At 51.9% G+C, this 56,704-nt stretch carries 57 protein-coding genes, 1 other RNA gene and 2 pseudogenes (2 of these 60 running past the window's edge); 36 read left to right on the top strand and 24 right to left on the bottom strand.

The genetic code is table 11. The annotated features are described in order from the left end of the window. The 22 genes and pseudogenes from ubiI to GW591_RS12290 form a co-directional block, all read left to right on the top strand. A protein-coding gene (ubiI, locus tag GW591_RS12395; RefSeq protein ID WP_112150871.1) for an FAD-dependent 2-octaprenylphenol hydroxylase crosses the window boundary here: on the top strand, positions 1-405 show its 3' end. Its footprint begins 822 nt before the window's first position; only the last 405 of its 1,227 coding nucleotides appear in the window; the start codon falls outside the window, past its left edge; the stop codon is at positions 403-405. A 452-nt stretch (positions 406-857) separates the two neighbouring features. Further along, positions 858-1,955, top strand: coding sequence for a glycine cleavage system aminomethyltransferase GcvT (gene gcvT / locus GW591_RS12390; protein ID WP_119261922.1), 1,098 nt, complete (start codon positions 858-860; stop codon positions 1,953-1,955). Between the two features lie 63 nt (positions 1,956-2,018). Next, the gene (gene gcvH, locus GW591_RS12385; protein WP_112150869.1) at positions 2,019-2,405 is read left to right on the top strand and encodes a glycine cleavage system protein GcvH; all 387 of its coding nucleotides are present in this window, start codon (positions 2,019-2,021) and stop codon (positions 2,403-2,405) included. Between the two features lie 109 nt (positions 2,406-2,514). After that, the gene (gene gcvP / locus GW591_RS12380) at positions 2,515-5,388 is read left to right on the top strand and encodes an aminomethyl-transferring glycine dehydrogenase (RefSeq protein ID WP_166860672.1); all 2,874 of its coding nucleotides are present in this window, start codon (positions 2,515-2,517) and stop codon (positions 5,386-5,388) included. Positions 5,389-5,609: 221 nt separating this feature from the next. After that, positions 5,610-6,353, top strand: a complete 744-nt coding sequence (locus GW591_RS12375) for an SDR family oxidoreductase (protein ID WP_166860668.1) — start codon at positions 5,610-5,612, stop codon at positions 6,351-6,353. Positions 6,354-6,684: 331 nt separating this feature from the next. After that, a complete protein-coding gene (locus GW591_RS12370) occupies positions 6,685-7,542 on the top strand; it encodes a DeoR/GlpR family DNA-binding transcription regulator (protein WP_013576779.1) in 858 nt (285 codons plus the stop codon). An 18-nt stretch (positions 7,543-7,560) separates the two neighbouring features. After that, positions 7,561-8,547, top strand: a complete 987-nt coding sequence (locus GW591_RS12365) for a substrate-binding domain-containing protein (protein WP_013576778.1) — start codon at positions 7,561-7,563, stop codon at positions 8,545-8,547. A 2-nt stretch (positions 8,548-8,549) separates the two neighbouring features. Next, positions 8,550-10,082, top strand: coding sequence for a sugar ABC transporter ATP-binding protein (locus tag GW591_RS12360; RefSeq protein ID WP_013576777.1), 1,533 nt, complete (start codon positions 8,550-8,552; stop codon positions 10,080-10,082). Further along, a complete protein-coding gene (locus GW591_RS12355; RefSeq protein ID WP_112150866.1) occupies positions 10,075-11,064 on the top strand; it encodes an ABC transporter permease in 990 nt (329 codons plus the stop codon). The genes GW591_RS12360 and GW591_RS12355 overlap by 8 nt, the downstream gene beginning before the upstream one ends. An 11-nt stretch (positions 11,065-11,075) precedes the next feature. Continuing rightward, positions 11,076-12,161: an ABC transporter permease gene (locus tag GW591_RS12350; protein WP_013576775.1), complete on the top strand. Its 1,086-nt coding sequence runs from the start codon at positions 11,076-11,078 to the stop codon at positions 12,159-12,161. Between the two features lie 38 nt (positions 12,162-12,199). Continuing rightward, positions 12,200-12,880 carry a D-allulose 6-phosphate 3-epimerase gene (gene alsE, locus GW591_RS12345; RefSeq protein WP_013576774.1) on the top strand — a complete coding sequence of 227 codons (681 nt, stop codon included), beginning with the start codon at positions 12,200-12,202 and terminating at the stop codon, positions 12,878-12,880. A gap of 15 nt (positions 12,881-12,895) precedes the next feature. Next, positions 12,896-13,840, top strand: a complete 945-nt coding sequence (alsK, locus tag GW591_RS12340) for an allose kinase (RefSeq protein WP_013576773.1) — start codon at positions 12,896-12,898, stop codon at positions 13,838-13,840. Beyond that, positions 13,837-14,769: a ribokinase gene (gene rbsK / locus GW591_RS12335; RefSeq protein WP_119261920.1), complete on the top strand. Its 933-nt coding sequence runs from the start codon at positions 13,837-13,839 to the stop codon at positions 14,767-14,769. Before alsK ends, rbsK begins: the two co-directional genes overlap by 4 nt. Before the next feature lie 495 nt (positions 14,770-15,264). After that, positions 15,265-15,585, top strand: coding sequence for a hypothetical protein (locus tag GW591_RS12330; protein ID WP_153376503.1), 321 nt, complete (start codon positions 15,265-15,267; stop codon positions 15,583-15,585). Positions 15,586-16,048: 463 nt separating this feature from the next. Beyond that, positions 16,049-16,534, top strand: a pseudogene (locus GW591_RS12325) (Hcp family type VI secretion system effector). Between the two features lie 81 nt (positions 16,535-16,615). Next, a complete protein-coding gene (locus GW591_RS12320; RefSeq protein ID WP_225444900.1) occupies positions 16,616-16,954 on the top strand; it encodes a polymorphic toxin type 44 domain-containing protein in 339 nt (112 codons plus the stop codon). Next, complete coding sequence (locus tag GW591_RS12315; RefSeq protein WP_112150859.1) at positions 16,932-17,333, top strand: hypothetical protein; 402 nt, start codon at positions 16,932-16,934, stop codon at positions 17,331-17,333. Before GW591_RS12320 ends, GW591_RS12315 begins: the two co-directional genes overlap by 23 nt. 163 nt (positions 17,334-17,496) lie before the next feature. Then, positions 17,497-18,369 carry a carbohydrate ABC transporter permease gene (locus tag GW591_RS12310; RefSeq protein ID WP_037036696.1) on the top strand — a complete coding sequence of 291 codons (873 nt, stop codon included), beginning with the start codon at positions 17,497-17,499 and terminating at the stop codon, positions 18,367-18,369. Then, complete coding sequence (locus tag GW591_RS12305) at positions 18,359-19,258, top strand: carbohydrate ABC transporter permease (protein WP_013576768.1); 900 nt, start codon at positions 18,359-18,361, stop codon at positions 19,256-19,258. Before GW591_RS12310 ends, GW591_RS12305 begins: the two co-directional genes overlap by 11 nt. An 11-nt stretch (positions 19,259-19,269) precedes the next feature. Further along, positions 19,270-20,097, top strand: a complete 828-nt coding sequence (locus tag GW591_RS12300; protein WP_013576767.1) for a phosphodiesterase — start codon at positions 19,270-19,272, stop codon at positions 20,095-20,097. After that, entirely contained in the window at positions 20,097-21,203 is a 1,107-nt protein-coding gene (locus GW591_RS12295) for an ABC transporter ATP-binding protein (RefSeq protein WP_191996245.1), read from the top strand. Before GW591_RS12300 ends, GW591_RS12295 begins: the two co-directional genes overlap by 1 nt. Beyond that, positions 21,196-22,503 (top strand): ABC transporter substrate-binding protein, encoded by a 1,308-nt coding sequence (locus GW591_RS12290; protein ID WP_013576765.1) that lies wholly within the window; start codon positions 21,196-21,198, stop codon positions 22,501-22,503. The genes GW591_RS12295 and GW591_RS12290 overlap by 8 nt, the downstream gene beginning before the upstream one ends. 44 nt (positions 22,504-22,547) lie before the next feature. On the opposite strand, the gene GW591_RS12285 is transcribed toward GW591_RS12290, so the two are convergent. Then, positions 22,548-23,156 (bottom strand): HD domain-containing protein, encoded by a 609-nt coding sequence (locus tag GW591_RS12285; RefSeq protein ID WP_013576764.1) that lies wholly within the window; start codon positions 23,154-23,156, stop codon positions 22,548-22,550. A 338-nt stretch (positions 23,157-23,494) separates the two neighbouring features. Here GW591_RS12285 and trhA point away from each other — a divergent pair, with 338 nt between their 5' ends. Then, positions 23,495-24,145, top strand: coding sequence for a PAQR family membrane homeostasis protein TrhA (gene trhA / locus GW591_RS12280; protein ID WP_112150856.1), 651 nt, complete (start codon positions 23,495-23,497; stop codon positions 24,143-24,145). A gap of 60 nt (positions 24,146-24,205) precedes the next feature. On the opposite strand, the gene GW591_RS12275 is transcribed toward trhA, so the two are convergent. Then, entirely contained in the window at positions 24,206-25,498 is a 1,293-nt protein-coding gene (locus GW591_RS12275; RefSeq protein ID WP_013576762.1) for a lysine N(6)-hydroxylase/L-ornithine N(5)-oxygenase family protein, read from the bottom strand. 155 nt (positions 25,499-25,653) lie between these two features. Between GW591_RS12275 and GW591_RS12270 the strand changes: the two genes are divergently transcribed. After that, on the top strand, positions 25,654-26,535 hold the full coding sequence (locus tag GW591_RS12270; protein WP_037036707.1) for a PhzF family phenazine biosynthesis protein: 882 nt from the start codon (positions 25,654-25,656) through the stop codon (positions 26,533-26,535). On the opposite strand, the gene GW591_RS12265 is transcribed toward GW591_RS12270, so the two are convergent. Continuing rightward, complete coding sequence (locus tag GW591_RS12265) at positions 26,536-27,405, bottom strand: LysR family transcriptional regulator (protein ID WP_126125097.1); 870 nt, start codon at positions 27,403-27,405, stop codon at positions 26,536-26,538. A 196-nt stretch (positions 27,406-27,601) separates the two neighbouring features. Between GW591_RS12265 and GW591_RS12260 the strand changes: the two genes are divergently transcribed. Genes GW591_RS12260 through GW591_RS12250 form a run of 3 tightly spaced genes read left to right on the top strand, consistent with a single transcriptional unit; the run spans position 27,602 to position 31,329 of the window. After that, complete coding sequence (locus tag GW591_RS12260; RefSeq protein ID WP_166860661.1) at positions 27,602-28,804, top strand: M20 family metallopeptidase; 1,203 nt, start codon at positions 27,602-27,604, stop codon at positions 28,802-28,804. Positions 28,805-28,846: 42 nt separating this feature from the next. Then, positions 28,847-29,641, top strand: a complete 795-nt coding sequence (locus GW591_RS12255) for a transporter substrate-binding domain-containing protein (protein WP_013576758.1) — start codon at positions 28,847-28,849, stop codon at positions 29,639-29,641. Between the two features lie 2 nt (positions 29,642-29,643). Then, the gene (locus tag GW591_RS12250) at positions 29,644-31,329 is read left to right on the top strand and encodes a M28 family peptidase (protein ID WP_166860660.1); all 1,686 of its coding nucleotides are present in this window, start codon (positions 29,644-29,646) and stop codon (positions 31,327-31,329) included. Here the strand turns inward: GW591_RS12250 and GW591_RS12245 are convergent. Beyond that, positions 31,313-31,867 carry a helix-turn-helix domain-containing protein gene (locus GW591_RS12245; RefSeq protein ID WP_112150853.1) on the bottom strand — a complete coding sequence of 185 codons (555 nt, stop codon included), beginning with the start codon at positions 31,865-31,867 and terminating at the stop codon, positions 31,313-31,315. The two genes, GW591_RS12250 and GW591_RS12245, sit on opposite strands and share 17 nt — an antisense overlap. An 86-nt stretch (positions 31,868-31,953) precedes the next feature. Here GW591_RS12245 and GW591_RS12240 point away from each other — a divergent pair, with 86 nt between their 5' ends. The 3 genes from GW591_RS12240 (at position 31,954) to GW591_RS12230 (ending at position 34,256) form a co-directional block, all read left to right on the top strand. Then, positions 31,954-32,475: a GNAT family N-acetyltransferase gene (locus tag GW591_RS12240; RefSeq protein WP_037036720.1), complete on the top strand. Its 522-nt coding sequence runs from the start codon at positions 31,954-31,956 to the stop codon at positions 32,473-32,475. 96 nt (positions 32,476-32,571) lie between these two features. Continuing rightward, positions 32,572-33,669, top strand: a complete 1,098-nt coding sequence (gene ada / locus GW591_RS12235; RefSeq protein ID WP_166860658.1) for a bifunctional DNA-binding transcriptional regulator/O6-methylguanine-DNA methyltransferase Ada — start codon at positions 32,572-32,574, stop codon at positions 33,667-33,669. Positions 33,670-33,722: 53 nt separating this feature from the next. Then, the gene (locus GW591_RS12230; RefSeq protein ID WP_013576753.1) at positions 33,723-34,256 is read left to right on the top strand and encodes a GNAT family N-acetyltransferase; all 534 of its coding nucleotides are present in this window, start codon (positions 33,723-33,725) and stop codon (positions 34,254-34,256) included. Between the two features lie 53 nt (positions 34,257-34,309). Here GW591_RS12230 and GW591_RS12225 read toward each other — a convergent pair whose 3' ends face one another. From GW591_RS12225 to gatZ, 7 genes are all read right to left on the bottom strand, one after another. Continuing rightward, positions 34,310-35,014 (bottom strand): GNAT family N-acetyltransferase, encoded by a 705-nt coding sequence (locus GW591_RS12225; protein WP_112150852.1) that lies wholly within the window; start codon positions 35,012-35,014, stop codon positions 34,310-34,312. Positions 35,015-35,135: 121 nt separating this feature from the next. After that, positions 35,136-35,990, bottom strand: coding sequence for a tagatose bisphosphate family class II aldolase (locus GW591_RS12220; RefSeq protein WP_119261918.1), 855 nt, complete (start codon positions 35,988-35,990; stop codon positions 35,136-35,138). 4 nt (positions 35,991-35,994) lie between these two features. After that, entirely contained in the window at positions 35,995-37,044 is a 1,050-nt protein-coding gene (locus tag GW591_RS12215) for an alcohol dehydrogenase catalytic domain-containing protein (protein ID WP_013576750.1), read from the bottom strand. Between the two features lie 46 nt (positions 37,045-37,090). Continuing rightward, positions 37,091-38,458 carry a galactitol-specific PTS transporter subunit IIC gene (locus GW591_RS12210; RefSeq protein ID WP_119261917.1) on the bottom strand — a complete coding sequence of 456 codons (1,368 nt, stop codon included), beginning with the start codon at positions 38,456-38,458 and terminating at the stop codon, positions 37,091-37,093. A gap of 3 nt (positions 38,459-38,461) precedes the next feature. Next, positions 38,462-38,746, bottom strand: a complete 285-nt coding sequence (gatB, locus tag GW591_RS12205; RefSeq protein ID WP_013576748.1) for a PTS galactitol transporter subunit IIB — start codon at positions 38,744-38,746, stop codon at positions 38,462-38,464. Between the two features lie 75 nt (positions 38,747-38,821). After that, positions 38,822-39,304, bottom strand: coding sequence for a PTS galactitol transporter subunit IIA (gene gatA / locus GW591_RS12200; protein ID WP_013576747.1), 483 nt, complete (start codon positions 39,302-39,304; stop codon positions 38,822-38,824). Beyond that, positions 39,297-40,592 (bottom strand): tagatose-bisphosphate aldolase subunit GatZ, encoded by a 1,296-nt coding sequence (gene gatZ / locus GW591_RS12195; protein ID WP_119261916.1) that lies wholly within the window; start codon positions 40,590-40,592, stop codon positions 39,297-39,299. Before gatZ ends, gatA begins: the two co-directional genes overlap by 8 nt. 278 nt (positions 40,593-40,870) lie before the next feature. Here gatZ and GW591_RS12190 point away from each other — a divergent pair, with 278 nt between their 5' ends. Further along, positions 40,871-41,653 carry a DeoR/GlpR family DNA-binding transcription regulator gene (locus GW591_RS12190; protein ID WP_013576745.1) on the top strand — a complete coding sequence of 261 codons (783 nt, stop codon included), beginning with the start codon at positions 40,871-40,873 and terminating at the stop codon, positions 41,651-41,653. Positions 41,654-41,843: 190 nt separating this feature from the next. Here the strand turns inward: GW591_RS12190 and GW591_RS12185 are convergent, their stop codons facing one another. From GW591_RS12185 to GW591_RS12165, 5 genes are all read right to left on the bottom strand, one after another. Then, positions 41,844-42,623 (bottom strand): ABC transporter substrate-binding protein, encoded by a 780-nt coding sequence (locus GW591_RS12185; RefSeq protein ID WP_013576744.1) that lies wholly within the window; start codon positions 42,621-42,623, stop codon positions 41,844-41,846. 355 nt (positions 42,624-42,978) lie between these two features. Beyond that, complete coding sequence (locus GW591_RS12180) at positions 42,979-45,846, bottom strand: glycosyl hydrolase family 18 protein (RefSeq protein ID WP_166860656.1); 2,868 nt, start codon at positions 45,844-45,846, stop codon at positions 42,979-42,981. Between the two features lie 275 nt (positions 45,847-46,121). Beyond that, positions 46,122-46,259 carry an AlpA family phage regulatory protein gene (locus GW591_RS12175; RefSeq protein WP_166860653.1) on the bottom strand — a complete coding sequence of 46 codons (138 nt, stop codon included), beginning with the start codon at positions 46,257-46,259 and terminating at the stop codon, positions 46,122-46,124. A gap of 416 nt (positions 46,260-46,675) precedes the next feature. Beyond that, complete coding sequence (locus GW591_RS12170) at positions 46,676-47,206, bottom strand: rhodanese family protein (protein ID WP_112150846.1); 531 nt, start codon at positions 47,204-47,206, stop codon at positions 46,676-46,678. Continuing rightward, on the bottom strand, positions 47,203-47,520 hold the full coding sequence (locus GW591_RS12165; protein ID WP_166860650.1) for an ArsR/SmtB family transcription factor: 318 nt from the start codon (positions 47,518-47,520) through the stop codon (positions 47,203-47,205). The genes GW591_RS12170 and GW591_RS12165 overlap by 4 nt, the downstream gene beginning before the upstream one ends. Positions 47,521-47,872: 352 nt before the next feature. Between GW591_RS12165 and GW591_RS12160 the strand changes: the two genes are divergently transcribed. Further along, complete coding sequence (locus tag GW591_RS12160) at positions 47,873-48,220, top strand: DUF6404 family protein (protein WP_013576740.1); 348 nt, start codon at positions 47,873-47,875, stop codon at positions 48,218-48,220. Positions 48,221-48,550: 330 nt separating this feature from the next. On the opposite strand, the pseudogene GW591_RS24105 reads toward GW591_RS12160, so the two are convergent. The 3 genes and pseudogenes from GW591_RS24105 to smpB form a co-directional block, all read right to left on the bottom strand. After that, positions 48,551-48,955, bottom strand: a pseudogene (locus tag GW591_RS24105) (phage integrase central domain-containing protein); the annotation flags it as partial. A gap of 98 nt (positions 48,956-49,053) precedes the next feature. After that, positions 49,054-49,417, bottom strand: a transfer-messenger RNA (tmRNA) gene (ssrA, locus tag GW591_RS12150). 49 nt (positions 49,418-49,466) lie between these two features. Then, a complete protein-coding gene (smpB, locus tag GW591_RS12145; protein WP_013576739.1) occupies positions 49,467-49,949 on the bottom strand; it encodes an SsrA-binding protein SmpB in 483 nt (160 codons plus the stop codon). 156 nt (positions 49,950-50,105) lie between these two features. Between smpB and GW591_RS12140 the strand changes: the two genes are divergently transcribed. Both GW591_RS12140 and GW591_RS12135 read left to right on the top strand, forming a co-directional pair. Then, positions 50,106-50,540: a type II toxin-antitoxin system RatA family toxin gene (locus GW591_RS12140; RefSeq protein WP_013576738.1), complete on the top strand. Its 435-nt coding sequence runs from the start codon at positions 50,106-50,108 to the stop codon at positions 50,538-50,540. Then, the gene (locus GW591_RS12135) at positions 50,533-50,817 is read left to right on the top strand and encodes an RnfH family protein (RefSeq protein ID WP_037036745.1); all 285 of its coding nucleotides are present in this window, start codon (positions 50,533-50,535) and stop codon (positions 50,815-50,817) included. The genes GW591_RS12140 and GW591_RS12135 overlap by 8 nt, the downstream gene beginning before the upstream one ends. 76 nt (positions 50,818-50,893) lie before the next feature. Here GW591_RS12135 and bamE read toward each other — a convergent pair whose 3' ends face one another. The 3 genes from bamE to nadK all read right to left on the bottom strand — a co-directional run bounded on the left by bamE (position 50,894) and on the right by nadK (position 53,987). Further along, positions 50,894-51,238 (bottom strand): outer membrane protein assembly factor BamE, encoded by a 345-nt coding sequence (gene bamE / locus GW591_RS12130; RefSeq protein WP_015690323.1) that lies wholly within the window; start codon positions 51,236-51,238, stop codon positions 50,894-50,896. Between the two features lie 112 nt (positions 51,239-51,350). Further along, positions 51,351-53,012 (bottom strand): DNA repair protein RecN, encoded by a 1,662-nt coding sequence (gene recN / locus GW591_RS12125; RefSeq protein WP_013576734.1) that lies wholly within the window; start codon positions 53,010-53,012, stop codon positions 51,351-51,353. A gap of 96 nt (positions 53,013-53,108) precedes the next feature. Next, positions 53,109-53,987, bottom strand: a complete 879-nt coding sequence (gene nadK, locus GW591_RS12120) for an NAD(+) kinase (RefSeq protein ID WP_013576733.1) — start codon at positions 53,985-53,987, stop codon at positions 53,109-53,111. Between the two features lie 137 nt (positions 53,988-54,124). Here nadK and grpE point away from each other — a divergent pair, with 137 nt between their 5' ends. Further along, positions 54,125-54,712: a nucleotide exchange factor GrpE gene (gene grpE / locus GW591_RS12115; protein ID WP_013576732.1), complete on the top strand. Its 588-nt coding sequence runs from the start codon at positions 54,125-54,127 to the stop codon at positions 54,710-54,712. 60 nt (positions 54,713-54,772) lie between these two features. Here grpE and ung read toward each other — a convergent pair whose 3' ends face one another. Continuing rightward, complete coding sequence (ung, locus tag GW591_RS12110; protein ID WP_037036748.1) at positions 54,773-55,453, bottom strand: uracil-DNA glycosylase; 681 nt, start codon at positions 55,451-55,453, stop codon at positions 54,773-54,775. A gap of 339 nt (positions 55,454-55,792) precedes the next feature. Here ung and grcA point away from each other — a divergent pair, with 339 nt between their 5' ends. Beyond that, entirely contained in the window at positions 55,793-56,176 is a 384-nt protein-coding gene (gene grcA, locus GW591_RS12105; RefSeq protein WP_013576730.1) for an autonomous glycyl radical cofactor GrcA, read from the top strand. A 92-nt stretch (positions 56,177-56,268) separates the two neighbouring features. Here the strand turns inward: grcA and srmB are convergent, their stop codons facing one another. Continuing rightward, positions 56,269-56,704: the 3' portion of an ATP-dependent RNA helicase SrmB gene (srmB, locus tag GW591_RS12100; protein ID WP_015698402.1), read on the bottom strand. 893 nt of this gene lie beyond the right edge of the window; only the last 436 of its 1,329 coding nucleotides appear in the window; the start codon falls outside the window, past its right edge — the gene reads right to left on this strand; its stop codon occupies positions 56,269-56,271.

Here is a 56,704-nt window from a genome sequence, read left to right as displayed (position 1 = left end):
CGTTATGCCCGCAGTTTTGCCGGACAACGTCTGGCGCTGGTGGGCGATGCGGCACACACCGTGCATCCGCTGGCCGGGCAGGGTGTCAACTTAGGTTTTATGGATGCCGCAGAACTGGCCTCCGAAATCAAACGCCTGCAAAAAGAAGGCAAAGATTTCGGCCAGCACATGTACCTGCGTCGTTACGAGCGTCGTCGTAAACACAGCGCTGCGCTGATGCTTGCCGGGATGCAGGGCTTCCGCGAACTGTTTGCCGGTGACAATCCGGCCAAAAAACTGCTGCGTGATATTGGCCTGACGCTGGCGGATTCCCTGCCGGGCGTGAAGCCGAAACTGGTCCGCCAGGCAATGGGGCTGAATGATTTACCGGAATGGTTACGGGACGATTCGCTTCGATTGAAATAATCTAATTTTAGCTCAATTTTTCCATTACATTTTCTAATCCGGGGCCGGATTTCTCATTCTGCAAATGGTGAGAAATCCGGCCTTGTCGTTATATAACATCGATACTTTTGATGTTTATTTGTAGATTTTGCGCCACAAACCCCAGTTTACCAGTCAAAAACTCTGCACAATGCCCTTGTGAGATCACTGACATTCATTCTGCTCTGCATATTTTAACTTATGGTTAGCAGGGAGATTCAGTGGTAAGTTCGAGCAAGGGTATCGTTTGCGCCACCACGCAAAATCCCGTCATCATTCGAGCTATCTCCGCGTTGGCTTCCTTCGCGAACCCCGGTCACATACTTATGTATGCTCCCGGGGATTCACTCAGTTGCCGCCTTGATCTAACACGAATGATTTTGGGTTTTTACGTGGTGTGCCGTTTATGCATTTGTATTCAAATGAGGAATAAGATGGTTAAGCAGACTCAGCTTTATGAACAACATGTTGCGTGCGGTGCGCGTATGGTCGATTTCCACGGCTGGATGATGCCTCTGCATTACGGCTCCCAACTGGATGAACACCACATCGTGCGTCAGGATGCCGGTATGTTTGACGTCTCGCACATGACCATTGTCGATCTCCACGGTGCCCGTACCCGTGAATTCCTCCGTTACCTGCTGGCGAACGATGTCGCCAAACTCACCGTTCCCGGCAAAGCGCTCTATACCGGTATGCTCAATGCGTCCGGCGGCGTGATCGACGACCTGATTGTTTACTTCCTCAACGAAAATTATTTCCGTCTGGTGGTTAACTCCGCTACCCGCGAGAAAGATCTGGCATGGATTTCGCAGCATGCAGAACCGTACGCTGTTGAACTGACGGTGCGTGATGATCTGGCGCTGGTCGCTGTACAGGGGCCGCAGGCGAAAGAAAAAGCGGAAACCTTGTTTACCGCCGGGCAAAAACAAGCTGTCGCGGGCATGAAGCCGTTCTTTGGCGTGCAGTCCGGCGACCTGTTTATCGCGACAACCGGTTATACCGGCGAAGCGGGTTATGAAATCGCGCTGCCGCAAGAGCAGGTGGCGGATTTCTGGCAGAAATTGCTGGCAGCAGACGTGAAGCCCGCCGGTCTGGGCGCGCGCGACACGCTGCGTCTGGAAGCCGGTATGAATCTCTACGGTCAGGAAATGGACGAAGGCGTTTCGCCGCTGGCGGCCAACATGGGCTGGACCATCGCCTGGACACCGGAAGACCGTCACTTTATTGGCCGTGACGCACTGGAAAGACAGCGCGAGCAGGGCACCGAACAGCTGGTCGGCCTGGTGATGACCGAGAAAGGTGTATTGCGTAACGAACTGCCGGTGCGATTCACCGACAGCGCGGGCAACACGCTGGAAGGCGTGATCACCAGCGGGTCATTCTCTCCGACGCTGGGCTACAGTATTGCACTGGCACGCGTTCCGGCAGGCATTGGCGAAAATGCCATTGTGCAGATCCGCAACCGTGAAATGCCGGTAAAAGTCACCAAACCCGGTTTTGTCCGTAACGGCAAACCGCTGGTGCAGTAACGAATTCGTGATAAAAATTATCCGGTTAACGCTGAATTAAGCACTTTTTTTGGAGAAAGTAACATGAGCAATGTTCCAGCAGATTTGAAATACGCATCCTCCCACGAGTGGATACGTTCAGAAGGCAACGGCGTTTATACCGTAGGCATCACCGAACACGCACAGGAGTTACTGGGCGATATGGTTTTCGTTGATCTGCCAGAAGTCGGCCGTGAAGTTGCCGCCGGTGAAGATTGCGCCGTGGCTGAATCCGTCAAAGCGGCGTCAGATATTTACTCTCCAATTAGCGGCGAAATCGTTGCAGTTAACAGCGAACTGGAAGGTTCTCCGGAGCTGGTCAACAGCGAGCCATACGGCACCGGTTTCCTGTTCCAGATTAAAGCGTCAGACGAAAGCGAACTGGCCAAGCTGCTTGATGCACAAGCCTACTCAGCGTCCATCGACGAGTAATTACACATTGCATTACCCGCCCCGCAACCCGCTTGCGGGGCAGTTCCAGACCCGTAGCTTTTGTCAGTATCCCAAGACACCTCCAGCAGATTTCAGGAATGCGTAGCAAATGACTCAGACTCTCAGCCAACTCGAACACAGCGAAGCCTTTATCGGCCGCCACATCGGTCCGTCTTCTCAGCAGCAGCAACAGATGCTGGAAACGGTCGGTGCGGATTCTTTAAATGCGCTGATCCAGCAGATCGTTCCGGTCGATATCCAGTTACCTGGCCCGCCGGCTGTCGGTGATGCCGTCACGGAACATCAGGCGCTGGCTGAGCTGAAAGCCATTGCCAGCCAGAATCAACGCTATAAATCCTACATCGGTATGGGTTACAGCGCGGTGCTGACACCGCCGGTTATCCAGCGCAATATGCTGGAAAATCCGGGCTGGTACACCGCGTACACGCCGTATCAGCCGGAAGTATCACAGGGCCGTCTTGAAGCGCTGCTGAACTTCCAGCAACTGACTTTAGACTTAACGGGGCTGGATCTGGCTTCTGCTTCTTTGCTTGATGAAGCGACTGCCGCAGCCGAAGCGATGGCGCTGGCAAAACGTGCCAGCAAACTCAAAGATGCCAACCGTTTCTTCGTGGCAGACGACGTGCATCCGCAAACGCTGGATGTGGTGCGTACCCGTGCGGAAACCTTCGGTTTTGACATCATTGTTGATAAAGCCGAAAAAGTGCTCGAGCTGGAAGGCGTGTTCGGCGTGCTGCTGCAGCAGGTTGGCACCACCGGTGAAGTTCACGATTACACCGCGCTGCTGGGCGAACTGAAATCCCGCAAAATTATTACCAGCGTTGCCGCTGATATTATGGCGCTGGTGCTGCTGGCCGCACCGGGCAAGCAGGGCGCAGACGTGGTCTTCGGTTCCGCGCAACGCTTTGGCGTGCCGATGGGCTACGGCGGTCCGCACGCGGCATTCTTCGCCTGTGTAGACGAATTCAAACGTTCCATGCCGGGCCGTATCATCGGGGTTTCCCGTGATGCCGCAGGCAAAACTGCACTGCGTATGGCGATGCAGACCCGCGAGCAACATATCCGCCGCGAAAAAGCCAACTCCAACATTTGTACCTCGCAGGTTTTACTGGCGAATATTGCCAGTCTGTATGCGGTATTCCACGGTCCAGAAGGCCTGAAACGCATTGCGTCACGTATTCACCGTCTGACCGACATTCTGGCCGCAGGCCTGAAACAGGGTGGCCTGACGCTGCGTCATAACACCTGGTTTGACACGCTGACTGTTGAAGTCAAAGACAAAGCCGCTGTGCTGGAGCGCGCACTGAGTTTCGGTCTGAACCTGCGTACTGACATTCACGGCGCAGTCGGTATCACCCTCGACGAAGCCACGTCCCGCGAAGACGTTCAGGTTCTGTTCGCTGCCCTGCTGGGTGACGACAACGGTCTGGATATCGACAAGCTGGACAAGGCGGCATCGACCGACAGCAACTCCATTCCTGCGGCGATGCTGCGTGTGGATCCGATCCTGACCCATCCGGTATTCAACCAGTACCACAGCGAAACCGAGATGATGCGTTATATGCACCGTCTGGAGAAAAAGGATCTGGCGTTGAATCAGGCCATGATCCCGCTGGGTTCCTGCACCATGAAACTGAACGCTGCGGCAGAAATGATCCCGATAACCTGGCCGGAATTTGCCGATCTGCACCCGTTCTGTCCGACAGAACAGGCTGGCGGTTATCAGCAGATGATTGGTCAGTTGTCACAATGGCTGGTTCAGCTTACCGGTTACGACGCAGTTTGCATGCAGCCAAACTCCGGCGCGCAGGGCGAATACGCGGGTCTGCTGGCCATCCGTCGTTACCACGAAAGCCGTAACGAAAGCGGTCGTCACATCTGCCTGATCCCAAGTTCAGCGCACGGCACCAACCCGGCTTCCGCGCAGATGGCGAGCATGACCGTCGTAGTGGTTGCGTGTGATAAACAGGGCAACATCGACCTGAGCGACCTGCGTGAGAAAGCGGCGAAAGCGGGCGATGAGCTGTCTTGTATCATGGTGACGTACCCTTCAACGCACGGCGTTTACGAAGAAACTATCCGCGAAGTTTGCCAGATTGTGCATCAGTACGGCGGTCAGGTTTACCTCGACGGCGCGAACATGAACGCACAGGTCGGCATTACCACGCCGGGTTACATCGGCGCGGACGTCTCGCACCTTAACCTGCATAAAACTTTCTGTATCCCGCACGGCGGCGGCGGTCCTGGCATGGGCCCGATTGGTGTGAAAGCGCATCTGGCGCCGTTCGTTCCGGGTCACAGCGTGGTGCAGATTGACGGCGTGCTGACGCAAAACGGCGCGGTTTCTGCGGCACCGTTCGGCAGTGCTTCCATCCTGCCAATCAGCTGGATGTATATCCGCATGATGGGCGCGGAAGGTCTGAAACAAGCCAGCCAGGTGGCAATTCTGAATGCGAACTACATCGCGACCCGTCTGAAAGACGCGTATCCGGTGCTGTATACCGGACGTGATGGTCGTGTGGCGCACGAATGCATTCTGGATATTCGTCCGCTGAAAGAGACGACCGGTATCAGTGAAATGGATATCGCCAAGCGTCTGATCGACTACGGATTCCATGCCCCGACCATGTCCTTCCCGGTGGCCGGTACGCTGATGGTTGAACCAACCGAATCAGAAAGCAAAGTGGAACTGGATCGCTTTATCGATGCGCTGCTGGCGATCCGCAGTGAAATCGACCGCGTGGCGCAAGGCAAATGGCCTCTGGCAGACAACCCGCTGGTGAATGCACCGCACGTGCAGAACGAGCTGGTCAGCGACTGGAACCATCCGTACACCCGCGAAGTGGCGGTATTCCCGGCCGGTTACGACAACAAGTACTGGCCGACGGTGAAACGTCTGGATGACGTGTACGGGGACAGGAATTTGTTCTGTTCGTGTGTACCGATGTCAGATTACGAGTAAGACGCCGATCTGCTCCTCGCTGAGAAGGGTGAGGAGTAAAAAACTCGGGCTGCTCCCTCCCCTGCGAAGGGGAGGGTTGGGGTGGGGTATTAAGGTCAGAATCCAAAAATTAAAGTTAGCTTTGTCAAAGTGTTAGTCCTTAAAACCCCCTCCCGGCCTCCCCCTTCGCAGGGGGAGGAGTAAGCACTTTCCTCATTTCCCCCCAATGGAATCTTACACTCATGAAAATCGCTCTCGTCACCGGCGGCAGTCGCGGCATCGGCCGTGCAACGGCTCTCCTTCTTGCGCAGCAGGGTTACTCCGTCGGTGTGAATTACGTGAATAACGAAACCGCAGCCCAATCTGTCATCAATGAAATCCATCAGTCCGGTGGCAAAGCCATCGCGCTGAAGGCTGATATTTCCGATGAAGCGCAGGTTGTCGCGATGTTCAAACAGCTGAGCAACGAACTCGGCCCGATCACCGCGCTGGTGAATAATGCCGGGATTTTGTTCCAGCAGACCACCATTGAAAATCTCTCTGCTGCACGTATCAACAAAGTGCTGTCTACTAACGTAACCGGGTATTTCCTGTGCTGCCGTGAGGCGGTGAAAATCATGTCACACCGGCATGGCGGAAAAGGCGGGGCGATTGTGAATGTGTCCTCGGCGGCTGCCCGTTTAGGTGCGCCGGGTGAATATGTCGATTATGCGGCATCGAAAGGTGCGGTGGATACCCTGACAACCGGTCTGGCGCTGGAAGTGGCGGCGTACGGTATCCGCGTTAACTGTGTGCGTCCGGGTCTGATCTACACCGACATGCACGCCAGCGGCGGTGAGCCGGGACGCGTCGATCGCGTGAAAGCCAATCTGCCGATGCAGCGCGGCGGTCAGCCGGAAGAAGTCGCACAGGCGATTGCCTGGTTGCTGTCGGATTCCGCCTCTTACGCCACCGGCAGCTTTCTCGATCTGGCTGGCGGCAGATAGTCAGCGTAAATCATTGATAGCGGGGTTCGCTCCCCGTTCACTCCCCCAAAACGGTCAAATCCACACAACCGGTCATTAACGGTCATTAAATTGCACGAGGAATTGTGACCGTTTGCAAATCTGTTGCTGTTCTGTTGCAACGCAAATGACGATTTAATGCCGTTCCCACCACAGATCCAAACTTTAACATTTCATCTTTTCTCACCTTTTCGTGACAACTATCACAGGACGATTGTGGCAAAAAATGCGCACAGTCGCCTTTGAGGCACTGCGCATTCCATAAACATCCGGCTGCGTATCCTATTTGACATCGGGAAAGAGGAATCACCACATGCTGCCAGTAGAGCGACATCGATATATCACCGAAATTCTCAGCCAGCGCGGACGCATTCTTGTGCAGGAAGTGGCGCAGTTATGCCGCATCTCGCTGGAAACCGCGCGGCGGGATCTGGCGCTGCTGGAAAAGCGTGGCGTGCTGTTACGCAGCCATGGCGGCGCGGTGTTTAAAGAACATTCGGCGGCAGAAAAAACCTATGTGCCGTCGCAGATTGAACAGGGTGAATCCTTTCGTGACCGCAGCAATCAGTCGCCGGACAGCAAAACGCGTATCGCCAAACGGGCGTTACAGCTGATCAATCCCGGCGATTGCCTGCTGCTCGACAGCAGTTCCAGCAGCTGGTTTCTGGCGCGCCAGTTGCCTGACATTCAGCTGGTGGTGCTGACCAACTCGGTGCACATCATCCAGACGCTGGCGGTGAAAGCTAACGTGCGGGTGATCGGACTGGGCGGTGAATACTCGGCGAAATACGAAGATTTTGTCGGTGTGCTGGCCGAACAAATGCTGAAAGAGTTCGTCATCAACAAACTGTTTTTCTCCTGTCACGGCATCAGCCACGAAGGCGGTATCCGTGAAAGTAACGAGCATCACGCACGGCTGAAACAGCAAATGCTGCTTTCCTCCGAGCACAAAATTTTGCTGGCTGACTCCAGCAAATTCGGCCGCCGCTCTTTTGCGCGGATCTGCCACTACCGGGAAATCGACACACTGATAACAGACCATCTGGAGGATGAAGAATTCCGCCAGGAACTGGCCTGGAGCAACGTTAACGTGATTGAAGTTTCTCCGTCACCCCTACAGAAAAAAACTAAAAACAGCCGCAACGGCCCGTTAGCTGCGGCACATAACTGACCTCCCAGGAGAGTAAACATGATCAAGAAATCCGTTCTTGCCTGCCTGTTCGCCACAGCCATGTTGTCCCTGTCTGCGCACGCCGCCGACAAAATTCGCATGGGCGTGGTGGTGAAAGTCGGCGGTAACGCCTGGTTCAACGCGATGGAAGCCGGGATCAAAAGCGAAGCGGCCAAACGCGGGATAGACGCGTGGCAGGTCGGGCCGACCAGTGCGGATCCGGCGTTGCAGGTGCGTGCGATTGAAGATCTGATCGCCCAGAAAGTAGATGTGATCGGCGTGGTGCCCAACGATGCCCGCGTGCTGGAGCCGGTACTGAAACGCGCTCACGACGCCGGGATAAAAGTCATCGTGCATGAATCGCCGGATCAGAAATATGCCGACTGGGATTTCGAAATGGTCGATGCCACGCAGCACGGCATTAATCACATGATCGCGCTGGCGCAGTGTATGAAAGAGAAAGGCGATTACGCGGTATACGTCGGAAGTCTTACCGTCCCACTCCATCAGAAATGGGCTGATGCCGCCATCAATTACCAGAAAGAACATTATCCGGATATGCATCTGGTCGGCGACAAATTTGGTGTCGGCGAATCCCTTGATGACAGCATCCGTACCACCAACGACCTGATGTCCAAAGATGCCAACCTGAAAGGCATTCTGGCGATCGGCTCGCAAGGCCCGATTGGCGCAGGCCGCGCGGTGCTTAACCGTGGCAAAACTGACGACATCTGTGTGTTCGGGCCATTCAGTCCGGGTCAGGGCGCCAGTCTGGTGAAAGCCGGGGCCATCAAAGGCGGCTTTATCTGGAACCCGATGGTCGCGGGTGAAGTCTTTGTGCGCATCGCCGAGAAGCTGGAGAAAGGCGAAAAAATCACTGACGGCATGACCATTGAAGGCATGGGCAAAGTGAAAGTCGATGAAGCAACGCACACCATTCTGGGCAACGAAACCGAAAGCCTGGACAAAGCGAACCTGCCGAAACTGGTCAAAATGGGGCTGTAATCATGGCAATCTCCGAGATCATTCAAACAGAGAACGCGCCGCTGATTGATGTGCAAAACCTGTCGGTGACGTTTGGCGGGCAGCGTGCACTCAACGACATTTCCCTGCGGCTGATGCAGGGCGAAGTTCACTGCCTGGCGGGCACCAACGGCTGCGGGAAAAGTACGTTGATCAAAGTGATCTCGGGGGTTTATCAGCCGGACAACGGTTGCCAGATCACGCTCAGCTCGCCGTCGCAGGGCAGCCAGAGTTTCAGCAAACTCTCTCCGGATCAGGCACGTCAGTTTGGCGTGCAGGTGATTTATCAGGACTTGTCGCTGTTCCCGAACCTCAGCGTGTTCGAGAACATCGCCTTCGACCACAACTTACAAGGGCTGATGGGCTGGTATCGCCCGTCGCGCCTGCGGGAAACCGCGCAGCGCATTCTGACTGAACTGAATTACACGCTGGATCTCGACAGCAAAGTCTCGGCGCTGCCGATTGCCCAGCGCCAGCAGGTGGCGATTTGCCGTGCACTGGTCGCCGATGCGCGGTTAGTGATTATGGATGAGCCGACGGCCTCGCTGACCCGCACCGAAGTGAATCAGTTGCTGCGCACCGTGCATTATCTGAAAAGCAAAGGCATCAGCGTGGTGTTCGTCAGCCATCGCCTCGATGAAGTGCTGGAGATTTCCGACAGCGTCACGGTGATCCGTGACGGCAAAAAGGTCGGCACATTCCCGGCCTCTGAAGTCAGCAGCGAACGCCTGACCGAACTGATGACCGGCCTGAAACTCGATTACCGCCTGAAAGCCGCCAACATGAATGACGAACGCATCATGCTGGAAACCGACAAACTCAGCCGCGCAGGCCAGTATCACGACGTCAGTTTCAAACTGCATGCCGGAGAAGTGCTCGGTTTATGCGGTCTGCTCGGTTCCGGCCGCACCGAACTGGCACTCAGTCTGTTCGGCATGACCAAACCCGACAGCGGCAAAATCTACCTCGACAGCAAGCCGGTGCGTTTTCGCAGCCATGAAGACGCGATCAAATCCGGCGTCGGTTATGTGTCGGAAGATCGCCTGACGCTCGGCCTGATCCAGCAACAATCGGTGGGCGACAACACCGTGCTGGCGATCATGGATCAGCTGCGCAGCCGTTTTCATCTGATCGACGAATACCGCAAAAACAAGATCATTCAGCAGTGGATCGAAAAACTCGGCGTCAAAGTCGCCAGTCCCGAACAGGCGATTTCCACCCTTTCCGGTGGCAATCAGCAAAAGATCGTCCTCGCGAAATGGGTGCTGACACAGCCGAAAATCCTGATCCTCGATTCGCCAACGGTCGGCGTCGATGTCGGCGCGAAAGCCAGCATTTATCAGTTGATCCACCAACTGGCGGAAGAGGGGATTTCCATCCTGCTGATTTCCGACGAAGTGCCGGAAGTCTATTTCAACTGTGACCGCGTGCTGCATTTCAGTGAAGGCACGGTGGTTGGCGAATATCTGCCGGGCGCGATTACCCAGCAACAACTTGCGGAGGCGGTCAATGCTTAAGCTCAGCCGGTTACGCCCGTCCAGCAACGAAGGTTATTTAGCCTGGGTATTGCTGGTGGTGATCGTCACCTTTTCCTTACTCACCAACCAGTTTCTGACTTTACAGAACCTGCTGGATCTGACCGAAAGCTACGCCGTCAGCGGCATCTTTGCCCTCGGTCTGTTCGTGGTGCTGGTCACCGGCGGAATCGATATTTCGTTCGCCGCCGTGGCTTCTGTCGTGCAGTACCTCATCGCCACGCTGGCGATTCACTACGGCCTGAGCAGCCCGACCGGCAGCATTTTACTGGCGGTCGCCATCGGCACGGTGCTCGGGATGATCAACGCGATTCTGATCTACTGCCTGCGCATCGTGTCGATCATCGTCACCATCAGTATGCAGTCGCTGCTGTTCGGCATGCTGATGTGGCTGACCAACGGCACCAGTTTGTACGACCTGCCGGACTGGCTGACGACGCCAATCCGTGTGCTGCCGTTCAGCGTCGGCGAGCAGCATTATCAGATTGGATTGCCGGTGGTGGTGATGTTAGTGGTCGCCGGACTGAGCTGGATCCTGCTTAACAAAACCCATCTCGGACGCCAGTTATTTGCGGTCGGCGGTGACCAGGAATCCGCACGCCGTATCGGTATTCGCGTCGGTTTGCTGCATCTTTTTGCCTACGGATATCTCGGCGCGATGGCGGCGATTGGCGGGCTGGTGCAGGTGTATCGCGTCGGTGAAGTGGTGCCGAATGCACTGGTCGGCGGCGAGCTGGATGTACTGGCGGCGGCAGTGCTCGGCGGTGCCAGTCTCAACGGCGGCAAAGGCAGCGTGGTCGGCACCCTGATGGGCGTGTTCCTGATTGGCGTGCTGAAAAACGGCCTCAACCTGATCGGCGTTTCCAGTTACTTCATGAATATCGTTATCGGCGTGGTGATCGTCGCGGCCATCACCGTCACCCATTACAAGAAACGCAAAGAAACCGAAGTCGGCTTCGCCTGAGGAAAACCGCTATGTTCGCAAAAAGCAGAAATGTGAGTCTTAAAGCGAAGCCCGATACGCGGCCTCGCCTGAAAATCGCTTCCCTGAAAATAGATAACACCACGCTGGGATTATCGCTGTTATTGCTGGTGGTGATCATCGGTTTCAGCCTGGCGATGCCGGGGCGGTTTTTCAGTGATGCCACCTTTATGAGCGTCGCCTTCCAGTTGCCGGAACTCGGTTTACTGACGCTGGCGATGTTTATCCCGATCCTCAGCGGTGGTCTGAACCTGTGCATTATCGCCACCGCTAACCTGACCAGTTTACTGATGGCATGGGTGTTTCTCACCTGGTTGCCGCCGGATGCCAGCATGGCGATGCAGGCGGTGTGGCTGACGCTGGCGCTGGTTGGCGCAATGATTCTGGCGCTGGTGATTGGCATGCTGACCGGCGCGCTGGTGGCGTATGTCGGCGCCCATCCGATTCTGGTGACGCTGGCGACCATGACCATGGTGAACGGCGTCGGCATCTACCTTTCACGCGGTGCGGCGATCAGCGGTATGCCGGACATCGTGCGCTTTATCGGCGCGGAAACCCTGCTCGGCGTGCCGGTTCCGCTGATTATCTTCCTGCTGACTGCAGCCTTAATCGCGGTGTTTTTAGAACGCACCCGCCTCGGTAAATACATCTACATGAGCGGCAGCAACATCAACGCCACCCATTTCAGCGGCGTGAATACCCACCGCGTGCTGATCGCCATCTACGTGATTTCCAGCATGTTATGCGTGATTGCCGGGCTGATTATGATGGCGCGTTTCAACTCGGCGCGCATGGGCTACGGCGACTCGTATCTGCTGCTGACGGTGCTGGCCATCATCCTCGGCGGTACCGATCCCAACGGTGGCTTCGGCAAAGTCGCGGGCGTGGTGCTCTCGCTGATTGTCCTGCAGGTGATTTCCACCGGCCTGAATCTGATGAACGTCAGCCCGCATTTCAGCCTGGCGATGTGGGGCGCGGTACTGATCGTGGTGCTGGCGCTGAAATTCTTCCGCAGCCGTTATCTGCAAAAAAGGGCGGGGCGAATGAGCGCTGCCAAAGCGCGGGCGGCTCAACCTTAAACAGTTTTTTAAAATTGCCTCTGACTTAGGAAAACATCATGGAATACAAAATTTCTCCGTCGCTGATGTGCATGAGCCTGATCGACATTAAACAGCAACTCGAGGTGCTGAACCGTCGCGCCGACATGCTGCACATTGACATCATGGACGGGCATTACGTCAAAAATATCACGCTGTCGCCGTTCTTTATTGAGCAGATCCGCCCGCATACGCCGCTGGTTCTGGACGTGCATATGATGGTGGAAAACCCGGCTGACTTTATCGAGCCAATAGCCCTTGCCGGTGCCGATTTTATCTGTCCGCACGCCGAAACCATTAACCGCGACGCGTTCCGCATCATTAATCAGATCCGCTCGCTGGGCAAAAAAGTCGGCGTGGTGCTCAACCCCGCGACACCGGTGGAATACATCCAGCACTACATTCATCTGCTGGATAAAATCACCGTGATGACCGTCGATCCGGGCTATGCCGGTCAGCCGTTTATCCCTGAAATGCTGGGGAAAATCGCGCAACTGCGCGATCTCAAACAGCAGAAAGGCTACCGCTATCTGATCGAAATCGACGGATCCTGCAACCTGCGCACCTATCAGGATCTGATGGGCGCGGGCGCGGAAGTGCTGATCGTCGGCAGTTCCGGCCTGTTCACGCTGGACAACGATCTGGATGTTGCCTGGGACAAAATGCTCGATCAGATGCGTCAGGCGCGTCACGCAGCCTGAGGGCAGGAGAGCCGTATGCCGCACTTTCTTGGAGTGGATGTCGGGGGCACCAATACCCGTTTAATGCTGATGGACAGCCAGCAAAATTTTCGCGGCTACCACAAAACCCCGACCCAAAGCTGGGCGGGGCAGTCCGATCCGTTACAGGGGCTGGAAAACCTGATCACGGCGTATTTGCAGGAACAGGACCCGCATAATCAGGTGGCGCAGGTGATGCTCGGGCTGCCGGGCATATTGTCCCGCGACCGCCAGACCGTGCTGTCGCTGCCGTTTATCTCCGCGCTGGATAATCAGCCGGTGGCGGCGCTGCTCTCGCAACGTTTACACCTGCCGGTGGCGATGGACAAAGACGTTAACCATCTGATGTGGTGGGATTTAACCCAGCACAGCGCACTGCCGGACGTCGCCGTCGGGCTGTATCTCGGCACCGGGCTGGGCAACAGTTTGTGGATCCACGGTGATTTTTACCACGGCGCGCACGGCGGTGCGGGCGAACTGGGGCACATCCCGCTGGCGGGGAATCCGTTGCTTTGTCCGTGCGGCAAAACCGGCTGCGTCGAAACGCTGACGTCCGGCAACTGGCTGACCGGCTGGGCGCGGCAACATGCGCCACAAACGCCGTTCGCCGACCTGTTTGTACGTCATGCCGGGCATGTGGATTTAACTGAATTTGTGGCACGACTGGCGCGCACCGTCGCCAGTGAAATGAACATTCTGGATCCCGAATATCTGGTGCTGGGCGGCGGTGTGCTGGCGATGGAAAACTTCCCGCTGGCCGAACTGGAACAGCAGCTACGCAGCCATCTGCGCAGCCCGTATCCGGCGAACGGTCTGACCATTCATTTCAGCGCCGTCACCGACGAGACCGGTTGTCGTGGCGCGTGTCTGGCCGCACAGCGCGTTTTTCCGTCGCAGCCAGCTCTGGCCGCCGGAACATTTTCCTTCAGGAGAGAGGCATGAACAAAGGCAAGGTATGCGTATTTGGGTCTTTCAACCTCGATATCGTCGCAGGCATGGCGCGTTTCCCCAAACCGGGAGAATCCCTGATTGCCCGCAACAGCATGATGGGCGCGGGCGGCAAGGGCGCCAACCAGGCGGTCGCCGCACTGCGTGCCGGTGCGCGGGTGCATTACATCGGTAAAGTTGGTCGCGATGATTTCGGCATGTTTGCCCGCCGCCATCTCGACAGCGCCGGTTTCGACGCCGTCACGTTGTTCTCCACCAGCGAATGCCCGACCGGCAACGCGCTGATTTATGTCGCCGGAGCCGATGCCGAAAACATGATTGCCGTTGATCCGGGCGCCAACCTGACGGTCACCGACGAAGAAGTCGAACAATGCCGTCCGGCCGTCGCCGCCGCTGATATCCTGCTGACGCAGCTCGAAAACAATCTGCCTGCGATTGAAAAACTGATCGGCATCGCGAAGGAAAATGACACCTACATTATCCTCAACCCCGCGCCGTTCCAGCCGGTTTCCGACCATCTGCTGTCGCAGGTTGATTTACTGACGCCGAACGCCACGGAATGCACGCTGCTGACCGGTATTGAAGTCCGCGATATTCCCTCTGCCCAACGCGCCGCCCACGCGCTGCACGCTAAAGGGATCCAGGCACTGATCATCACGTTAGGCACGCAGGGCGCATTGCTTTCAGTCAACGGCGAAACGCAGATTATCCATGCCTGTCCGGCGACCCCGGTCGACACCACTGGCGCAGGTGACGCCTTTAACGGCGCGCTGGCCTCCCAACTCGCCGCCGGCGCCACACTCCCGGATGCCGCGCAGTTCGCATCCGCCTACGCCTCGGTTTGTGTGGAAAGAGCAGGCGCGGCGGCATCGATGCCGACATACGAAGAAGCGCGGGAGAGGATGGGGGTTGTGGTGGTTTGAAGCAGGACCCCTGCGAAGGTTGCGAGTTTTTCTTTACTCCTCCCCCTGCGAAGGGGGATGTTGGGAGGGGGTTTTAAGGGCTTATACCTTCTGTCAAAGCACACTTCAACTTTTTGATTTTGCTTTAATACCCCACCCCAACCCTCCCCTTCGCAGGTGAGGGAGTCGACCGGCGTTATTCCTGCGAGACATCTTCCAGATTTCAAAGTAACTCCCTGTAAATCCATCTAGCCCATTTCATTCGAAAAATGGCAGGAATATAGTCGCTTCGCTGCGGCAAAATCCGTAGCCGGACTTGGAACTCCGAACATCTGGAACTGAAAAAACTTGTGTTTTTTCAGGGGCTACGTGCACACTCAATTCGTGGCTTAGGCAGGGCAATCTTAATGGTTGGCCGGTCGCTAGATCCGGAGTTCCAAACCTGCCTGAGTCACACCTTTAGTTTGGAACCTGAAGGCGTGATGAAATTCAAAATCTAGTACTGGAATAATCATCATGACTGACATGAATACCGAAACCACCCATCCCGAAAATTCCCTCACCGTTTTCCGTGCCCTGATTGCCGATTTGGATCTGAGCCATTTCACCGATCCCCAGCTTTACGATCTCGGCGCTGTCGCGTCTGAATCCGCTGAAGGGCTTTGCCAGGGTTTGCTGTGCCTGAGTGAAGGGCTGGAAAATAGCGAACTGTTGCCGCCGGAAGGCGTTTCGCAGGTGAGCGCCTATCTGAAAGCCTCTGCGCATCTGCTTCCGGCACTGTTTGAGTTGTCAGAGAAGGCGGGGATTGCGTTAACGAAAGCGAAAATGGGGGGGTAATCTTTTGCTCATCCCCATGCAAAAGCTGCGGGTTTTTCTTTGCTCCTCCCCCTGCGAAGGGGGAGGCCGGGAGGGGGTTTTAAGGGCTAACTCTTTTCAAAGCACACTTCAACTTTTTGATTTTGCTTTAATACCCCACCCCAACCCTCCCCTTCGCAGGGGAGGGCGCCGACTGCGTTATTCCTGCGAGACATCTTCCAGATTTTATCTTGAACGTTATTACAACTTTATTTTAACCATATATATAACAATTTACTCACACGTCCAAAATCAATGCGGAGGCATTGGCTGGGATCTAATAAAGATATTCTCAATTTAGATAAAAATTTATTATATTAAATTTGATGATGGTTATTATTGCATATAGTTAAGCGAAAGCATTACTGTTTCAGGCGATTGATTTTTAAATTACAAAGAGGTAGTGTTTGTATGGTGAATTTATTATTTCAATAAGGATATTTAAATGGCAATTCCAGTTTATTTATGGTTGAAAGATGACGGCGGTGCGGAAATCAAAGGGTCTGTGGATGTAAATAATAGAGAAGGTAGTATTGAGGTTACAGGGTTTTCACATAATTTACGATTGCCAGCAGACCCTTTAACCGGAAGCATTACAGCAACGCGTAATCATTCTGCGATGATTTTCCAAAAATAGTTTGATTCATCATCACCTTATTTATATAAAGCGGTTTCAAAAGGCCAAACTTTAAAGTCAGCAGAATTTAAATGGTATCATATCAATGATGCAGGGCAAGAAGTTGAGTATTTCAATATATTTATCGAAGGCGTTAAGGTTGTGAGCATTTCCCCGCTGATGCATGATATTAAAGATCCAACCAAAGAAAAGCACAATCATCTTGAAGTTGTTGAACTCCGTTACGAAAAAATAACGTGGAAACATTGCGATGGGAACATCATGTTCACAGACTCATGGAATGAAAGGGCGTAAATTATGTCCAGACACCCTGTAGAAGGTGTAAATCAACATCCTCCTTATGATATATCTGCAATCATCCCCCCAGGCATATCTATGAGTAATCATATGATGACGGCTCGTTTACACAAAGGTCCATCTGCATTAACTTATATATGCTTCTATAATCAGGTCAGGAATCATGGACCCTGGGACTATAAACAGTTGGGTGGAAAATATGAAAATTTCGGGAATTTTCATTACGGGGCTGTAGGAACAGCAGCAGGTATTTCACCTGGTGTTTTATTAAGAGGTGCTGGCGTGGCTCAAAAATTTGCAGGTACAAATGATCCTGAATGGGATTCTTATGAGGGACCAAACTCCCATTGGGATGATCCTAAAGATCAGACATGGATAAGAGCAGGAATTGATTATGCCAAAAGAACGGGTTTTTAGGAAAATATATATTTTCATCGTGTTGGTTATAGCTTTCCTGGGATATTTAATTAAGGTGGTATTAGATTTTTCACCTTATGAACAGACGATTATACGAAAGGAAAGTATAGGCGAGTTTAATACCCTTTATGTGACTGAAGGTAGTGCGGGTGCAACGACACAAAATACGTATAAATATTATCTTTATCCATCTGTAAAAACAGAGAAAGAGTTTCTGGCGGATGTCAGAGATTATCCTTCTGTTCTTTTTACTTCAGATTCAAATGTCCAAATGCAATTGAAGGGCAGATATCTCTATTTTACAGTTAAAGGAACTATTTATAGTTTTACCAACCAATCTGATTCTGTCTTTATATACCTCAACTCAACCCCATTTTAGTGGGGGTTTTATCCGCATGTTACCGTTCAATCTTAAACCCGACCTCTATTTTGTTCAGTAACAATGCTCATATTTCATTCAAATAACCATCACATTCCCGCCATGTGGCTGACACAAATGCAGGACAGGATAGGCACCTTATTTCGCTGACCGGTACCCTGTAATGCGCCGCACGTTGTTCCCTTATCTGATTTTGCTGCCGACGCTGATTTTTCTGTTTTTATTCACCTATTACCCCTTATTTCAGTCAGCGACGGACAGCCTGTTTGACAGTCGTCTGTCGTCAGACGCGCCGCCGTTTGTCGGTCTGCAAAACTATTTGCGCCTGATCCAGGATTCAGTCTTCTGGCGCGCGCTGCTCAATAATCTGGCGTACATCCTGATGACCGTGGTGCCCGGCATTATGCTGGCGCTGCTGCTGGCGGTTGCGCTGTGGGAAAACACCTCGCTGAACCGCTGGCTGCGTACCGCGTTTTTCTTCCCGATGATTATCCCGCTGGTCAGTGCCGCCACCTTGTGGTTGTTCATTTTCATGCCCGGTATGGGGCTGCTGGATTACTACCTGGCGAAAGCATTCGGGCCGATGAATAACAATTATCTCGGTATGAGCAACAGTGCGCTGATTGCGCTGAGCGTGATCGGCGTGTGGAAATTCGCCGGTTATTACATGCTGTTTTTCCTCGCCGGATTGCAGTCGATCCCCGCCTCGGCACGCGAAGCGGCGCTGATGGAAGGGGCGTCGCGCCCGCAGGTTTTCTTCTATATCACGCTGCCGCTGCTGCGCCCGACCATCAGTTTTGTGGTCACTATCGCGCTGATTTATTCGATTACCCAGATAGATCACGTCGCAGTGATGACACAGGGCGGGCCGAATAACGCCACTACCGTCTTGCTGTATTACATCCAGAGTCTGGCGAATGACACCCATGATTTAGGCAAAGCTTCGGCGGCGACATTCCTGACGCTGGTGTTGCTGTTTGGTTTTTCGATGCTGAATCTGCGTGTGCTGGAAAGAGGAGCTCACTATGAGCGTTGAAACGTCTGAAGCGCCGGTGATGACCGGTAAAAAATTGCGGGCGGGCGTGCGTTCGCCATCGATGTTATTGCGCGGTGCGCGCCGTTCGACACTGCCGGTTTTACTGCTATGCGCGGCCTTTTTATGGATGGCGCCTTTCCTGTGGATGCTGTCGTCAGCATTCAGTGAAAGCAGTTTTTCGCCGGATATGGCCTCGCTGTTGCCGCGCTTCCCGCTGACGTTGCAAAACTTCCGTGATGCGTGGGACAGCGCCGACTGGCTGCGGCTTTACACCAATACCATTTTCTTCTCCTTCGGCACCTTTCTGGTTCAGCTGGTGACGATCACCACTGCCGGTTACGTGTTCGCATATCACGAATTTCGCGGCAAACAGACACTGTTCTACCTGCTGCTGATCCAGCTGATGATCATGCCGGTGATTATGATGGTGCCGAACATGATGATCCTCAAACAGTTCGGGCTGCTCAATACATTGACCGGCGTGATGATGCCGTATTTCGCCTCAGCGTTTGGCGTATTCCTGATGCGTCAGGCGTTTCTCAGCATTCCCCGTGAAATCGAAGAAGCCGCGCTGATGGAGGGCTGCCGCTGGTGGCAGGTGGTGTTCCGCGTGCTGATCCCGATGTCGTGGCCCGCCATCCTCGCCTTTGCCACTGTCAGCATTACCTATCACTGGAATGAATACCTGTGGCCGCTGATGGTGCTTAACGATCCGGACAAACAGGTGCTGACCGTCGGACTGGTGTCTTTCGCGATGGGTGCGGAATCGGGCGGGCAGTGGGGCTTAATTACTGCCGGAACGCTGATGGTGTGCCTGCCGCTGATGCTGGCGTTCATTATTTTTCAGAAACAGTTCCTGAAAAGCTTCGGCTTCTCGGGCATCAAATAAAGGAGTCATCCATGTTTTTAGCTCAGATTTCTGACATGCACTTTCGCAGCCACGGCCGCAAACTGTATGACTTTATCGATGTGAACGGCTGTAACGCCGAAGTGGTCAGCCAGCTTAACGCGCTGGAAGAACAACCGGATGCGGTGGTGATCACCGGCGATATCGTTAACTGCGGTTTGCCGCAGGAATATGAAGTGGCGCGCCGCACGCTGGGCAACCTGCGCTATCCGTTGTTTATCATTCCCGGCAACCACGACGACAAAGCGCAGTTTCTGGAAGCGCTGCATCCGCTATGCCCGCAGCTCGGTACCGACCCGCAAAATATGCGTTACGCCATCGATGATTTCCCGATGCGTCTGCTGTTTGTCGATTCCAGCCTGGCCGGAGAATCGAAAGGGTACCTGACGCTCGAAACGCTGGCGTGGCTGGAAGGTCAGCTGGAGCAGGGCGGCGATAAACCGACGGCGGTGTTTATGCACCATCCGCCGGTGAAAGTGGGTTCGGCGCAGATGGACGCGATTTCCTGCGAAAACGGCGATCAGCTGCTGGCGCTGATCGACCGTTTCCCGTCGCTGGTTCGCGTGTTCTGCGGCCACACGCACCGCCTGATTTTCACCCAGTACAAACAGGCGATCATCACCACCATTCCCGGCACGGTGCATCAGGTGCCGTATTATCATCACAATCCGGCACCGTTTTATAACCTCGAACCGGCGGCCTGCGTGATGCACCGTCTGGTGGATAACACCGGGCTGGTCAGCTATCTGCATCCGCTGTCGCAATATCCGGGGCCGTATCTGTATGACGCGCAAATCAGTTGCCCGGCGGATGAGCAATGATGTCTGGCATTCGTCTGGAAAATATTACCAAACAGTTTGAAGGCAGCCCGGCGGTGAATCAGTTGTCGCTGGAGATTGCCGACGGCGAATTTCTGGTGCTGGTCGGGCCGTCGGGGTGTGGCAAAAGTACCTTGCTGCGCCTGCTGGCGGGTCTTGAAGAGGTCAGCGACGGGCGCATTATGCTCGACGGCAATGACATCTCCGGGCTGTCGCCGCGCGAACGAAATTTCTCAATGATCTTCCAGAACTACGCGCTGTTCCCGCACATGACCGTGGAACAGAACATCACCTTTGGCATGCGTATGCGCAATGAGCCGAAAGATCAGCACCAGGCGCGGGTGGATCGTGTCGCCGGATTATTACAACTGGAGCCGTTGCTCAAACGTAAACCCGGTAAGTTATCCGGCGGCCAGCGTCAGCGTGTTGCGATGGCGCGCGCCATTGTGCGCGATCCGAAGCTGTTTCTGATGGATGAACCGCTGTCGAATCTCGATGCACGGCTGCGCACGGAAGTGCGTGACGGCATCATGCAACTGCATCAGCAACTGAAAACCAGCACCGTTTATGTCACTCACGATCAGATGGAAGCCATGACCATGGCGGATCGGATCGCGGTGCTGGATAAAGGCCATTTGCAACAAATTGGCGCGCCGGAAACGCTGTACGCGCACCCGGCCAACCTGTTTGTCGCCGGATTTATCGGCACCCCGTCGATGAATCTGTTTCTGCTGCCGTGCGCCGCTGGCGTACTGACAGTCGAAAACCAGCCGGTCCGTCTGCCGCAAACTGAACATGCGCAGGCGCTCGATGAGGTGTATCTGGGCATCAGACCCGAACACATCAGCGACCGGCCGGTGGAAGGCGAAAGCCTGCAATTGCAGGCGACGCTGACCTATCGCGAGCTGCTCGGCGCGGAGTATCTGTGCCATGCCGACACGCCGCTCGGGAAAATCCGTTACGTACGTAAAAACCAGCTGCGGGAAAACAGCGGGGACATTCCACAACCCGGCGACCGCATTACTTTGTATTTCTCTTTGCACGACCTTCATCTTTTTTCAGGCCAAAACCAGCAGAATCTGCACCGGGAGAATCACCATCATGCGTAAAGTATCTGTGCTGGCGCTCGCCATCGGCTTTATTGCCGCAGGCACGGCGTCCGCCAAAGAAAATATCGATTTCATGTTCCCTGCACCGGTTGACGGCAAGCTGACCATGGAAATGACCCGCGTTATCAAAGAATTTAACCAGTCACAAAATGATGTGGAAGTGCGCGGGATATTTACCGGCAGTTATGACACCACCAAAGTGAAAGCCGAAGCGGCAGCGAAATCCGGCCAGCCACCGGCGCTGGTGATCATGTCCGCTAACTTCACGGCGGATCTGGCGATCAAAAACGAAATTCTGCCGATGGACGAACTGTTCAAATTCGGCGACCAGAAAGCCACGCCGTTCCTGACGCAAAACTTCTGGCCCGCCATGCGCCAGAACGCTCAGCTTAACGGCGTCACTTACGCAATCCCGTTCCATAATTCGACGCCTATTCTCTATTACAACAAAACGATGTTCGCTAACGCAGGCATTACCGCGCCGCCGAAAGACTGGGATGAATTGCTGGAAGACTCGAAAAAGCTGACGGATTCGGCGAAAGGTCAGTGGGGGATCATGTTGCCATCGACCAACGATGACTACGGCGGCTGGATTTTGTCGGCACTGACCCGCGCCAATGGCGGCCAGTATTACAACGCCGATTATCCGGGCGAAGTGTATTACGACAAACCATCCACCCTGGGCGCGCTGCGCTTCTGGCAGAATCTGGTATACCGCGACAAAGTGATGCCGTCGGGAGTGCTGAACTCCAAGCAAATCAGCGCGGCGTTCTTTTCCGGCAAACTCGGCATGGCGATGCTGAGCACCGGCGCACTGGGCTTTATGCGTGAAAATACTAAAGATTTTGAGCTGGGCGTGGCGATGATGCCTGCCAAAGTGCGTAACGGTGTCACCATCGGCGGGGCGAGTCTGGTGAGTTTTAAAGGCATTTCCGATGACCAGAAAAAAGCGGCTTACACCTTCCTGCAATATCTGGTCAGCCCGAAAGTGAACGGTGCCTGGAGCCGCTTTACCGGCTATTTTTCACCGCGTATGGCGTCTTATGACACACCGGAAATGAAAGAATATCTGGCGAAAGATCCGCGTGCGGCGATTGCGCTGGAGCAGCTGAAATACGCCTATCCGTGGTATGCGACGTATGAAACCGTGGCGGTGCGTCAGGCGATGGAAAATCAGCTTGCGGCGCTGGTTAATGATGAGAAAGTCACGCCGGAAGCGGCGGCGGCACAGGCACAGAAAGACGCCGACACCATCATGAAACCTTATGTGGAATCAACGGCACTGACTGTTCCAAAGTAGGTGATCTCGCTCCTTCCCCTTTACGAGGGGAAGGAGCAAAAAAATTACTTCAGCCAGCCCTGCTGATGGGCGTTATCCAGATGACTGCGGATATGCAGCCACAGTTCAGGATGGATATCGGCGATAAAGGCATTACGGGCTAACACCTGCTCCAGACGGATATTGTTCTCCACCCAGCTCTGCCCCTGATTATTCAGGTTCATGATCATCGGCATCACGCGGTCGATCACCAGCGCAAAGCGCGCTTCCGGGGTTTCACCCGCTTCGTATTCATTCCACAAATCCAGGAATTGTGTGTTCAGCGGTGCAGGCAGCAGGCCGAACAGGCGTTTCGCGGCAATGATTTCCTGATCGTGAACTGCTGCGCGGGCAGCGAGATCGTAAACCAGCACATCACCGGCATCGATTTCGACGATGTCGTGGATCAAAGCCATACGGATGACTTTATTGATATCAACGCCTTCCGGTGCGAAAGGGGCCAGGGACATTGCTGCCACGGCGAAATGCCAGCTATGTTCTGCGGAGTTTTCCTGACGCTCAGTGCCTAACACTTTGGTGCGACGTTGCACGCTTTTCAGTTTGTCGATTTCCATCAGGAACTGAAAAACTTCGGTCATTGCGCCGAAATTCAGCGGGGTAGTGGCTGCAGACATACTAAAACCTTAGTCATATTGACGGCATGGTAAACGGCGTTATTTCACTTTTCCGCTACACCTTAGTCGCTTGATATAAAAAAATCATGTTTTTGGGTGCGGAAAATGCATGTGTCTCAAAAATGTAATCTGAATGAATTATAAACAAATTGAATGAATTGAAGGGCTTCACACAACGGGGTGAATGAAATGATGATCTGCCTAAGAGACTGTTACATCAGATAATACTCATTTTAAGCTTACAGATGTACACTGGAATGGTTCTCAGTTAATCTGATTCTGTTGAACCGTTTTATTAACAATCATTTTCCCTTTTTTGTCTTGAGGATTCTCAACGTATGGGTAAGTTGTCTCCATCCCCACAGGGATATCCGTGGGCCGAAGAAATTGCCAACAGCCTGAGTCACGGCGTTGGTCTGGTTTTCGGGATTGTCGGGCTGGTGCTGTTGCTGGTTCAGGCAGTTGGCGATAACGCCAGCGCCATGGCGATCACCAGTTATAGTTTGTACGGCGGCAGCATGATTTTGCTGTATCTGGCCTCCACGCTGTATCACGCGATACCGCATCAGAAAGCCAAATACTGGCTGAAAAAACTTGATCACTGCGCGATTTATTTGCTGATCGCCGGAACCTACACACCGTTCCTGCTCGTCGGGCTCAATTCCCCGCTGGCGAAAGGATTAATGGCGGTGATCTGGGGGCTGGCACTGTTCGGCGTGATTTTTAAACTGGCATTCGCGCACCGTTTTGAGGTGCTTTCGCTGGTCACCTATCTGACGATGGGCTGGCTGTCACTGATTGTGATTTATCAGCTTGCGACCACACTTTCTCTTGGCGGTGTGATATTGCTGGCGCTGGGCGGCGTGATATACACGCTGGGCGTTATTTTCTACGCCTCGAAACGCTTTCGGTTCGGCCACGCGATCTGGCACGGATTTGTGCTCGGCGGCAGCGCCTGCCACTTTTTAGCCATCTATTTTTATGTCTGATGTGTTTAATTCAATTCAGTAAAGGAAAGCGGAGCCTGATGCTCCGCTTTTTTGTGCCTGCTATTTCTTACCCGCGTCGTCCGACCACCATTGCACCAGTGAAGGCACCGGCCGCAGATCGTAATGCGCTTCGCCCAGCAGATGATTGAGGATTTTCGCCGATCGCCACGCAGTCAGTGTCAGTTGCCCCTCGGCGCTGCCGTGGCTGTGAATACCGGCATTCACCGCGTAAATGCGGTTCTGCTCCGGGCCGTCCCAGCGCAGATTGAAATTCGGCTGCAGCGGCAGATGCTGCTCGCGGTCATAAGGAATACGATCCAGCAATGGCTCGAGATAATCCGGCAAACCGGGACGGTAGCCGGTTGCCAGGATCACAATATCGGCACTGAAATGTTCCTCGCATTTTTCCAGCCCGTGTTTTGCCTGCAAACTGAAATCGCCAGCCGCATTACGCACGATATGATCCAGTGCACGGTGCGGCAACAAACGTACATTACGCCGCTGATGCAGCACGTCGAAACGGTGATAAAGCTGCTTGTAGATGTCTTCGAGCGTGTGATAACTGATGCCATCAGAGGGCAGTTTTTGTGTTTCGATTTCCTGCTCGCGCACCTCTTCCGGCAGCGTATAAAAGTAATTCACATACTCCGGCGTGAAATACTCATTGGTGAAAATGGATTCATCCAGCGGCTGGAAATTAGGGCGTCGTGATATCCAGCTCAGTTCGGTGAACTCGCCCCAGTGGCCGCTCAGCGCGTTGAGAACGATGTCGGCACCGCTTTGTCCGCCGCCGACAACAACCACACGTTTACCGGTGAAATCTGGCTCACGTAGTTCTATTTCTGCGGCGTGAAAACAGTTATCACCCAGCGCCGCCCGTGCCGGTTTTGGGATCCACGGCGCATGGCCGGTGCCGAGGCAAATATTGCGCGCGCGGTGCTCGCCTTTTTCACTCTGTACGATAAATTCCTGTCGCTTATCGTCGAAATCAATGCGCTCAACCGGTTCGGAAAAATGCAAACCCGCAATGCGGTCACACGCCCAGCGCAGATAGTCGGAAAACTCATCGCGGCTGATGATCAGCTGTTCCGTGGCCAGAAAACGGTAAATCTTCTTCTGATCAACCAGATAATTAATAAACGAAAATTCGCTGCGCGGCGCAACGGTAGTGACCAGATCCTGCAGGACGTAGGTCTGCATGGTCGCCGTGGGTAATAACATACCGGGATGCCAGCTGAATTCCGGGTTAGCATCAAAGAAAGCGGCGTTGAGTTTTTCTGTGTCTTTTGCCATGGCGGCGAGACTTAAATTAAAAGGGCCGATACCAATACCAATTAAATCCTTCACGGGCATCTTTCTGTTCCTTATGTTTTTAGGATATTTTGGAAACGACGTTATTAAGCATAGGTCAGCCGACAACGGCTGACATTTTTCTCGATAACTTATCGAAATATTCCTAAACTCAGTCAGTTCGCCCTCTCTTTCTTAATGATTTAAAAGGATTTGCTATGACCCGCCTGCGCCGTTTTAAACAAGTTGATGTGTTCACCGCTGAGCCACTCAAAGGCAATGCATTGGCCGTGATATTGGATTCGGAAGGACTGACGGATGCCGAAATGTTTGCGATGGCCCGCTGGACCAATCTGGCGGAAACGGCGTTTGTGCTCAAACCGGTTTCACCCGAAGCGGATTACCGTGTGCGGATTTTTACGACCGACAAAGAGCTGCCGTTCGCCGGACATCCGACGCTGGGCACGGCGTACGCGCTGTTGCAAAGCGGGCTGAAGCCAAAAAACGCGGGATATCTGGTGCAGGAATGCGGTGTCGGGCTGGTGCAGGTGAAGCAACTGGCAGATGGCGGTCAGGCATTTTCCGCGCCGCCTGCGCAGATGAAACCGCTGGCGGCTGAACATCACACCTTGCTGGAAACCGCGCTGCGCGGCGGTAATATTCAGGCTGATGTCATGCCGGTTGCGGTTGATATGGGCATCATCTGGCTGGTCGTACGGATGGAAAGTGCGCAGGATTGCCTGAACATCACCGCCGATGCCGCGGCAGTCAGCCAGCTACAAAAACAACTCGGGATTAACGGTATCGCGGTCTATGGTTTACACGATAAAAATGGCCCGGCGGATTATGAAGTGCGGGCGATTATCGATGAGGACGGTGTGCTGAAAGAAGATCCGGTCACCGGCAGCGCCAATGCCTGTCTGGCCCGGGTGCTGAAAGCGGCGAATTTCCCGGATGGCGCTCAGATGGCACAAACTTACCGCGTGCGGCAGGGCACCAAACTCCAGCGCGATGGCCGCGTGACGGTCACGTTTGTGGATGGCGAACCCTGGATCGGTGGCGATACCTGTACGCTGATCGACGGCACGTTAGATCTCTGATCAGCGGGGCGTCAGCCCGTGCTGTGCCGTCTGTAACAGATGAATAAATGCCTGCATGTACGGCGTGGCGTTCAGGTTATGGCGGTGCAGCAGCCAGGTGCGGTTTTTTACCGTCGCGCCGTCCACGTTAATCGGGCGGCGGTAAAAATGCTCCGGCAGCGGTAAATAAGTGGCGACAATCGCGTAACCCAGCCCGTGTTCCACCATCGCCATGCACACTTCCAGTTTGTCGACTTCCATCGTGATAGTCGGCGCATGGGAAAAGTTGGCATTCCACCAGCGCTCAATCAGTTGTGTCACGTGCGGGCCGTGATGAATTTTTATCTGCGGCATGTGCGGCAGCAGGGCGAAATCAAAATCCTGACTGTTGATCAGCACGTAATCATCTTCCTCAATCAGATGCTTGCCTTCCTTCCAGTTAAAATCGTCCTTGACCAGCGCCATATCAATTTCCCCGCGCAACAGTTTCTGAATGATTTCCTCGCTAAAACCACTCATCAGATTCACGCGGATCCCCGGATGCGTCTGCCGGAACTGGCTGAGTAATGGTGGCAGACGGTACGCTGCATAGTTGCTCGACACGCCCAGCGAAATCTCTCCCTGCTGTTCCTGATCCAGACTGTGCAGATTGAGTTTCAGTTGCTGTAAATCGTTGAGCACGGTCAACGCGTGTTGCGCGAGATATTCCCCCTGCGCGCTGAAAACCAGTCCTTTTTGTCCTTCTTCAAACAGACGGATCGCCAGCTTGCGTTCAATCTGGCGCAAACGGTAACTGAGTGCGGGCTGAGAGGTATAAAGCTGCTCTGCCGCCCGGGTAATGTTTTTATGCTGATATACCGCCCGCAATATCAGCCAGTCTTTCTCGTTCATCGTTTTCCGCTGCCAGTAAAATCCCTCAGTCATAAAATAATTTTTGCGTAAAAGACGCAACAGATAAAAAGGCTCAATTTGACCGAAAACGTCAAAAGCCCTATTTCTGTAAGGCACAGAGACGACTTATCGCAGTGCCAGATTGTATTCATCCGAAAATATTTTTTGGTTTTTTGCACCATCGCAGGGAATAAACATGTCGAATTGCACTACATCAGTTCATCACGCCGGGGAACAGAAAACTCAGATTATTGCGGCTGTGGATTCACTCGCCGCGCAGGCCAGCGCGCTGGCAATGAATATTCATGCCAACCCTGAACTCAGCTTTGAGGAAGTCGAATCCGCAGCGGCACTGATTGCACCACTGCGCGCGGCGGGGTTTGAGATTGAGGAACAACCTGGCGGCCTGGCGACGGCGTTTCGCGCAACCTATGACAGTGGCAAGCCGGGTCCGGTGATCGCGTTGCTGGCGGAATACGATGCGCTGAAGGATCTGGGGCATGCCTGCGGACATAACCTGATTGGCACGGCATCCGTGACGGCCGCGCTGGCGCTGAAACAGCAATCGCATCTGCTGACCGGCAGGCTGGAAGTGATCGGCACACCGGCAGAAGAAGAGGGCGGCGGCAAAATTATTCTCAGCGAGAAAGGCATTTTCGACCATGTGGACGCCGTAATGATGTTCCATCCGCGCGACAAAACCATGGTGGTGCGCGGCGGGCTGGCGTGTGTCGATGCGGTGTTTAAGTTCTATGGCAAAGCGGCGCATGCGGCGTCGGCACCCCAAAACGGCATCAGCGCACTCGATGCGGTGATCCACACTTTCAACGGCATTAACGCCCTGCGTCAAATGTTCACCGACGATGTGCGCGTGCACGGCATCATTTCCGACGGCGGCAGCGCGACCAATATTGTTCCGGCTTATGCGGAGGCGAAGTTCCTGATGCGGGCCAGTACGGTCAGAGGGCTGAGCATTGTTAAACAAAAAGTGTTTGATGCGGCACAAGGCGCGGCGCTGATGGCCGGTGCGCGGCTGGAAGTTGAAGAAGGGCTGACCTACGCCGAGCGCAATAACAATCTGACGCTGGCGGAATACTTTAAACAGAATCTGGACATTCTGGGTGTGGAAGTGGTTCCGCCGCCGCTCAGTGGCGGGATCGGTTCTTCGGATATCGGCAATGTCAGTCAGATAACAGCGGCGATCCACCCGTATATCCGTATCGGTGATGTGCTGCCGCATACACCGGAATTTGCCAAAGCGGCCGGTTCCGGGGCCGGTTTGCAGGCCATGTTGCAGGCGGCAAAAGCGCTGGCGATGACGACAGTGGATTTGTGTCAGGACGGCGCAAAACTTCAGGCCGTGCGGGAAGAGTTTTTAAACTGGAAGTCTCATTTTTAACTTAACAATCAAAATAATAACCTTGGGTAAGAGGACAGGATAATGATGAAAAAAACACTGGCAGCTGCCGTTATGGCACTGACGTTTGGCAGTGCGCTGGCACATGCCGAAGGCGAAACTTTGCGTGTCGGCGCAGATTTAAGTTATCCGCCATTCCAGTTCCGTGATGCGGCGGGCACGCCGACCGGCTTTGAAATTGACGTCACCAATGCCATCTGCAAAGAGATGAAAGTGAAATGTGACTATGTGGTCAGCAGCTTTGACGCTGAAATTCCTTCGCTGATCGCCAAAAAAGTGGATTTCATTTCGCCGCAGGGTGCGACCGAAAAACGTCGCAAAGTGATCGACTTCAGCGATTTTGTGTATCACATCCCGACCAAACTGGTGGTGCAAAAAGGCAGTCCGCTGTTGCCGACGCCGGAATCGTTGCAGGGCAAGCGTATCGCGGTTCAGCAGGGGTCGATTCAGGAAATGTATGCCAATACTTTCTGGCAGCCGAAAGGGGTGGATGTGGTGGCATATGCCGATCAGGACACCATTTATCAGGATCTGGTGGCCGGTCGTTTAGACGGCGCGCTCAGCCCGGCGGTGGCGGTGACCTTTGGTTTCCTCAACAAACCGGAAGGCAAGAATTTTACCCTGACCGGCCCGGAAGTGCGCGACGACAAACTGTTCAGTATCGGTTCGTCGTACGGTCTGCGTAAAGGCGACGACCATATCAAAAAACTGCTCAATGACGGGCTGGCGAAAATCATTGCCGACGGCACCTGGGAAAAGATTAAGACGCAATACTTCGGTCCGCTGGATATATCCGTTCATCAGGAAAAGGCTAAATAATCATGAGTTTGTGCCCGCCTGTTCGTGAGCATTTGTTACCGCTGATGGATGACCTGTTGCGCGAGTTTTCCGGGTTGCACCGGCTTTCCGGCTGCGATGATGCACAACGGGCGGCGCAGCACATGGTGTCTGTGTTGCAGGATCACGGACTGGATGCGCGGCTGATGCAGTGCCCGCTGTATCTCAGCGATCCCCTGGCCGGAAGATTGCGGCTGCCTGAATTTCCGCAATGGCAGTGCGACGCCAAAACCCGTTCGTTCTCGGCCCATTTTCCGCAGGGCGTGGAAGCACAGGGTTATCACGATGACGGCGCCTGTCAGCCGCGTACCGATCTTGAATGGCAACGTTGGGCGCAGGACGTAAAAGGCAAAATTGTGATTGCGGGGCAGGGCTTTGAAGATTACGTGCAACGCCTGTGCGCTGCAGGTGCCGCCGGACTTATCCATATCTGGGGGTCGGCTGAAACCGCACTGCATGAAGAAACCGTCGGGCCGGTCTGGGGGACGCCGGAACCGGATGATTTTCTGCGTTATCCGCGCTTGCCGGTGATTTCCGTTAATCATCAGGATGGTCAGCGTTTGCTGGCGCAGTATCAGCAACACCCGCTGATGACGCTGGAAATCGCCACGGAATTGAATTTTCACGTTGCTGAATGCAGCATGCCGGTGGTGGAAATTCCCGGCCGTTCGCCGGAGTTCGTTCTCCTTTCTTCACATTATGATTCCTGGCACGAAGGCGTCACGGATAACGCGACCGGTAATGCGCTTTGTCTGGCGATGGCAATTCATATTCATCAGCAACCACAAACGTTGCTGCGCGGACTGCGGATTATCTGGTGGCCCGGGCATTCCAATGCCCGTTATGGTGGCTCGACCTGGTACGCTGACAACTACCGCCAGCAACTGAAACAGCATTGCGTGGCGCATATTAACGTCGATTCGCCGGGGTGTAAGGATGCGGTGAATGTTGTGCTCAATGCCAGTGGTGCGGAATCACAGACCTTTTTAAATGCGGCGGTGAAAGCCGTGACCGGTGAACCGGCGCAGCGCATTACCCCCCTGGGCAAAGGCGGCGATCAGTCATTCTGGGGGTGCGGTCTGCCACTGCATTTTGCCTTTCGTGAAGTCCCGCTGGAAAAAAACAGTCAGTCGCCGGGCAGCGGCGGCGGCTGGTGGTGGCACACGCAAGACGACACTTACGATAAAGTGGATCTGAATATTCTCTGGCGCGATACGCAAATCCACGCGCACTGGCTGGAAGGCCTGCTGACACAACCCGCGCTGCCGCTTGATCCGCTGGCTTACCTGAACGGTTTGCAGCAATCGCTGGCAGAACTCGCCGCCACAATTTCACCTGAATTTGATCTCTTTACCGTGGCTGAAAAATTACAACAATTACAGCCTGTTTTGAGCGAACTGACCACGAACTGGCAGGCGGATCCGCAGACCTGGCAGCGGCAACTGAAACAGGCGATCGCCGGTTTACATCGCCTGCGTTACAGCTCCGTGGATGACTTCCATTACGATCTGAGTTATCGCGGCGGTGCGTTCCCCGGTTTTCAGGAACTGGCTGCACGGCGGGAAGATACCTCGCCGGAAATGTGGCTGATGATGGCAACGCGCTTTCGCCGTCAGCGTGACCGTGCGCTGGCGCTGCTGGACAGCGTGGAGGCTATTTGTCGCTCATGACCAGCAGATACCGGCAGGGCTTGGTGCCGGGATTACTGAATGTGATGGGCAAATCAACGCCGAACGTCAGCGCATCACCCGCGGTTAACGCATATTTTTCAGCACCATAATCAATCGTCAGCGACCCCTCCACCATCCATAAACGTTGTTTATAGGCCTGATGGCTCCAGCCCGGATAACTGACGCGAGCCGCCGCTGGCAGCGTAATTTCGACCAGTTCCGCGCCGCCGTTTTCCTCATGCGCCGTCACCTGACGGCGCAGATAACCGATATCCGGATCCTGCCAGACTTCCTGCTGCGCCAGCGGGCGCAAGGGTGCAGGCTGCTCGTTATCTTCTGACAGCAACTGCGCCAGCGACACGCCCAGACTGGCCGCGAGGCGGCCTAACAGACTGGCGCTCGGGCTGCTGTCCTGCCGCTCAATTTTCGAAATCATTGCCTTACTGACGCCCGAACTGCTGGCCAGTTGTTCGAGGCTTAAACCCTGAGATTTTCGCAAAGCCTGCAGGCGCGTGGCGATCAATTGGTCGATTGACATGAGGTAAGTTCCGTTGTTTACTTTTGTGGAAATAATTCTACTATAGTGGAATTGAGTGCATAACGGAAGCCACCGGGGAACGACTGATGAAAATGATTACCTGCACTGAACGCCAGCATGCTGTCGCAATTTTGGATATCTTTAATGATGCGATTCTGACATCTACGGCGCTTTATGATTATAAGCCACGCCATATCGACAGCATGACATCGTGGTTTGCCACTAAACTGACCCATAACTTTCCGGTGATTGGGCTGGAAGACGCGCAGGGGACGTTACTGGGTTTTGCCAGTTATGGCACGTTCCGCGCCTGGCCTGCGTATAAATATTCGGTCGAGCATTCGATTTATATCCATAAAGATCATCGTGGAAAAGGGTTGGGAAAAATCCTGCTAAGCGCACTGGTGGAAGCTGCCCGTGAACGGGGCGTGCATACGCTGATTGGCGCCATTGATGCGGCTAACAGTGGCAGTATTGCCCTGCACGAAAAAAATGGATTCAGTCATACCGGCACGATTAAACAGGCGGCTTTCAAATTTGATCGCTGGCTGGATCTGGCTTTTTATCAGATGATCCTCGAAACGCCCTTAAAACCGGTTGCAGGCTGAGGGCGCCGCGCTGAATGAGAAAGCAAGAGCCGGAGGGCGCGGGTGTTCACGGCGATTTATGCTGGCAGTTATCCAGTCGCAAACGTGAGGCATAAAATGTCAGGTAAAACAGAAGTCATCAAAGATAAGGCATGGGGAAATATTACCTGTGTGCAGAGCCAGGATCCTCGCTGGCAGGCGGTCGTCAACTGTGATGCGAATGCGGATGGCAAATTTGTTTATGCGGTAAAAACCACCGGAATTTACTGCGCACCGTCGTGTCCGTCGCGGCAGCCTAATCCGGAAAATGTTATCTACTTTGATGATGCCGAAGCCGCAGAACAGGCAGGATTCCGTCCCTGCAAGCGTTGCCGTCAGGGGCTGATTTCACTGGCGCAGTTTCATGCTCAGCGTGTGGCTCAGGCCTGCCGGTTGCTGGAACAATCAGCCGACATGCTGACGCTGAATCAGCTGGCTGCCAAAGTGGGCATCAGTGCATATCATTTTCATCGCCTGTTTAAAGCACAAACCGGCGTGACACCTAAAGAGTACCAACAGGTGCAGCGAGCACGCCGGGTACGTGAAAAACTGGCAGATTCTGCGACGGTCACCGAGGCGATCCACGCGGCGGGCTATCCTTCTGATGGCCGGTTTTACGAAACCTCCGTGGCGACACTGGGTATGACGCCGCAAAATTTCCGCTCCGGCGGCCGTGATGTACGCGTCTGGTTTGCCATCGGCAAATCTTCTCTCGGCGATATACTGGTCGCCGAAAGTCAGCGGGGGATCTGCGCCATTTTGCTGGGAGATGATCCTGAAAAGCTGATTAACGAACTGCAAAACAGTTTTCCGCAGGCAGAATTACTGGGCGGTGATCCGGATTTCGAGCAGCGTATTGCCCTGGTCGTCGGCTTTGTGGAAGCGCCAGAGATGGGTCTGGATTTGCCGCTGGATATTCGCGGCACGGCTTTCCAGCAGCGTGTCTGGCAGGCATTGCGTGATATTCCGCCGGGAACAACAGCCAGCTATGCCGAGATCGCCAACAAAATTGGCTCGCCGAAATCCGTCCGCGCAGTGGCCGGGGCCTGCGCCGCGAACCTGCTGGCGGTCGCCATCCCCTGCCATCGGGTGGTGAAAACCGGTGGCAATATTTCCGGTTACCGCTGGGGGGTAGAACGAAAACGCAGTTTGCTGGCGCGGGAAGAGAAGGGCTGACTATACTGAGCAGACTTTATGATCTCATGAACTTTTTTATAACGAGGGATGCCGTGCCAGCCTGCACTTTACGGATTGCTGAACCCAAAGATATCGATGCTCTTGCTCAATTACATGTTGCCATCTGGCGTGATACTTATCGTGAGCTTGCTCCTCCGGAGGCTTTTGTGGCTCTCGATGTACCGCGTCGGCAAGCGTTCTGGCAGGATAAATTTGCACATCCTGCTGACGGTCAGGGCATTTTTATTGCGGAAACTGATGGAGCATTCGCCGGATTTTGTCTGGCTTCGGCTTCCTCAAACCCGGAATTTGGCGACATGGCAGAAATCAAATTTCTGTATGTTTCTCCGGCATTTAAACGTCGGGGAATTGGCCGACTGTTGATCGCCAAAGCCGCAAAGCATCTTTCCGCTGAAGGTTTTCGCAGCGCAGGGTTGGGCGTTGTCGAAGGAAACGAACCGGCCATTCGTTTTTACCAGGCTTTAGGTGGCCGCGAAGCCGGACGATATACCGATGCCGGGCCACTCTGGCGCTCGCCTAACATAATCTATGCGTGGCCTGATATTACCGTGCTGACTGCACTGTAAATCCCCCTGGCGGTCAAACCCCCGCCTGCGTCAGTGAATAGCGCAGGCAATATTCACCCACGCAGTGTTTCCAGCCGTTGTTTTTGCTGACCTTCCGGCGTGAAATTATCTGCGCTTAACCAGCGTTCAAACGCGGCTTTCGACGCTGGCCATTCATAGTCGAGAACGGAATACCAGCAGGTGTCACGGTTGTGGCCTTTATTGATGATGGCCTGACGGAACATACCTTCATAGTGGAAACCAAAACGCTGTGCGGCCAGTTTTGATGGCTCATTCAGGCTGTGGCATTTCCATTCGCAGCGGCGATATTTCAGCGTATCGAACAGATAGCGTTGCAGCAGATAAATTGCTTCAGTGCCAAAACGCGTGCGTTTCATCAGCGGAGACCAGTTCACCCAGCCAATTTCGGCAACGCCATTCACCGCATCAATGCGCATCAGAGAAACACTGCCGACTGCGCGTTGTGTCTGCATATCGACAACCGCAAAGAACAAGGGATCCTCACTTCTGGCCTGTTGAGAAATAAACAGATCGCAATCAGCCTGGGTCGCAGGACGATCGACGGAGAGATATGTCCAGTCGCGATTATCATCAATGCTGTGCCAGGCCCTGAAGAGATCCTGACTATGGCGTTCAGCGTTCAGAGGCTCCAGACGACACCAGAGGCCGTCAAGCTGAACATGAGAAGGTCGTTCGCGGGGTTGCCAGTCGGGAAGGGCATCACCAATGGGTTGGCCGAAGTGGTTAAGGGTGGTCATAGCGTTTCCATTTTACTCTCAATGAACTTCCATAAAATCAGAATGGAATGACGCCTGCAACCGGCGCTTTAATAAAAATCCGGAAAGCGGGCGCTTAGCCCGCTTCGTTAATACAGGCCAGTTATAAGCATCCGGCACTACCACAGATCCTGATTTTTTCCTCAACAACTTTTTGCATCGCCAGTTTTCCAGGCACGATGTATTTGCGGGGATCATTAGCATCCGGATGTTGTGCAAAATACTCTTTTACCGCGCCAGCAAATGCGATTTTCAGCTCGGTCGCAATATTGACTTTGCAAATCCCAAGTTCTATTGCCTCACGGATCATGCTTTCAGGAATACCGGACGCACCATGCAGGACCAGCGGGACATCGACCTGCTGACGGATTTGCCCAAGGCGGCAGAAGTCCAGTTTCGGTTCGCCCTGATACAGACCATGCGCGGAGCCAATCGCAACGGCCAGCGAGTCAATGCGTGTGGATTCAACAAAGTGCCTGGCCACAACGGGATCGGTGAAAAAACTGTCGCTTTCGTCTACCACCAGATCGTCTTCCTGCCCGCCAAGACGGCCGAGTTCTGCTTCGACACTGGCATCAAAGGCATGACACAACCGTACAGTTTCACACACGTGTTGGATGTTTTCTGCCAGCGGGAAATGTGAAGCATCAATCATTACGGAGCGGATCCCCGACCGGACTTTGTTTTCGATATCGCCCTGATCTTCATGGTGGTCCAGATGCAGCGCCAGTGGAATGCGATACTTCCGCGCAGCCTCATGGCATATCGAGATCAGGTAGTCTGTACCTGCATAACTGAATGTCCCCGGCGTTCCGGCAAGGATCACCGGAGAACTCATGGCTGCCGCCGTTTCTGCCACGACTTGTACCGTCTCGAGGTTGTGAACGTTGAAAGCCGGGACGGCGTAACCTCCGCGCTGAGCTGCGAGCAGCATTTCCCTGTTTGAAATCAGATACATTTTCTTAGCCTCCCGTCATATCCAGCAAAATCTTTCCCGTCATCGGCTTGCCAGCCAGTGCCGTGACGTCCCTGACAAACTCTGCGGGACGGGCAACACTGGCGATCAGGGGGGCCAGGTTTAGTTTATTCTCAGCAAAAAGCTGTATGGCAAGTCGCCACTCACTGCCCGGCCACGGAGAGGAATAGTTCATCCAACTGCCGAGCAAGGTCAGCTCTTTGCGCAGGATATGGCCGAAAGTAGTGACGTCTAAAGTCAGGTCTTTGTGTAAGGTGCCGACCAGCGCGATTTGCGCTTTGGGGCCTGCGATATTGAGAGACAAGGCCACGGTTTGCGCTGTGCCTGCTGTTTCAATAATCAGCTGATTAAAGCGCCGTTCATGAGTTTGCTGGCGGATTTCATCGGCGTTGCATATTGCGCTGTTATAAACGTGGCTGGCACCTGTTTCCTGCGCCAGGGAAAGGCGCTGCGGATTGATATCGATCGCTGTCACCGATTTAGCCCCCAGGGCGCTGGCTGCCTGAATAAGCAACTGCCCGATGGTGCCGGCTCCAATGACTATCACTTCTTTACCCTCACAGCCTCCTGCCAGCTTCAGGGCATGCAAGCCAACGGTGAGCGGTTCCAAAAAAGCGCCTTGCAGAAGTGAAAAATTCTCCGGCAATTTAAATAAGTTTTTACGCGAAACCACGATAAATTCAGCATGGCCGCCACTCCGTCGGGAGCCAATAAATTGATAATGCTTACATTGGGAATACGCTGTTTTGCGGCACTCTTCGCACTGAAAGCATGGCAATAAAGGTACGCAGGCCACGGCATCCCCCTCATATAAATCGCTGACTTCTTCTCCGGTGCTAACGACGTGACCACTGAATTCGTGGCCTAATGTGATGGGATAAAAATGTGAACTGCTGGCGAAAATACGCGGGATATCGGATCCGCAAAGCCCGGAGTAGGCAATGCGAACCAGAACCTCATCGGGTGCACTCAGCGTGGGAGCCGGTTGCTCTTCAATAGTTATTCTGCTGTCAGCATGTACAACAACTGATTTCATAGTCAGATTCCTTAAGCGGGGGATTTCCCCCCGCCGGGATGAAAAGTTAAGAGTTAGCCAGTGAAGCGGCTGCCCGCTTTTCTGTTTGTGTGAATTGACGGGCGCGACGCCATGTCAGGAATACACCGATGGCGTAAATAATGCCGATGATGCTGAGCCCGGCGATGTTTTTGAGCGTGCAAAGTTGGATGAGTAAATACGTGATCGGCGAGCCGCCCTGATCCATTGAAGCTACTCTTCCTCCAGCCGTGAGTGCACCCGCATTTGCAGCCAGTTGGGTATGTAAATCAATGGTCTGCGTCGCTATCCACAGTGTGATGCTCATGATGATGCAACCCGAAATCAGCGTGCGGAACAGGTTGCCCTGATGCACGGCCACCGCGATGGCAACGAAGAAGCCGATAGTGGCGAGGTCACCAAATGGCAAGACCTGATTTCCCGGGACAAGCACGGCGATAAGGATTGTCAGAGGAATAAAAATCAGGCTGGCTGAAACAACGGCGGTATGACCGAGTAATAAAGCCGGATCCAGACCAATCAGGAACTCCTGTCCACCAAAGCGGGCTTGCAGACGTGTACGGGCATGGCGGGCAATGGGCGTTAAACCGTCCATTATCGGTTTGATGACTCGTGGCATCAGAAGCATAACCGCAGCGGTTTTAACGGCCAGCTGCAATACGCCTTTGACGTCGTATCCCGCGAGGTAACCAATAATCAGCCCCATCACGAAACCGACGGTGACGGGTTCACCGAACGGACCGAAACGCTTTTGCACATCATCAGCGCTGAAGTGAATTTTGTTCAGCCCTGGAATCTTCTCAATGAGGGTATCAACCAGTACCGCAATCGGGCCGAGATACGCCGAGGAACCATGGGGGATGGCAATACCGTCCAGATTAAAGAAGTCACGCGTATCCTTTGCAAACCAGTCGCCCAGCTTGTAGATGAATGCCGCATGCAAAACGACCCCCATGATCCCCAGCCAGTAAGAACCGGTGGCGAGGTGCAACATGGCACCGGTGAAAGTCATGTGCCAGATATTCCAGATATCCACATTGACGACACGTGTCATACGCGTCAGCAACATGACGATGTTCACACCGATCGCAATCGGAATAGCGACCAGCGCGATTTGTGATGCCCAGGTCATTGGCGACGAACCCGGCCAGCCAATATCGACGACCTGCAGGTTAATTTCGAAATGCTCTGCCATGGCTTTTGCCGCAGGGCCGATGGAGTCGAGCATCAGGCCAATGACCAGACCGATCCCGACAAAGCCAATACCAATATGAATCGCAGATTTAAATGAATCCCCCAGTTTCATCCCTAATATCAGAGAGAAAACGATGATCACCCCAGGCAGCATGACTGTCGGGCCGAGATCGAGGATGTAGCGCATGATGTCGGTAAACATGACTTACTCCTGTAACAGGGTCAGTATTTGCTGACGTAACGTATCCATACCCACGCCGGAGATAAACGGCATGCCGTGCACCACCGGAATGTTGCCAAATGTCCGGTCAACTTTGGCGGTGGTACAAATCAGATGGGCACCGTCCATATAGGTTTCGATTTCCGTTACCCGGCACTGAACGAGATCCACATGTATGCCATGCGCCTCACACAATTCTTTGATTTCCTCCGCTGCCAGCGTAGAGGTGGCAACGGCTCCGCCACAGGCGACTATAATTTTTCGCTTCACGGTAAGGCTCCTTAACAGATTGTTTTAAATATTATTTTTTTAGGTAAGACGTCGGGTTTATTGCTGAGAACATTTTCAGGTACAAACGGCGGATCGTTTCTCAGGTGCCGGGATAAAAATGTGCCGTTCAAAAAGCGCGGATAGCTGTTCTTCAGGCGCTGTCAGTAAGCTTTCGAAAAAAACAGGATCCTGTAGCTGGCTGAATAACTGACGTAACAACATCAGCTGTTCAGAAGGATGAGTGACAATCAGGGCAATAATGAGTGTCGCGGGAATCGTTCCCTCATCATCAGCCTGAAAGAATTCCACCGCTGTATCTGGCCTGATCAGATAAATGGCCGGGCTGCGGGCATGGGTGGCTTCGCAATGAGGAATGGCGACGGCGTGGTGTTCAAGCTGAATGCCGGTGGGATATTCAGCCTCGCGATTGACCAGCGCCTGCGGATACGTCGATTCCACCACGCCCTCCTGCACCATGCGCTCACCGATATGCATGAGTGCTTCGTGATAATCCGCAAAGCTGATACCTGTTTTGACGAAGATTTCGCAATTATGCATGGCAGGCTCCTTCGCATGTCGTTTGCAACGGCGTGCAGCCGAAGTGATATGCGCGTAAAACGTCCTGAATTTTATCGATGATAAGTTCATGCGGATCGCTGGCGAGTTCGCCGTTCATCACCCGTTCAAACTGAGCAGGAAGATATTGGCTCAGCAGACCAAGCGGGATATCTGTTGAACGCAGGTTGGCCATTAAAACGTCCATCGCCCGGTTGATGCGTGTATGAGGCCAGTAGTAGCGAATTCGATCGGATAAGCTGAAATGCAGATCGATAAGCGAAAGGCTGAATGTTGGGTTGTAATACTTTTTCCAGTAACCGGGTTCATCCAGCATGACGCCATCAATGACCGTGAGGATCTGGCTGCGGCATTCTGGCGCAATCAATACCTGTTCAATGTTGGCCAGGGCAAAGACGGCTTCCCGCAAAGCGAAAGTCAGCGCGGGACCCACTTTCAGGATAGCGAAGTGATCTTTCACCAGGTTGCGGTAGGAATCCCGGGTCTGGTAATCGGTGGAATGTGCCTCATAAACCAGTGGTGTAGTCGCAATATAAGCTGACAGATCCTGAGCAAGATCAGACTGATAGTGAATCACGCGGCTGTGATCGAATTCAACGCCGGGCTGAACCACGATGGCGACGATCCGATCTATGGCATCATTGAGCCCGAGTTCACGAAATGCCTGATGGTGCATATCCAGAGTCGCTTTTGCATCTTTGGCTTCAGTGACATGAACGTGCTGAATCGCCGATGACTCACCGCCTGGAACCGGAACTTCAGTACCGATCACATAGGTCAGCAACGCTTTCTGCTGTGCAGTTGCCACTTCTTCTGCGACCTGACATAAACGCGCCGCGCGCTGAGCCACGACGAAAGGATCCAGAGGAACAGGATCGTCTGCACAGGACATGGATGCATCCAGATGAATTTTGCTGAATCCGGCTTCGACATAACGCGCGATAAGCTCTTGTGCTTTTGCCATCGCTGTTTCGGCGTTTTCGTGCTGCCAGCAGTTTGGCCCCAGATGATCGCCCCCTAAGATCAGACGTTGTAATGGAAATCCGATTTTCTCGGCAATGGCGAGAACGAAATCCCGAAAATCAATTGGCAGCATGCCGGTATAGCCGCCAAACTGATTTACCTGGTTGGAGGTTGCCTCGATGAGCACTTTTCGGCCAGTGTGTAAGTCTTCCCGTAATGCAGCTTCAATCACCAGCGGGTGCGCAGAGCATACTGAGCAGATCCCGATCCTTTCGCCTGTCTTGTGTTTAGCAATAATGTCTTTCATTTTATGCCTCCGTTTATTTCCGAAGAGGATCATACCTTTCCGAAAGGCAAACAATAGCGTTTTCTGCATTATGTGATGGCGATCGAAATGTTTCGTAAGTTTATTGCATTCGTTTTCTTTCGTTTTAGGGGCGTCTCGGGGATTGAAAAGATAACGTCTGAGAATGCAGCAAAGGCACATGCGGAGTTGCTATGCTTCACAGCGCAGGGAATTTTTACTCCTCATTAAGGTGCCTTTTGTTTACACTGTGAGGAATATGACCTTTCGGATTACTCATAATGAATACTTATGAACGTCGCAATAAAATCATTGATTTAGTGAATGAAAATGGCAGTGTTCTGGTCACTGACCTTTCGACTGCTTTCGAAGTTTCAGAGGTGACAATTCGGTCAGACTTGAGTTTGCTGGAACAAAAAGGTGCGCTCAGTCGTTTTCACGGAGGGGCGGCAAAGTGGATCGCAAAGGAAACGCCTGGTCACGAAAAACCACTGGATGAAATGGTTCTGGAAGAGCGTTATCTTCACGCCAGCGACCCGAAAAAACGCATTGCTCAGACCGCCGCGGGGTTGGTTAAACCGGGGGATACCGTGATCCTCGACAGTGGCAGCACGACCATGCTGCTGGCTGAGGAGTTAGTGAAAGCGGGTGATATCACTGTCATTACTAACAACTTACCGGCTGCGTTTGTATTATCAGAAAACCCGGATATCACTCTGGTCGTTTGCGGCGGAACACTACGCCACAAAACGCGCTCGCTACATGGCAACATCACGGAATATGCGTTGCAGGGCATCGTCGCTAACCTCATGTTTGTCGGCGCTGATGGCCTCGACGCGGCCACAGGGATCACCACATTTAATGAAGGCTATAGTATCAGCGGTATTATGGCTGATGCCGCTCAGCGTGTTGTCGTGGTGACTGATTCCACTAAATTTGGCCGACGCGGATATAACCTGGTGCTGCCTATGGAAAAAATCGACACCATCATTACTGACTCCGCTATCAGCGATGATGTGCAGCAGGCGCTCCAACAAACATCGACAGAGATTATTGTTGTTTAATCTTTATCCGGTTTCTGGCTTCAACCTGTGCTGACTTTATGGCCGATGATGATTAAAAGATACTGGCAGAACAGAGGGTTGCGCAGACGCGCAAGAAAATTTTTATCTGTTTCAGTAACAGCTATTGATAAGTGGAAGCGGTATTCAAAAAAGGCCGCAGAGCAAGATCCCTGCGGCGACGGAAAAGTAATCAGGATTTTTTGTTATAAACTTCAAAGGTGAAGTATTTCTTTTCCAGCGTCTTATAAGTGCCGTTTTTGTGTATTTCTGCCAGTGCATTATTGATCAGTGTCAGATGTGCCTGATCATCCTTACGCAGTCCGATGGCCGTGCCTTCACCCAAATAACGGGTGTCGTTTAATGGCTCCCCGGCGAAGGCATAACCTGTGCCTTCCGGGGTTTTCAGGAAGCCCGTTTCTGCGGCGGCGGCATTGGTCAGCGTCACGTCTATGCGACCTGATGCCAGATCCTGATTCACGAAATCCTGATTCTGATAGGAAACCACATCCACGCCTTTTTTCTGCCATTCGCCCTGGGCGTAGGCTTCCTGCGTAGTGCCCTGAGCAACACCCACCGTTTTTCCTTTCAGTGAATCGGCTGTGGGTTGCAGGCCGCTCCCTTTCTTCGCGATCAGCACACTTGGCACGTGGTAAAGCATGTCGGAGAAAGTGACCTGCGTTTTACGTTTTGGTGTCATGGACATTGCAGAAAGTACCGCATCAAACTTTTTAGCATTCAGCGCCGGGATAATGCCGTCATAGGCGGTTTCGACCCACTCACATTTCACTTTTGCCTGCTGACAAATGGCGTTACCTAAATCGATATCAAAACCGACCAGCTTGCCATCTGGCGCTTTTGATTCAAAAGGTGGAAATGACGGATCCACACCGAAACGCAATGTCGTCTCCGCATGTGCCAGCCCGCTGGTGGCCGATAATGCCGCGATGATCAGCAAGGGGATTTTATTCACAATTGTTCTCCGGTGGTGCCCAATAAAAACAAACCCCCGCCCGGCTGCGGCGAGGGTAAAGGAATTATTCATATTTTGAATATGACGATTGCGATATCTAGGGTCAAGCGCCAATCTTATCGTCAAAATGGTCATTAGCGTGACATAGGGGGTATTGGTTTTTGGGCAGAGTAAGCGAGGGTTTTACCGGGTCTATAGCGGCAGAGGGGCTGCGTTTATTCTTAAAAACAACAGGATAAATATTCCAATGTCTGAAGATATCAGGCAAAAAAATCGCCTTTACCCACAGGAGTAAAGGCGATTGAAGGTCTGCATTTGACTTAAGATGACATTGTCAAAGACCGTTCATGGAAGATTACTTGGTTTTATCGATGAAGACTTTTAATGAAGAGGCTTTGTTATCAAATGACACTGCGCTAAGGTCGGGAATCTTTTGACCTGACTTCACATCAACATAAGACCCTTGATAGTCACGTTCAGAATACAGGCGGACGGTATAACCCTCAGCAACCTCTATTTGGGAGATGACATTATCGTAAGTATCTCTATAATCGCCCCTTTTTTCGGCGCTGAGCCGTGGAATATCCCCGAAAATCTGTAAGAACCCGCCACGATCATAGCTTGCTTCACGAGCCTCCGCTTTAACGACCTGAACAGAGGAGACTGCTTTGTTCATTTCGCTGAGATACCTGGTCAGATCATATTGAGATGAAGATGGAAATAGGTTCGAAGTTCCTTTGAATTGACATTCTGTGAATAAACGCACCCCCAACGAACTTTCTGGTATCGTAAAGGACGACACTTGATCATTGGCGTCAGTACCGTTTTTCATCTTAACACCGTTTAAGCAATCGATGTCCCCAGTGACTTCCAGGCTATCGCCAGTATAACCAGCGTTCTGGAACAGGGTGACTTTAAGACCGGTCACAGGCTCTGGCTGCGGTTCTGGCTGCGGTTCTGGCTCAAAGCTGGTGACCACCATTTGGGCCACAACTGCCGGATTAGGTGACACACGCTGAATGACAATGGTTTCACCGATAGAAATGTCTTTTTCATCCGACTTAACGTGTGAAATAGCGCCATCTACAGTCTCGGTACTGTAATCACATTTGCCATTATCGCAGTTGAAAATATAGTTGCCTCTCTTGCTATCATTAACGATTTTAGCAACATAAGAAGAACCATCTGCGCTGTGGAGTTTTTCTTTATCAAAATCAACGAAAATATACGGCACGTTATTGATTTTCGACACACTCATCGACTTCACGCTGCCATCAGAGATCACCGGGTTATTACCGTCGAGCATATCCTGCGTGACCGTAATCTGACCAAGAACAGCCTGATTCGGGTACTCACGTTTGACCGAAATGACAGAACCTACTGCCAGGCGGCTTTCAACATCCCCTGTACGGAATGAAGCTTCTTTACCTAAACTTTTCTTGTTGCTGTAGTAATAGTGAGTGCCTTCTGTGCCGAAAAGATATTTCCCGTCAACATAGGCTGTATATGCCGTGCCACTCGTAATTTTGCTGGAATCGAGATTCATGTAAACACGTGTTTGACCATCATCCACGCTGACCAGAATAGCTTTCAGATCGGTCTTATCGATAACCGGATCTTCATCTGGTACTGGCACATCGGAATCATCCGGAAGCGGCGTGTTTTTCACTTCTTTAACGATATTACCCAGTTCGTGTTCCGGAGTATCGCCACTGATATCCCACAGGATCGCACCACCGAAGCCCTGATCGAGAATGTAATCTACTTTTTCATCAATGGACTGCGGATCGTCATAGGTCAGGAATTCTTGCTTGGTTTTGCTGTAGAGATACGGAACGTGTGACTCTGGGTCCCAATAGCGCGTGTATTCGCCACTGGCCAGTTTTTGCTTGAGCACATACCACGGGTTGGTACCTGTAAACTGATCCGTATCATCCCATGCACCTTTTACGGTTGCCGCGCCGGTGTTAAACATGCCCGGCAAACCAGGAATGAGTTCTGTACCCGGCACATGGCCCCAGCCACGACCATAATATGGGATTCCCATCATCAGCTTGGTTTTCGGCACATTCCAGGTTTCGACATAGGCCGTCATGGTGTCAGCCACGTTCAGATCTTTATCTTCATCATGGCTGTTTTCATACAGCGGTGCGTTATGACCGGTTAGTGGATCGAAGGCACCGTGGATGTCATACGCCATCACGTTCACGCTATCCAGCAATGGCGTGGTTACCGCCGGGTTGATGAACTGAATGTTGTTGTGATTAGTGGTGACCGCCGCAGAAAGTTGATAATACTTATCATCTTTCAGACCTTGCGCATCCAGTTTGGTACGCAGCGACTGGATTAGTTTAGTGAACTGGTTTTTCTCAGCTTCGGTATTCGGATATTCCCAGTCAATGTCGAGGCCGTCGAAATGCCATTGTGCCATGTAGCTGACCATGCTGTTGGCCAGTTTCTCAATACCTGCATCCGTGGCGGTTGCCGCTTCGAAGACACCTTCCTGGGAGTTATTCCAGCCACCGACAGAAATCATATGCGCCACGTTGGCCGCTTCAGTCCGTTTATCCAGGTCTTTAATCAGTCCAGGGGCTTTATCGGTGTCATGCATGGTCACCACACCGTTTTTCACCACCGCAAAACCGTAGTTCAGGTGGGTCAGACCAGAGTAGTCCACTTTATCAGGGGTAAAGAAGTTATGGGCTTCATACACGCCCCATTCCGGGAAGTAACCAATCACTTTACGCTGTGCAGCTACGTTGGCTTTTTCACGGTTCTGCAGATCGATAGCGTCCTGGCCGGTATACGGCGTGAACTGGAAGCTGATGTAAGGCTTGATGTTAATAGCATCACCGGATACCCATACTGGATCGGTTCCCGGGCTAATACCCTGGTCAACCCACCATTGTGCAGTCCAGTAGTATCCCAGGAAGCGAACGGTATCGCCGCCTTTATAGGTGCGGTTTGGATCGTAATCCTCAGAAATAATAGCCAGTTCCTGTTTTGGCGCGACTTGTGCTAAGACAGTACCTGGGAAGTTGTTTTGCGATGCGTTGGTATACGCAGTCCAGGTGTGACCACCATCTTTGGTGATCATCATTGAGTAATCGAGGCCGGAGAAGGTGTTAGTCTGATCGTTTGCCGTCACAGTAGCAGCAGACGAAATTATCGGGAATCCAATAGCAGAAAACAGGATTGCTTTAGTTAATTTATTTAAGCGCATAGGTGATTTCCTAATTTGTCCATAAACTCGTTTATTAACGAGGGTCCAAGAAATACGCGCCTTTATATCATTTGCATTATTTGCATAGTATTTAATTATATATTAAGAATGAATAAATTAAACTTACCCTTAACCATGTGTATTTAAATAATAAAGGCACTCGCATCATTTAAATAAATGTTTTGGCTGCCAGTTATAAATAAATGTGATTATTGGGGGGAGGGATTGGAGCTGAACTCACGATCAGCCTCTCGCCATCCCACCAACTGACTCCCTCAAGACCTTGTTTTTGGAAGCGTTGGGCCAAAGCGGGGAGGTTTTGGGTTCATCCGGTCATAAGTTGTGGATCTGGAAAGACCCATTTTGAGCGCGACAGCGGGTAAGCGTAGAACCTTAACATTAGATGATGTCATGGCTTATTCTCCTGAATCATATTGGTTTGGATGCAGGAATATTAGGGATGTGGTCGTTTTTAAAAATATTTGTGCCTTCTCGTTTTTTTATTAAAATCCGAAAGTACATAATTTTTTATTTTAATGAAAATTGATTTTAAAGAAACTTACGATTTTTTGATTAAAAGCTTCGACGATGTACGTGGAACCCTACCAGATTGGGTACAAAATACGCCGTGGGAATCAGTGAGGTCCATGTTGGACTATGAAAATACTGATATTCAGCTTTTATCAGAACAGCTCACTGATGAATTCGCCCCGACAGACCTTTTTTCAGCGTGTAACTTTCATTCACTCCAGTTTGTCCAGCCATTGCCGGGTTTCCGTAAAAAATTGAATTCAATTTTTGTTTGTATACCTAAACGTATACCCAATCTTTAATGCTTAAGCTTGTTCCATGGCATTTTGGAAAGCAAAACTGCCATTCCGCACCAACCACTTACACCAGCAAAAAGCAGGCCTGCACCGACGAACCCCGATAATAGAAAGAAGCTTTCATCTATTGCGTATCCCATCAATACCCCTGCGAGGATAAGTATTCCAGCTACAATCTGAACTTGCCTCATGATTGGAAGAGGATATTTCTTGTCTTCAATCGTCGGAAGATTTGCATTTTTCCAGGCATTAATGCCGCCAGACAACAATAAAACTGTTGCCGGGTCTGCTGTTCTGACCAGCGCATCTTCATTTTGAGCTGTGCGTGAACCCGCCAAACAGTGAAAAATAACAGGATGATTTACAGGCAGGTCCTTGATTTTTTTCCCCAACAAAATATCGGATAGTGGAAAAGAGATAGCTCCAGGAACGTGCTCTCGAAGAAATTCAGCAGGCTCCCGAATGTCGATCAGAGTGCTGCCATTTTTCATGAGTTCATGTGCTTCCGCAGGACTTACAGTTCTTGTGCTCATTTTAAATCCTCAGGGCAGTAAATGTCCTTTAACGTTGCGATAACTTTTCGAATCGATTCATTTTTAATGAAATAATTTCTTCGTTGCTCATCTATGGAACTTTCAATCAAGTCCTCTTCCTTCATTCTCGCCAGGTGCTGCGATGTGGCTGAAGGACTTAATCCTGTCAGTTTACTTAGATTACCTGCTGAAGTTCCCGGTGAGTCAATGAGAGTACAAAGAATCAATAGTCGGTTAACGTTACTCATGGACTTGAGAAGCCTGGTCGCCTGAGCCGCGCTATCTTGCAAAAATTCAAGGTCAGTATTTTTCATATGTTATTTCAGGTTTATCTAATTTAAGTAAAGTCTAAATCAAATGCAGGCGTAGAGCAAAAAAAGATTTATGAATAAAATGCTCAAACTGTCCACTATGTGTTTACTTTATTTTTCAAATGGTTAAATGGTGATGAGATTGCCCTAACTGGTCACTTACAATGAACCGTTGGCCAAAAAATGCAAAATTCCGGTTTGAACCGATTATTGAGGTGCTTTTCACGATGATGTCGGCTGCTCTGATTCTGATATAGGAGGCTGAGTGTTTAGTTTATTTCACTCTAATGGCTTACGTTGAATAAGGCATATTATTAGAAAGTCTTTATTGGTATCTAATGAAAGGAGTCGGATGATGGTATTTGAAGAAAAGAAGAAAAAGGCAATAGACCTGATGGAAAATAAAAAGATGTGGCGGAGCAATTATGCGCCCCCCATCTTACGCTTGTTTTGGAAAATGGGGAGTAAAATGCCACCGCCTCCGTTTGCCCCTTTCTGGCTTAATACGATGTTCTTCGCCGCCTGGTACAGCCCTATATGGGGCATTTTCATGTGGTTCACTATCTGGAAAAATCAAGGCTTCAGCGTATTGCATGCGGTATTCATCGCCCTCTTTGCCGGTTTGCTGTTTGGTTTATTCATGGCGTTATTCCACTATTGGCGCAAGCGGTCCAACAAGTTGCCTGACTGGAAGAGCCTCTAAGAAGGCAACAATCTGAACATCAGAAAAAAGATTTATATAAAAACTGTTCACAGTTTTCACTTTTTTTGTTTAATTTCATTATTTTATGTGGTGATTGGTTTGCCCTGAACTGTCTATAACTCATCACTTCAAGTGACCAGTTACTACTTCTCAATGAAAAAAACCGACCTGAGCCGGTTTCTTTTCAAGCATTCTTGATTTCGCACATTGGCAACCAGTCTGTCTCGCAGTCTTCACTTAAGATCAGATTGGTTTGCAGACCCTGATTGGTCTTTTTCTTCAAGAATTCAATCTCATACTCTTTCAACGTTTGCGGCACAGCCCGACCTTTCGGCTAGGGAAAACGTGCTGACGATTCCCGCTAATTGGAGGCATGATTTCCAATAGTTCTAAAGCTTGTTCTGAGAGAGGGACTATATGATCACGTTTTGCCTTCATACGTTCTGCCGGAATACACTACTGCTTGTTCTTGATATCGGTCTCTGACCAAGCTGTTGCTGAGGCTTCTGCAGGGCGTATTGTAGGCATGTGCTGCTTCTTCGGGCGTTCGAAAGCATTATCTATACCTGAAGCTGGATTCGCCTCAATCAATCCCACATTCACCGCATAAATCATTATCTCATTGATGCGCTGAACTAACCTTCCGACAGCTTCTAACGCTCCACGCGCTTTGATTGGCTCTAACACCTGAATAAGTGTGCATGCTTTCAGCTCCTGAACAGGAATGTTCTCGATCTCGGACTTCTACAGACACAAAAAAGCCCGCAAACCTAGAAGGGATGCGGGCTTTCAGGACTTCTCCGGACTTATCTGGTAATAACCGGATCATTATTTGGTGGAGCTGGGGGGATTTGAACCCCCGTCCAGAATTACTACACCGTCGGCACTACATGCTTAGTCCAATCTTTACATTCGCCGGTTAGCTGCGGATGGACACGCCACTAACAAACTATCCTGATTGGGTTTAACGCTTTCACCCCAGGCAAGGTGTCCACGCGATCTCTTTTGGGTTTGACCTCTCTTGATCCCCGTCCTAAGAGCGGAGGCTAGGGAGAGAGGGCTCTAAGCAGGGTATTAAGCTGCTAGGGCGTAGTTTTCGTCGTTTGCGACTATTTTTTTGCGGCTTTTTACGAGGCCAACCGCCCCTCGGCATGCTCCTTGGGCTTCGCAAATCCTGTCGAATCCAGAATCAGCCCCAAGTACTATTTCGTAGTATACCAGCAAAACACCAAGCTACGCCAGAGGCTTAGCGATTTGCGTGCTTCATGATACGTGCCTTGTCTACTTTCCATTCGCGATCTTTAATGTCATCGCGCTTGTCGTGCTCTTTCTTACCTTTAGCCAGACCGATCTTCACTTTTGACCAGGCATTTTTCCAGTACATGGAAAGCGCGACGACGGTGTAACCATCGCGACTGACTTTACCGAACAGCGTTTCTAACTCACGCTTGTTGAGCAGTAATTTTCTTGTACGGGTCGGATCACACACAATATGAGTGGACGCCACGTTAAGAGGTTGAATGGTTGCGCCAAACAAAAAGGCTTCACCGTCGCGGAATGTGACGTAGCTGTCAGTGATGTTTGCTTTACCAGCGCGCATCGATTTGACTTCCCATCCCTGCAAAGCAAGCCCCGCCTCAAATTCATCTTCGATGATATATTCGTGGCGAGCGCGTTTGTTCATCGCGATAGTCGCGGAACCGGGTTTATGTGCTTTTTTCTTTGTCATAGTGATACTTATTATACTGTAAGCGATGCCGATTGAAATCCCCACGCAGTGAGAGTCGGGAGTTTTTCCTGTTTGTGGCAGCCTGTGCTTCGTTGTTTTTATTACCGCGTGGATAAATGGTATTATCTGTACGTTTTATGACACCTGGAAAATGATATGCCACAGATAAGTCGTTCTGCGCTTGTGCCGTTCAGTGTGGAGCAGATGTACACCTTAGTGAATGATGTCGACGCCTACCCGCAATTTCTGCCTGGTTGTACCGGCAGCCGTATCCTGGAAAACAGCGATACGTCGATGACCGCAGCGGTTGATGTTTCCAAAGCGGGCATCAGTAAAACTTTTACCACCAAAAATACGTTAATCAGCAACAAACGCATTGATATGCAACTGGTGGATGGTCCGTTCCGTAAGCTGACCGGAGGATGGGATTTCATCGAACTTAGCCCGGATGCCTGTAAAGTTCAGCTCAGTCTTGATTTTGAATTTACAAATAAATTGATTGAATTAGCATTCGGTAAAATCTTCAAAGAACTGGCTGGCAGCATGGTTCAGGCATTCACTCTACGCGCGAAAGAGGTCTACAGTGTCTGAGATCCGCGTTGAAGTGGTCTACGCGTTGCCGGAACGTCAGTATCTGCGAACGGTAAAACTGGCAGAGGGGAGCAGTGTCGAACAGGCAGTGAAGGCTTCCGGTTTACTTGAGCTGCGTCAGGATATCGATCTCAAACAGAATAAGTTAGGCATCTACAGCCGGCCGGTAAAGCTTGCGGATACAGTCAGTGATGGTGATCGCATTGAAATTTATCGGCCCCTGATTGCAGATCCGAAAGAGTTACGGCGTATACGCGCCGAACGTTCTAAAAAATAAGGCGCCTCAGGCGCCTTATTTTTTTACCCTGAAAGATGATTTTTGGTGGTAACCAGAGACCATCACACCGGGCGATTTACTTTTGATCGCTCAACTTAGGTTTGTTGTCGATGTTGGTCAGCGTATCAGACTCGTTGAAGGTCAGCGTTAAAGTCTGCTGAGTGATACCTTCATGGCCTGGTTCCTGACGGAACACGTAATACCAAACATTACTGCCAAACGGGTCGTGTAGCATCGGCGTGCCGAGAACATAAGCAACTTGTTGTTTAGTCATACCGGTATGAATTTTTTGAACATCAGCAGGAGACAAGTAGTTCCCCTGATTGATGTCAGGCCGATAAACCACCTTTTCCAGAGTGGAACAGCCCGCAGTAAGCATTACAAGAGCTACAGCGGCGGCAGTTAGCGTTTTACAGCGCATAGTCATTACATTCCTTTAGGGCATAAGATGCCGATGATAATAGACCTTTCATCAGTTTGAAACCTTTGCGGGGCACCTGTATGACCGCTGAACTGTAAAAAAGTTGAGCTTTTTACGCTGCGAGTAACTCTTTTGCGTTGGCCAGCGTGTTTCGGGTCACTTCACTTCCGCCCAGCAGACGTGCCAGTTCCTGCAAACGCGCCTTTTTATCAAGGCGATTCATTTGGGTTTCAGTCACTTCACCATCAGTTTCTTTGCTGACAAAATAATGCTGATGACCACAACCTGCAACCTGAGGTAAGTGAGTGACGCACATAACTTGCGTTGATTCGCCTAACTGACGCAACAGGCGGCCAACGATCGCAGCCGTCGGGCCACTGATACCGACATCCACTTCATCAAAGATCAGCGCCGGAGTTTCCATTTTCTGTGCCGTGATAACCTGGATAGCCAGCGCAATACGCGACAATTCGCCACCGGAAGCTACTTTTGCGAGAGCCTGAAGCGGCTGCCCCGGGTTGGTGGTGACCTGGAATTCGAGACGGTCTGCGCCTTCCATATTTAAATGTTCTGGTTCGAACTGAACCTGAATTTTAAATTTACCGTGTGGCATGGAAAGTGCCTGCATACTTTGGGTGATCAGATGCGTTAGCTCATCAGCAAAATACTGACGTTTTTCGTGCAGTTGTTCAGCAACCGCGACGGCTTGTTGGTAATGGCGTTGCACTGCTTCACTCAGCTCTGCCTGATTGGTTTCCTGATCATCCAGTTCCTGCTGTTCCTCAAGCAACTGACGATGCAGTTCAGGAAGATCTTCAGCGCTGACATGATGTTTACGGGCCAGGTTCATCTGGCGTGACAAACGCTGCTCCAGCTCGAATAGACGGTTTGGATCCATGTCCAGGCGTTCGCTGTAATGACGTAATTCATCGCTGGCCTCGCTGACCTGAATGGACGCGTCATCAAGCATGACGATAAGATCATTCATTTTGCTGTCGAGTTCTGCGAGTTCAGTTAGCTGATTGCGGGCGCTATAAAGCAGACTGACAATATTCTGCTCTTCACCATCAGCCAGCAAATAGAGCGCATTTTGGCTCAGTGAAAGCAGTTGTCCGCTGTTAGCCAGACGTTTGTATTCTTCATCAATTTGCTCGTACTCACCTGCCTGAGGAGCAAATTCATTCAGCTCTTTCAACTGGTATTGTAACAACTGGCGGCGTGATTCTCGCTCACTCATCTGCTGTTGATATTGTGCCAGCTGGCGGCAGCTCTGATGCCAGTTTTGGTAAGCTTTGCGCATTTCAGACAGCAGTAAGGGCTGATCCGAATAAGCATCGAGTAAAGCTTTCTGATGCTCAGGTTTGAGCAGAAGCTGATGGGCGTGTTGTCCGTGAATTTGGATCAAATGCTGGCCCAGTTCACGGAGCTGTGACAGGGGAACGGGCGTGCCGTTTATAAAGCCACGCGAACGGCCATCGTTGCTGATCGTCCGGCGCAACAGGCAATCCAGCCCTTCATCAAGCTGATTTTCAGCCAGCCAGTGTTTCGCCGAAGGGGTATCCGCTAAGGTGAATCGCGCGCAGATATCTGCACGGCTGGCACCGAGACGCACCATGCTGCCATCGGCACGATTGCCCAGACAAAGCCCAAGCGCATCAATCGCGATGGACTTACCGGCACCGGTTTCACCGGTGATGGCCGTCATACCTGCATGAAAATCGATTTCTAATTCACGGACAATGGCAAAGTTACTGATAGTTAATTGCGCCAGCATGATCACCTTCCTGTACATAACAACAGACCTGTAATTACATACAGTATAAACTGGTTTTATATACAGTAAAGGGGCTGGCGAATTATTTTTATCAGATCAGAAGAGTTTTTTTGACCATCCAAGTTTTGTGCTTAATGTATTGAAATAACTGTAGTCTTTCGGATGGATCAGATTCAGATGAAACTCACTGCGACGGATAACCACTTCTTCGCCCGGCTGAATCGGCAGGGCGATCTGGCTGTCGCAGCTGATTTCAAGGTCATTGCTCATATGCGAAAACCGCAGACAAATCGTGCTGCTACTGTTGATAACCAGCGGGCGCGCCGAAAGGGTATGTGGGAACATCGGCACCAGTGCGATAGCTTCTAACGTCGGCGTCAGGATCGGACCGCCGCCTGAGAGTGAATATGCGGTAGAACCGGTTGGTGTCGAAATAATCAGACCATCGGAGCGCTGGGAAAAAGCGAATTTGTCATCAATATAGACTTCAAATTCAATCATGTGCGCGACTTTTCCCGGATGAAGGACGACTTCATTGATGGCGGTACTGACGCGACATTGCTGGTCCTTGCAGCGCACCATGGCTTCCAGCAGGAAGCGTTGCTCGCTGATGTATTCACCCTGCAGAACGTCATCGAGTTGCTGCAAAGCGTTATCCGGATCCAGATCGGTAAGAAAGCCAAGATTACCCCGGTTGATGCCGATGACTTTTATGTCATAGCGGGCCAGAACGCGCGCCGCACCCAGCATATTGCCGTCACCGCCGACGACCACGGCTAAATCCGCCAGCTTGCCGATCTCAGCCAGACTGCCCGTTTGTGCGCCTTCCAGGGCTAAATCTTGTGCCACCTGACGTTCGACGATCACCTGATAACCTTTTGAGATTAACCAGTGGTAAAGCATTTCATGGGTGGCAAGTGCGGAAGGATGGCGAGGGTGTCCGACAATCCCAATGCACTCAAATTTTTTATTCATCGCTGTGGTTATCCTCAGCAGGGTGTGATGACTCCTGCATTATGACCGGTTTCATTAAAAACCAAACCTTGAAACCCCGGTTTTGATCCCCATAATAAGCCAACTAGCAAGATTAATGCTAAAACGCGGAGAGATTCATGAGTAGTAAAGAACATAAGACACCTGACGAGCAAGTCTCTGAAGAACTGAATCAGGAACAAGAGCTGCATACGGAAGCGGAAACTCAGGCGGCAGATGTCGTTGACCCGCGCGATGAACGTATTGCTGAACTGGAAGCGCAGCTGAAAGAACTCCAGCAGCGTGAGCGTGACAGCTTGCTGCGTGCGAAAGCGGAAGTGGAAAATATCCGCCGTCGTACCGAGCAGGATATAGAGAAAGCGCATAAATTCGCTCTGGAGAAATTCTCTGGCGAATTGTTGCCGGTAATCGATAATCTGGAACGTGCGCTGGATCTGGCTGATAAATCGAATTCAGAACTGGCGGGTCTGATTGAAGGCGTCGAGCTGACCCTGAAATCCCTGCTGGATGCTGTTCGCAAGTTCGGTATGGAAGTGGTGGCTGATATCCACGTGCCATTCAACCCTGAACTGCACCAGGCGATGACTATGATGGAATCCGACGAGCTGGAACCTAATCACGTAATGATGGTGATGCAGAAGGGTTATACGCTGAACGGCCGTCTTTTGCGCCCGGCAATGGTTGCGGTTTCTAAAGCCAAAGCCTGATTCTGTTTTAAGCAGACTGACATAATGGAAGAGGCACCTTTGCGGGTGCCTCTTTTTTTGTTATTCCGGCAATCTGGGCACCCAGTCAATCGGTGCCAGACCTTGCTGCACCAGTAAGGCATTCGCCTGCGAGAAGTGCTTACACCCCAGGAAACCCCGGTGGGCGGAAAGCGGAGAAGGGTGCGGTGCTTTCAATACATGATGACGATTACGATCGATAATATTGCCTTTTTTCTGCGCATGGGAGCCCCAGAGTAAAAAGACGATCCCTTCACGATTTTCATTCAACGCTGCGATGACCTTATCAGTAAACGTCTCCCAGCCCAGTTTGGCATGTGAATGCGCCTGACCACCTTCGACAGTCAGCACGGTATTGAGCAACAGGACGCCCTGATCTGCCCAACTCTGCAAATAGCCGTGAGTGGGTCGTTCGAAGCCTGGAATATCGGCGGCCAGCTCTTTATACATATTCACTAATGAAGGTGGTGCCGGAATGCCCGGGCGAACGGAGAACGATAATCCATGAGCCTGATTGGGGCCATGATAAGGGTCCTGCCCCAAAATCACGACTTTGACGTCTGCCAGTTCGGTAGAGCGGAATGCATTAAACACATCCTGCTGCGGTGGATAAATTGTTTTGCCCGCAGCGCGTTCAGCCGCGACAAACTTCAGCGTATCAACGAAGTAAGGTTGTTCTTTTTCCTGACCAATGACGTCATGCCAGGTGAGAGTGGTGGACATTGACGCTCTCCTTTTGATGATAATTTTAAACTGGCAGTAGCTTACCTGCTCATTCCGATGAGTGAAACCCGCACGCGCTTTTGCTGATGTTTATCTGCGACTTAACGTTCTATGCAAAAATTTGTTGATAATTTACAAAAATAATTTAATCCAGTGCCTTGGAAAAATTGATATAAAACATAAATATGCTGAGGGTAAGAAATACCCACAAGGAAAAGATTGATATTTATCAAAGAATGCGGGGTGTTCTGCTGTTATATCTGACAACAGGAAAACAGGTTGTCGTTCAACCTTACACCAATCAATTAACAGTATCGTAGCCAACAATGGAGGCAACATATGATCACCGGGATCCAAATTACTAAAAGCAACAACGAAGCGCTGAAAAACTCTTTCTGGCTGCTGGATGATGAAAAAGCGGAAGCGCGCTGCGTGTGTGCAAAAGCGGGTTTTGCGGAAGACCAGATCGTTGCTGTCAGCGAGCTTGGCCAGTTTGAATACCGTGAAGTACCAATGGAAATTCAACCGACTGTACGTGTGGAAGGGGGTCAGCACCTGAACGTTAACGTATTGCGCCGTGAAACTCTGGAAGATGCGGTTAAGCATCCTGAAAAATACCCGCAGCTGACCATTCGTGTGTCTGGTTATGCGGTGCGCTTTAACTCACTGACTGCTGAGCAGCAGCGTGACGTGATTACCCGTACTTTCACCGAAAGTCTGTAATCGCTTCCGAGCTTTTAAGATTCCAGCAGTTTCATGGATATAAAAAAACCGCCTTCAGGGCGGTTTTTCTTTGCATCAAATCATGCTGATGTTTATTTAGCAGCGTCTTTTACAGCGTCAGGTTTAACACGGCGTTTGCCGACGTTTTTGCTGTCACGATGGCGAACTTTAACTTTCACCTTCGATTTTTCCTGATCCGCTTTCTGCTTCTCTTTGCGTTTCGCCAGCACTTTCTTCGACGGCTTACCGGTGACTTTCTCGCTCGGTGCTTTCGTTTTTGGACGGAACTCGTCCAGTACGCGTGCTTTCAACGGCTCGTTAAGGTAACGGCCGATCTTACCGAGCAGCAGATGGTCATGCGCTTCCACGAAAGAAATCGCGGTCCCTTTACGACCAGCACGGCCGGTACGGCCGATACGGTGCAGATAGATATCAGCGGTCAGCGGCAGGTCAAAGTTGAAGACATGGCTGATGTCGTTGATATCCAGGCCACGGGCAGCAATGTCGGTCGCAACGAGGACGTTAACG

The organism is Rahnella aceris, from assembly GCF_011684115.1.
In the GTDB taxonomy this organism is placed as follows: Bacteria; Pseudomonadota; Gammaproteobacteria; order Enterobacterales; family Enterobacteriaceae; genus Rahnella; species Rahnella aceris.
The sequence above is the reverse complement of the archived record's forward strand: the minus strand, read 5'-3'. Positions and strand labels throughout refer to the sequence as shown.

What these genes read in the sequence shown, in the direction of transcription:
- gcvT (WP_119261922.1), top strand. Translation starts at nt 858, where the DNA reads ATGGTTAAGCAGACTCAGCTTTATGAACAACATGTTGCGTGCGGTGCG.
- gcvH (WP_112150869.1), top strand. Translation starts at nt 2,019, where the DNA reads ATGAGCAATGTTCCAGCAGATTTGAAATACGCATCCTCCCACGAGTGG.
- gcvP (WP_166860672.1), top strand. Translation starts at nt 2,515, where the DNA reads ATGACTCAGACTCTCAGCCAACTCGAACACAGCGAAGCCTTTATCGGC.
- GW591_RS12375 (WP_166860668.1), top strand. Translation starts at nt 5,610, where the DNA reads ATGAAAATCGCTCTCGTCACCGGCGGCAGTCGCGGCATCGGCCGTGCA.
- GW591_RS12370 (WP_013576779.1), top strand. Translation starts at nt 6,685, where the DNA reads ATGCTGCCAGTAGAGCGACATCGATATATCACCGAAATTCTCAGCCAG.
- GW591_RS12365 (WP_013576778.1), top strand. Translation starts at nt 7,561, where the DNA reads ATGATCAAGAAATCCGTTCTTGCCTGCCTGTTCGCCACAGCCATGTTG.
- GW591_RS12360 (WP_013576777.1), top strand. Translation starts at nt 8,550, where the DNA reads ATGGCAATCTCCGAGATCATTCAAACAGAGAACGCGCCGCTGATTGAT.
- GW591_RS12355 (WP_112150866.1), top strand. Translation starts at nt 10,075, where the DNA reads ATGCTTAAGCTCAGCCGGTTACGCCCGTCCAGCAACGAAGGTTATTTA.
- GW591_RS12350 (WP_013576775.1), top strand. Translation starts at nt 11,076, where the DNA reads ATGTTCGCAAAAAGCAGAAATGTGAGTCTTAAAGCGAAGCCCGATACG.
- alsE (WP_013576774.1), top strand. Translation starts at nt 12,200, where the DNA reads ATGGAATACAAAATTTCTCCGTCGCTGATGTGCATGAGCCTGATCGAC.
- alsK (WP_013576773.1), top strand. Translation starts at nt 12,896, where the DNA reads ATGCCGCACTTTCTTGGAGTGGATGTCGGGGGCACCAATACCCGTTTA.
- rbsK (WP_119261920.1), top strand. Translation starts at nt 13,837, where the DNA reads ATGAACAAAGGCAAGGTATGCGTATTTGGGTCTTTCAACCTCGATATC.
- GW591_RS12330 (WP_153376503.1), top strand. Translation starts at nt 15,265, where the DNA reads ATGACTGACATGAATACCGAAACCACCCATCCCGAAAATTCCCTCACC.
- GW591_RS12320 (WP_225444900.1), top strand. Translation starts at nt 16,616, where the DNA reads ATGAGTAATCATATGATGACGGCTCGTTTACACAAAGGTCCATCTGCA.
- GW591_RS12315 (WP_112150859.1), top strand. Translation starts at nt 16,932, where the DNA reads ATGCCAAAAGAACGGGTTTTTAGGAAAATATATATTTTCATCGTGTTG.
- GW591_RS12310 (WP_037036696.1), top strand. Translation starts at nt 17,497, where the DNA reads ATGCGCCGCACGTTGTTCCCTTATCTGATTTTGCTGCCGACGCTGATT.
- GW591_RS12305 (WP_013576768.1), top strand. Translation starts at nt 18,359, where the DNA reads ATGAGCGTTGAAACGTCTGAAGCGCCGGTGATGACCGGTAAAAAATTG.
- GW591_RS12300 (WP_013576767.1), top strand. Translation starts at nt 19,270, where the DNA reads ATGTTTTTAGCTCAGATTTCTGACATGCACTTTCGCAGCCACGGCCGC.
- GW591_RS12295 (WP_191996245.1), top strand. Translation starts at nt 20,097, where the DNA reads ATGTCTGGCATTCGTCTGGAAAATATTACCAAACAGTTTGAAGGCAGC.
- GW591_RS12290 (WP_013576765.1), top strand. Translation starts at nt 21,196, where the DNA reads ATGCGTAAAGTATCTGTGCTGGCGCTCGCCATCGGCTTTATTGCCGCA.
- GW591_RS12285 (WP_013576764.1), bottom strand. Translation starts at nt 23,156, where the DNA reads ATGTCTGCAGCCACTACCCCGCTGAATTTCGGCGCAATGACCGAAGTT.
- trhA (WP_112150856.1), top strand. Translation starts at nt 23,495, where the DNA reads ATGGGTAAGTTGTCTCCATCCCCACAGGGATATCCGTGGGCCGAAGAA.
- GW591_RS12275 (WP_013576762.1), bottom strand. Translation starts at nt 25,498, where the DNA reads ATGCCCGTGAAGGATTTAATTGGTATTGGTATCGGCCCTTTTAATTTA.
- GW591_RS12270 (WP_037036707.1), top strand. Translation starts at nt 25,654, where the DNA reads ATGACCCGCCTGCGCCGTTTTAAACAAGTTGATGTGTTCACCGCTGAG.
- GW591_RS12265 (WP_126125097.1), bottom strand. Translation starts at nt 27,405, where the DNA reads ATGAACGAGAAAGACTGGCTGATATTGCGGGCGGTATATCAGCATAAA.
- GW591_RS12260 (WP_166860661.1), top strand. Translation starts at nt 27,602, where the DNA reads ATGTCGAATTGCACTACATCAGTTCATCACGCCGGGGAACAGAAAACT.
- GW591_RS12255 (WP_013576758.1), top strand. Translation starts at nt 28,847, where the DNA reads ATGATGAAAAAAACACTGGCAGCTGCCGTTATGGCACTGACGTTTGGC.
- GW591_RS12250 (WP_166860660.1), top strand. Translation starts at nt 29,644, where the DNA reads ATGAGTTTGTGCCCGCCTGTTCGTGAGCATTTGTTACCGCTGATGGAT.
- GW591_RS12245 (WP_112150853.1), bottom strand. Translation starts at nt 31,867, where the DNA reads ATGTCAATCGACCAATTGATCGCCACGCGCCTGCAGGCTTTGCGAAAA.
- GW591_RS12240 (WP_037036720.1), top strand. Translation starts at nt 31,954, where the DNA reads ATGAAAATGATTACCTGCACTGAACGCCAGCATGCTGTCGCAATTTTG.
- ada (WP_166860658.1), top strand. Translation starts at nt 32,572, where the DNA reads ATGTCAGGTAAAACAGAAGTCATCAAAGATAAGGCATGGGGAAATATT.
- GW591_RS12225 (WP_112150852.1), bottom strand. Translation starts at nt 35,014, where the DNA reads ATGACCACCCTTAACCACTTCGGCCAACCCATTGGTGATGCCCTTCCC.
- GW591_RS12220 (WP_119261918.1), bottom strand. Translation starts at nt 35,990, where the DNA reads ATGTATCTGATTTCAAACAGGGAAATGCTGCTCGCAGCTCAGCGCGGA.
- GW591_RS12215 (WP_013576750.1), bottom strand. Translation starts at nt 37,044, where the DNA reads ATGAAATCAGTTGTTGTACATGCTGACAGCAGAATAACTATTGAAGAG.
- GW591_RS12210 (WP_119261917.1), bottom strand. Translation starts at nt 38,458, where the DNA reads ATGTTTACCGACATCATGCGCTACATCCTCGATCTCGGCCCGACAGTC.
- gatA (WP_013576747.1), bottom strand. Translation starts at nt 39,304, where the DNA reads ATGCATAATTGCGAAATCTTCGTCAAAACAGGTATCAGCTTTGCGGAT.
- gatZ (WP_119261916.1), bottom strand. Translation starts at nt 40,592, where the DNA reads ATGAAAGACATTATTGCTAAACACAAGACAGGCGAAAGGATCGGGATC.
- GW591_RS12190 (WP_013576745.1), top strand. Translation starts at nt 40,871, where the DNA reads ATGAATACTTATGAACGTCGCAATAAAATCATTGATTTAGTGAATGAA.
- GW591_RS12180 (WP_166860656.1), bottom strand. Translation starts at nt 45,846, where the DNA reads ATGCGCTTAAATAAATTAACTAAAGCAATCCTGTTTTCTGCTATTGGA.
- GW591_RS12175 (WP_166860653.1), bottom strand. Translation starts at nt 46,259, where the DNA reads ATGACATCATCTAATGTTAAGGTTCTACGCTTACCCGCTGTCGCGCTC.
- GW591_RS12170 (WP_112150846.1), bottom strand. Translation starts at nt 47,206, where the DNA reads ATGAGCACAAGAACTGTAAGTCCTGCGGAAGCACATGAACTCATGAAA.
- GW591_RS12165 (WP_166860650.1), bottom strand. Translation starts at nt 47,520, where the DNA reads ATGAAAAATACTGACCTTGAATTTTTGCAAGATAGCGCGGCTCAGGCG.
- GW591_RS12160 (WP_013576740.1), top strand. Translation starts at nt 47,873, where the DNA reads ATGGTATTTGAAGAAAAGAAGAAAAAGGCAATAGACCTGATGGAAAAT.
- smpB (WP_013576739.1), bottom strand. Translation starts at nt 49,949, where the DNA reads ATGACAAAGAAAAAAGCACATAAACCCGGTTCCGCGACTATCGCGATG.
- GW591_RS12140 (WP_013576738.1), top strand. Translation starts at nt 50,106, where the DNA reads ATGCCACAGATAAGTCGTTCTGCGCTTGTGCCGTTCAGTGTGGAGCAG.
- bamE (WP_015690323.1), bottom strand. Translation starts at nt 51,238, where the DNA reads ATGCGCTGTAAAACGCTAACTGCCGCCGCTGTAGCTCTTGTAATGCTT.
- recN (WP_013576734.1), bottom strand. Translation starts at nt 53,012, where the DNA reads ATGCTGGCGCAATTAACTATCAGTAACTTTGCCATTGTCCGTGAATTA.
- nadK (WP_013576733.1), bottom strand. Translation starts at nt 53,987, where the DNA reads ATGAATAAAAAATTTGAGTGCATTGGGATTGTCGGACACCCTCGCCAT.
- grpE (WP_013576732.1), top strand. Translation starts at nt 54,125, where the DNA reads ATGAGTAGTAAAGAACATAAGACACCTGACGAGCAAGTCTCTGAAGAA.
- ung (WP_037036748.1), bottom strand. Translation starts at nt 55,453, where the DNA reads ATGTCCACCACTCTCACCTGGCATGACGTCATTGGTCAGGAAAAAGAA.
- grcA (WP_013576730.1), top strand. Translation starts at nt 55,793, where the DNA reads ATGATCACCGGGATCCAAATTACTAAAAGCAACAACGAAGCGCTGAAA.